This is a genomic window from Pseudomonas sp. 43(2021) (assembly GCF_017490805.1).
Classification (GTDB): domain Bacteria; phylum Pseudomonadota; class Gammaproteobacteria; order Pseudomonadales; family Pseudomonadaceae; genus Aquipseudomonas.
Window position 1 is genome coordinate 132038 of the sequence record NZ_JAFGYJ010000010.1, and the last position, 54232, is coordinate 186269.

A 54232-nucleotide genomic window follows, 5' to 3' on the forward strand; every position below is an offset into this window, starting at 1 on the left:
CTGGAACCGCAATGACGCGCTGGTGGCCGTTTCCCAGGGCCTGCTGGAGCGCTTCTCGCCCGATGAAGTGCGCGCAGTGCTGGCCCACGAGATCGGCCACGTAGCCAACGGCGACATGGTCACCCTGGCGCTGGTGCAAGGCGTGGTGAACACCTTCGTGATGTTCTTCGCGCGCATCATCGGCAACTTCGTCGACAAGGTGATCTTCAAGAACGAAGAAGGCCAGGGCATTGCCTACTACGTGGCGACCATCGTTGCCGAGTTGATCCTTGGCATTCTGGCCAGCATGATCGTGATGTGGTTCTCGCGCCGCCGCGAATACCGCGCCGACGAAGCCGGTGCACAGCTGGCCGGTACCGCGGCGATGATCGGCGCCCTGCAGCGCCTGCGCGTGGAGCAGGGCCTGCCGGTGCACATGCCCGACACCATGAAGGCATTCGGCATCAATGGCGGCCTGAAGCACGGCCTGGCCGGGCTGCTGATGAGCCACCCGCCGCTGGAAGACCGTATCGAGGCCCTGCGCCGTCGCGGTTGATCCGCCCGGTAAAAACAAAGGGCGACTTCGGTCGCCCTTTTTTGTACACCTGTGCCGGCCTCTTCGCGGGTAAACCCGCTCCCACAGGTTCACCATACACCTTGAGGATTGTGCAGTACCTGTGGGAGCAGGTTCACCCGCGAAAGGGCCGGACAGGCTACACACCTGTCAGCGGCTGACCCGGTAAACCCGCTCCAACAAGCTCGATACCCCGGCCTGCGAAAACTTCGGGCTTTCCTCAATCACTTCCACAACCTCCAGCTCATCCACCTGCCACCCGGCAAACCCCTGCCGCAACTCTTCATCCCCTACCGAAAACGGCGGCCCGCCCAGCAAAGCCTGGTCATAATCCAGGGTCACCACCAGCCCCTGGCAACCCGTCGGCAGCAAACCCGACAACAGCTGCATGTACGCCGCACGCATCTGCGTCGGCAAGGCAATCACCGCCGCCCGGTCATAAAGCCCCGCGCAGTCACCAATATCCCCTGCCTGCAACGCAAAGAAATCGCCACACCAAAGCTCCACGTCACCACTGCGCCAAACCTCGAAAGCCCCGCGCTGTTGCACTTCAGCTTCAAGCCCATGCTCGCGGAAGAAGTCCTCCACCGCCCGCCGCGACAGCTCTACACCCAACACGCGGTACCCCTGCCCAGCCAACCAGGCCAGGTCCAGGCTCTTGCCACACAGTGGCACCAGCACGCGGCTGCCCGGCGCCAGGCCAAGCGTTGGCCAATACTTCTGCAGATAGGGGTTCACCTGCGCCTGGTGAAAGCCGATCTGGTTGTCGGCCCACCGCTGCTGCCAGAACGCTGGCTCCATGCTCACTCCCGATTTTTAGATGGTTTGTCGGTAAAAACTGGTTTGGATTTCGATCTGTAGTTGATCGAAGATGACTGCATCTTAACCGTCAGGACCCCGCCATGCTGCCCAGCCTGTTCATTTCCCATGGTTCTCCCATGCTTGCCCTGCAACCCGGCGCCAGCGGACCGGCGCTGGCCGGGCTGGCCAGCACCCTGCCCCGGCCAAAAGCGATCGTGGTGGTGTCGGCGCACTGGGAAAGCCGCGAGTTACTGGTCACCGGCAACGCCCAGCCAGAGACCTGGCATGACTTCCATGGCTTCCCTCCTGCTCTGTACGCGGTGCAGTACCCGGCGCCGGGCGAACCTGCCCTTGCCGGCCAGGTCAGTGAACTGTTGCAGGCAGCCGGGCTACCAGCCCGGCTGGACCCGCAGCGGCCGTTCGACCACGGCGCCTGGGTACCGCTGTCGCTGATGTACCCGGATGCGAGTATTCCGGTGGTGCAGGTTTCACTGCCCAGCCACATGGGGCCGGCGCTACAGGTCAAGGTGGGACAGGCGCTGGCGGGTTTGCGCAACCAGGGCGTGCTGCTGATTGGCTCGGGTAGCATTACCCATAACCTGGGTGAACTGGACTGGCATGCCGGGCCGGATGTGATCGAGCCTTGGGCGCTGGCGTTCAGGGATTGGGTGGTGGAAAAGCTTCGGGCGGATGATCAGCAAGCGTTGCTGAATTATCGGCAGCAGGCGCCGTTTGCGGTGCGCAACCATCCCAGTGACGAGCATTTCCTGCCGCTGTTCTTTGCCCTGGGGGCTGGGGGCAAGTTCGGGGTGGTGCACCAAGGGTTTACCCTGGGGGCGTTGGGGATGGACATTTATCGGTTCGGCTGAAAGGCCTCTTCGCGGGTGAACCCGCTCCCACAGGGTCTCCACAGATTTCAAGGCTTGTGCTGTACCTGTGGGAGCGGGTTTACCCGCGAAAGGGCCGGCACAGGCAAAAAAAATCCCCAGCCGAGGCCGGGGATTTTTTCATTGCGCCAGGATCAATCCTCGCGGTAGCGACGCAGCTTCAGCTGCTTGCCAGCCACGCGGGTGTCCTTGAGCTTGGACAGCAGCTTCTCCAGGCCGTCTTCCGGCAACTCGACCAGGCTGAAGCTGTCGCGCACCTGGATGCGGCCGATGGCGTCACGGGCCAGGCCACCCTCGTTGAGGATCGCGCCCAGCAGGTTCTTGGCAGCGATGCCGTCACGGGCACCCAGGGCAGTACGGCAACGCACGCGGCCTTCGGCCAGCGGCAGCGGGGCACGACGCTCGCGGTCACCACGCTCTGGGCGCTCGCCACGCTCACCACGCTCGGTACGCTCGCCACGCGGGGCGAAGCTCGGCACCAGCGGCTGCTCACGCTCTACCGCGGCCAGGTCCAGCGCCTGGCCATTGGTGGCCTTGCGCAGCAGGGCGGCAGCCAGGGCACGCGCGCTGCAACCCAGGTCGTTGGTCAGGCGGTCGAACAGCTCGCCGTGGCTGGCTTCTGCTTCGGCGACCAGCGGTGCCAGACTCGAGGTCAGCTTCTTGATGCGGGCATCCAGCACGGCCTGGGCATTCGGCAGACGGGCTTCGGCAACTTTTTGCCCGGTTACACGCTCGATCACCTGCAACATGCGGCGCTCACGCGGGGTGACCAGCAGCAGTGCACGGCCATCGCGACCGGCACGGCCGGTACGGCCGATACGGTGTACGTAGGACTCCGGGTCGTACGGCATGTCGACGTTGAACACGTGAGTGATGCGCGGTACGTCCAGGCCACGGGCAGCGACGTCGGTAGCGACAACGATGTCCAGGCGGCCATCCTTGAGCGAGTCGATCACGCGCTCACGCTGGTTCTGGGCGATGTCACCGTTCAGCGCGGCAGCCTTGTAGCCCTTGGCTTCCAGCGCGGCGGCCAGGTCCAGGGTAGCTTGCTTGGTACGCACGAAGGCGATCAGCGCGTCGAACTCTTCCACTTCCAGCAGACGCAGCACAGCCGGGATCTTCTGGTCGGCGTGGACCATCAGGTGGGCCTGCTCGATCGCAGTGACGGTCTGGGTCTTGCTCTGGATCTTGACGTGCTTGGGCTCGCGCAGGTGGCGTTCGGCGATCGAGCGGATCGACGACGGCAGGGTGGCGGAGAACAGCACGGTCTGGCGGCTGGCCGGGATTGCGTCGAAGATCACTTCGAGGTCGTCCATGAAGCCCAGCTTGAGCATCTCGTCGGCTTCGTCCAGGACCAGGTACTGCACGGTCGACAGGACTTTTTCGTCACGACGCAGGTGGTCGCACAGGCGGCCCGGGGTGGCCACGACGATTTGCGCGCCGTTGCGGATCGCACGCAACTGTGGGCCCATCGGGGCACCACCGTAGACGGCGACCACGTTCACGCCCGGCATCTGCTTGGCGTAGGTTTCGAAAGCGGTAGCAACTTGCAGCGCCAACTCACGGGTTGGCGCCAGGATCAGGGCTTGCGGTTCGCGCTTGCTCACATCGATCTTGTTGAGGATCGGCAGGGCGAAGGCAGCGGTCTTGCCGGTGCCAGTCTGCGCCTGGCCGATCATGTCGTGACCGGCGAGGATGATCGGGATCGATTGTTGCTGAATGGCGGACGGCTCTTCGTAGCCGGTCGCCAGAACGGCAGCAACAATGTTCGGATTGAGATCGAGAGCGGCGAAGCCGCCGGTTTCCTGGGTCATGGGTCTGCCTCTAGGTGCATCCGCAAAGACCCATGCTCCAAAGCTGCACAAGCCATGAAAGACCGACAGGTCACCCAGGCAGCTTTGGCGGCGGGGATTTGCGAAAACGATTGAAAAAGAAAACGTGGGAAGGTCCGCCTAGCGGACGTGCAGCCGAAGCTGGACTCGGAGGGTTTGCACCACCTGATTTTGCGGTCCGCTAAAAGACCGGCGCGTACTATACCCGAAATAGTGCGCAGACGTGAGGAATATTTTCAGGGTGCAGGGCCAGTATCGGGCCATCAGCCATGCGCAGCTGAAACGATTCCTGCCTGCAATACCGCGTCGCCTGTTTCGCGGGCATGCCCGCTCCAGCAGGATACCGCCCTTAGGCACTGTGATATCCCTGTGGGAGCGGGCGTGCCCGCGAAGAAGCCAACTCAGGTAGCCGGCCGAATCTCGCGGATCAGCCCCTCAAGGCTATACCCCAGGCGCGGTGCCAGCGCCTCGGCCCGGGCCCGCAACCCATCCAGGTCCAGCGTCTGCTCCAGGTCCGCTGGCACCAGCAGGATCACATTGCCCTCCTTCACCGGCAGCTCCCAGTAATGCCGGTGATACAACCCGCGCAACAACGCCGCGCCCAGGGGCTTGCCGTCGTCGGTGGCCCACTGGTTGATCACCAGCCAACCACCCGGGTTCAACTTCTGCTGGCAGTTCTCCAGGAAGTTCCAGGCCAGGTGGCCCACCCCCGGTCCATGGTCGGTGTACAGGTCGACGAACAGCAGGTCGGCCTTCTCCGCCGTGGGCAACAGCTCCAGCGCGTCGCCGATGCGTACATACAGCCGCGGGTCGTCGTCCAGGCCCAGGTATTCCATGGCCAGGCGCGGTACGTCCGGGCGCAGCTCTATGGCCTCGATGTCGTCCAGCGGCAGGAACTTCATGCAGGCCTGGGTCAGTGTGCCGGCCCCCAGGCCGAGAAACAGCGCGCTCTCCGGCTGTTCGTGGCACAGCGCCCCCACCAGCATGGCGCGGGTATAGTCGTACTCCAGCCAGCTGGGGTCGGCCGTGAACACGCAGCTCTGCTCGATCGCATCGCCGAATTCCAGAAAGCGGTAGTCGTCGACTTCATACACGCTGATGACGCCAAAGGCATCTTCCACCCGTGCCAGTAGCCGCTCTTCCCGTTCCGCCGCCATGCTCACCACCCACCCGCGCAAAAACGCGCATTGTCCGTCAACACCCTCGATGCAACAAGCGCAGCGCCAACTGTTACCATGGCCCATAGCCTACAACCGACAAGACCGAGCCCGAGATGAACCAACCGTGGAGCCCCGACAGCTGGCGCGCCCTGCCGATCCAGCAGCAACCGACCTACCCCGATGCCGCGCACCTGCTGAAGGTCGAACAGACCCTGGCCAGCTACCCGCCACTGGTATTCGCGGGCGAGGCACGCGAGCTGCGCCGGCAGTTCGCCGAGGTTACCGAAGGCCGCGCCTTCCTGCTGCAGGGTGGCGACTGCGCCGAGAGCTTCGCCGAGTTCTCGGCGGCGAAAATCCGCGACACCTTCAAGGTGCTACTGCAGATGGCCATCGTCATGACCTTCGCCGCCGGCTGCCCGGTGGTCAAGGTCGGACGCATGGCCGGGCAGTTCGCCAAGCCGCGCTCATCGGGCGATGAAACCATCGGCGACATCACCCTGCCTGCCTACCGTGGCGACATCGTCAACGGTATCGGCTTCGACGCGAAAAGCCGCATCCCCGACCCGGAACGCCTGCTGCAGGCGTACCACCAGGCCACTGCCAGCCTCAACCTGCTGCGCGCCTTCGCCCAGGGCGGGTTTGCCGACCTGCACCAGGTACACAAGTGGAACCTGGACTTCATCGCCAACTCGGCGCTGGCCGACAAGTACCACCAGCTGGCCAACCGCATCGACGAAACCCTGGCATTCATGCGCGCCTGCGGCCTGGACAGCGCGCCGCAGCTGCGCGAAACCAGCTTCTTCACTGCCCACGAAGCGCTGCTGCTGAATTATGAAGAAGCCTTCGTGCGCCAGGACAGCCTGACCGGCGACTACTACGACTGCTCGGCGCACATGCTGTGGATCGGCGACCGCACCCGCCAGCTGGACGGTGCCCATGTGGAGTTCCTGCGCGGCGTGCACAACCCGATCGGGGTCAAGGTTGGCCCGAGCATGAACCCCGAGGAGCTGATCCGCCTGATCGACACGCTGAACCCGACCAACGACCCCGGGCGCCTGAACCTGATCGTGCGCATGGGCGCCGGCAAGGTCGGCGACCACCTGCCGGGGCTGATCCGCACTGTCGAGCGCGAAGGGCGCAAGGTGCTGTGGAGCTCCGACCCGATGCATGGCAACACCATCAAGGCCAGCAGCGGCTACAAGACCCGCGACTTTGCACAGATCCTGGATGAGGTGAAGCAGTTCTTCCAGGTGCACCAGGCCGAGGGCAGCCATGCCGGCGGCATCCACATCGAGATGACCGGACAGAACGTCACCGAATGCATCGGCGGCGCCCGGCCGATCACCGAAGATGCGCTGTCCGACCGCTATCACACCCACTGTGACCCACGCATGAACGCCGACCAGTCGCTGGAGCTGGCGTTCCTGATTGCCGAAACCCTCAAGCAGGTGCGGCGCTGAGCAACGCCTGGCGCAACTGGCTGCCCTCCGGGCGCGGGCAGTTCAGTTGCACCTTCTCCAGGCCCAGCCAACTGGCCAGGCGCAGCAGGTTGCCGGCCAGGGCCTGGTAACCCTCCTCGTCCAGGCCTGCGGCCTCCACATGCACGGCATGTACTGCCAGTTGCCCCTGTGCGCGCTCGGCGCGCAGGTCCACACGCGCGCCGATGCGTTCGCGGTACAGGAACGGCAGCACGTAGTAGCCGTACACCCGTTTGTGCGCCGGGGTGTAGATTTCCAGGCGGTAGCGGAAGTCGAACAAGCGCTCGGTACGGTTGCGTTCCCAGACCAGTGAATCGAACGGCGACAACAGCGCGCTGGCCTCGATGCGCCGAGGGATACGCGGTGCGCCGGCGCAGTAGGCGAGCTGCTTCCAGCCTTGCACCTCGACCGCTTGCAGGCGGCCATCAGCCACCAGTTTCGCCAGTGCCGACCTGCCCTGCCCCGGGTCCAGGCGGAAGTAGTCGCGCAGGTCGCGCTCGGTGGCTACGCCCAGGGCGGTGGCGGCGTGCAGCATCAAGCCCTGATGCGCCTCCGCCTCGCTGGGCAATGGCTGATCGAGGATGGTCCTCGGCAGGACCCTTTCCGGTACATCGTAGAGTCGCTCGAAGCCACGCCGGCCAGCGACCGTCACCTCACCTGCGGCAAACAGCCACTCCAGCGCGTGCTTTTCCTCGCTCCAGTCCCACCAGGGGCCGGCCCGTTCTTCACGAGTGGACAGGCTGCCCGCGCCAAGGGCGCCCTGTTCGCGGACGGCGGCCAGTACCCGGGCAATCACGTCCTGGCGTTCGCGGCCAAACTGCGCGAGCTGGCGATAGATGCCACGGCCATCGGCGGCATGGGCCATGCGCCAGCGCAGCAGTGGGTACAGGCTCAGCGGCAGCAACGAGGCTTCGTGGCCCCAGTATTCGAACATCAGGCGCTGGCGGCCACGCCCCCAGGCGAGCTGGTCGAGGGTGGCAGGCGAGTAGTTGCCCAGGCGGGAGAACAGCGGCAGGTAGTGGGAGCGGACCAGGGCGTTGACCGAATCGATCTGCAACACGCCCAGGCGTTGCAGCATGCGCTTGAGTGCTGGCAGGGTCGGGGCCATTTCCGGCTGCTTGCCGAAACCTTGGGCAGAAAGGGCCAGGCGGCGGGCCTGGTTGATGGATAGCTTGAGGGGCAAGCCTGAACTCCTTGTAGTGTCTGCACTGGCCCTTTCGCGGGTGAACCCGCTCCCACAGGGATACCACTGGTCTCGGGCAATGTGGCGTTCCTGTGGGAGCGGGTTCACCCGCGAAGAGGCCAGTGATTCCACCGACAAACTTAGCCTATTTGCGCAGCGGGTCATCCCAGAAATGCCGCTCGGCCTCTTGCTGGATATCCGCCCGGCTCAACCCTAGGTCGTGCAAGGTTGCGTCACTGAGGCTGGCCAGTTCCTGACGCTGGCGGTACAGCTGCAGCCAGCGAACAGGACGCTGCAGGACTGCATGCCACAGGTGGTTCAGGGAAAAGGCAGGTTGCTGGATGCTGCTGACATGACCTTTCATCGTGAAGCCCTCCGTGTTGATGGCTCCAGTCTCCTGCCTGGCATAAGATCAATCCAACGAATGTTTCTGATGCCATGCATCTCGGAGATTGATGCAATGTCCCAGTACCAGAGCCTCGACGCGGACGTGCTGCGCACCTTCGTTGCAATCGCCGAACAAGGCGGCTTCACCCGCGCCGGCGAGGTGGTCAACCGCACCCAGTCGGCGGTGAGCATGCAGATGAAACGCCTGGAAGAAGACATCCTGCAGCGCCAGCTGTTCGAGCGCGACGGCCGCCAGGTGCGGCTGACTGCCGAAGGCCAGGTGCTGCTGGGCTATGCCCGGCGCATCCTCAAGCTGCACGGGGAAGTGTTCAACACCCTGCGCATGCCGCACATGGTCGGCGTAGTACGCATCGGCACGCCGGACGACTACGCCATGCGCTTTCTGCCGAATATCCTGTCGAGCTTTGCCCAGGCTTACCCGCTGGTGCAGGTTGAAGTGCATTGCGACTCGTCCAAGCAACTGATGCTGCGCCAGGACCTGGACCTGACCATCGTCACCCGTGAGCCGGGCAACGAGATTGGCCTGCTACTGCGCCAGGAACGCCTGGTGTGGGCCGCCGCCGAAGGCTTCTGCCCGCAGGAACAGCGCCCCATGCCGGTGGCCCTGTTCAACACCGACTGCTTCTGCCGGGCCTGGACCTGCAATGCCCTGGAAGCCCAGGGCATCGACTACCGCATCGCCTATACCAGCCCGAGCCTGGCGGCGATATTTGCCATTGTCACCGCAGGGTTGGCGGTGACTGCGCAGCTGCAGAGCCTGATTGGCGGGAATATCCGCATTCTGGGCGAGAGCGAAGGGTTGCCGCAGTTGCCGGTGGCCAATGTGATGCTGGTGCGCAGTACCCAGCCCCCTTCGCCAATTACCGATTGCATGGCCGACTACATTGTCGAAGGGTTCAAGTAACTTGGAGCTTGCCGGCGACGGGCCGCAAGGCGGCCCCAAAATCTCAAAGCTCAAACCCGAGCATCACCGCACACCCCACCAAAAACACACAGAACATCGCCCGCAACACCTTCTCCGGCAACGCATGGGCCAACTTCACCCCCCAGCTGATGCTGAGCAAGCCCCCCACCGCCAACGGAATTCCCACCCCCCAGTCAACACTGTGGTGCACCCCATAGGTCACCAGGGTCACCAAGGTACTCGGCGCCGCCAGCGCCAGCGACAGCCCCTGCGCCACCACCTGGGTGGTACCGAACACACTGGTCAGGATCGGTGTGGCCACCACAGCCCCACCCACCCCGAACAAGCCGCCCATGGTCCCGGCAAAGCTGCCCAGCACACCCAGCCACGGCCAGGCATAGCGCAACTCGGCGCTGGGCGGCGTCACCTTCATGAACATCCGCGCCACGTTCCACACCGCCAGGGCCACCAGGAAGCCGACAAAGCCCAGGCGCATGGAGTGCGCATCCAGCCCCACCGCCCAGATCGACCCCAGCCAGGCGAACACGAAGCTGCACAGCGACAGCGGCACGGCATGGCGCAGCTCGATGCGGTTACGCTGGTGATAACGCCACAGCGCCAGCAGCACATTGGGCACTACCATCACCAGCGCCGTGCCCTGCGCCAACTGCTGGTCCAGACCAAACAGCACGCCCAACGCCGGGATGGCGATCAGACCGCCGCCAATGCCGAACAAGCCGCCCATGGTCCCCAGGGCTGCGCCCAGCACGATATACAACAACCACTCGATCATCAGAGCCTCATCCGCCTGTACACATAATGCGAGCATGCTAACGATTGCGGGCTGGCGGGGAAACGCATAGCAGCGCACAATGGCTGTGCGTTTCTCGCAAAAGCAAGGCAGCCATGAGCCCCGATACCCTGACCGACCAGCTAAGCCTGTTCCTCGACGTGCTGGAAACCGGCAGCTTTTCTGCCGCCGCCCGCCGCCACCCGCTGACTCCGTCCGCCGTGGCCCGGCGCATCGACAACCTGGAAAACGCCGTGGGCAGCCGCCTGTTCACCCGCAGCACCCATGCCGTGCGCGCCACCCCCGCGGGCAATGCCTTTGCCGAACGGGCCAGGCGCATCATCGAGGAACTGCGCCTGGCCCGCGCCGAAGCGGTGTCGCTGAGCAATGCCCCAGAAGGCCTGATCCGCATCGACGCCCCTGCCGCATTCGGCCGCCGCCACCTGGCTCCGGCCATCGCCGATTTCCTGGTGGCCTACCCGGGCCTGGATGTGCAACTGCGCCTGATCGACAGCTTCGTCGACCTGCAGGGCAGCCACCTGGGCGAGGTCGACCTGGTGTTGCGCGCCGGCCCCCTGGCCGACACCCGGCTGGTCGCCACGCCACTGGCCTACATGGTGCGCATCGCCTGCGCCAGCCCGGCCTACCTGGCCAGCCGCGGCATACCCACCTGCCCCAGCGAACTGCCCGGGCACGATGGCCTGGACTGGGACGGCCTGGCGCCGCCATTCGCCTGGCGCTTCAACGTGGCCGGGCAAACCCGCCTGTACCGCCCCTCACGCATGCGCATGGCCGCCAACAACGCCGAAACCCTGCTGTTCGGCGCCCTCGCCGGCTTAGGCATCGCCCACCTGCCCACCTGGCTGATCAGCGAATACCTGCTGCGCGGCGAACTGATACCGTTGTTTTGCGACGGGGGCTTGCCCGAAGCGGAAACCAGCGGTATCTACGCGCTACGCCTGGAACATGAAACGAACTCTCGCAGCCGTTTGCTGCTCGAATTCCTCAAGAGCCGCTTCAGCCCGATTCCGCCCTGGGACCTGGCCTTGCGCAGTGAACTGCACGAGTAGTGCGCGCACTAATGATCAGCGCGCCAGACTTTTCCATTGATTACCTTCAAGGACCTGCATGAACGCCGACACCCAAGCCTCCTCCTGTGACGAGCTGCTGCTGGACAACCAGGTCTGTTTCGCCCTGCATTCCACCTCGTTGCTGATGACCAAGGTCTACAAACCGCTGCTGCAGGCCCTGGGCCTGACCTACCCGCAGTACCTGGCCATGCTCGTGCTGTGGGAGCGCGACGGCCTGACCGTAGGCGAGATCAGCCAGCACCTGCTGACCGACCCCGGCTCGTTGACGCCGCTGCTCAAGCGCCTGGAAAGCGAGGGCCTGCTGCAGCGCAACCGCAGCCGCGAGGACGAACGGGTGGTGCTGGTGCAACTGACCGACAAGGGCCGCGCCCTTCAGCAGCAGGCCAGGGAAGTGCCACAGTGCATCCTCAAAGCCAGTGGACGCAGCCTTGAACAGCTGCAACAGCTGCAGGCCGACTTGCTGGCGCTGCGCGAGAACCTGCAGAAAAACCTCTGACAGCTATGCTGTGCGATGGCCGTTCGGACGAGCGGTGAAGATTTATCTTGCGCGCTAACTAATTGCGCGCTAATTTAAATCCCACACCAACCCGCGCCCTCCTCCAGACGGGGAGCGCACAGCACATTAGCGAGGCTCAAGATGCAAAAGGTCACTCCGCTGTACATCGCAGAAGCAACCTCCACCGGTGGGCGCGATGGCAAATCCCGCTCCAGTGACGGCAAACTGGTTGTCAACCTGAGCACCCCCAAGGAACTGGGCGGCGCAGGCGGTGACGGCACCAACCCCGAGCAGATGTTCGCCGCCGGTTACTCGGCATGCTTCATCGGCGCCTTGAAGTTCGTGGCCGGGCAAGAGAAAAAAGCCCTGCCAGCGGATGCCTCGATCACCGCGAAGGTGGGCATCGGCCAGATTCCGGGTGGTTTCGGCCTGGACATCGACCTGCACATCAACCTGCCGGGCCTGGCCCAGGCCGATGCCGAAGGGCTGGTGGAAAAGGCGCACAAGGTGTGCCCGTACTCCAACGCCACCCGCGGCAATGTGGATGTGCGCCTGCATGTAACTGTCTGACTAAGGTGAACACGGCGCGGCCTCTGTGGGAGCGGGCGCGCCCGCGAAGAATTCAACACGGTGGCTGGCACCGGCTGCGCCGGTGTTCGCGGGCATGCCCGCTCCCACAGGGCCCCTGCTAATTCAGTGAGTTACGTGCAGCTCAATGAGAGCAGCCTTACCGCGGCTTGAAGATCTGCAGGCATTAAAAAACCCGGCCAAGGCCGGGTTTTTTGCGTTTCACAAGAAGTATTACTTCTTGGAACGGCCTTTGAAGCTGTTGTCGCGAGTGTCGATATCGATCCACTCGTCGATCTGGATGAAGTCGGCAACCGAGATCTCGGTACCGTTCTTCAGCTTGGCAGGCTTCATGACCTTGCCCGAGGTGTCGCCGCGTGCAGCGTTCTCGGTGTAGACAACCTGGCGGCTGATGGTGGTCGGCAGTTCAACCGATACCAGGCGGCCTTCGAAGAACACGGCTTCGCAGACGTCTTCCATGCCTTCTTCGATGTACGGCAGAACGGCTTCGATGTCCTCGGCGTTCAGTTCGTACATGGTGTAGTCGGTGGTGTCCATGAAGGTGTATTCGTCACCGTTGATGAACGACAGGGTCGCTTCTTTGCGATCCAGGATCACGTCGTCCAGCTTGTCGTCCGCACCGTAGACGGTTTCGGTCTTGTAGCCGGTCAACAGGTTCTTCAGCTTGGTCTTCATGATCGCGCTGTTACGGCCCGACTTGGTGAACTCAGCTTTTTGAACCAGCCATGGGTCGTTGTCGATCCGCAGGACGGTACCGGGTTTCAGTTCTTTACCAGTTTTCATTACGAAGTATCCGAATCTGGATGGATTTATAAAAATCGAGGCCGCGTATCATAGCGAATTTCGGTAAAAGTGTACTAGCGCTGTGGCAAGGTCCGGCTGAGCGGCCTGTCGCGCCGCCCAACGCCGGGCATGCTGCCGCAGTTCTGGCCAGTGCTGGCGGGCCGCCTGCCAGGCCTGGCCCATGTCGCTGTCCATGTTCCAGGCACGCCACAGGCCAAGCAGGGCTGCATCGGCATCGCCTGACAACCCGAGTCGATAATGCGCGAGAAACGCTTCGAGCTTTTCCCAATGGGCATTCTCGTCCTGCACGTAGATGTGCCACAGCATCGGCTGCCCGGCCCACTGCGCGCGCACGAACGAGTCTTCGCCGCGCACGGCGTTGAAATCACAGCTCCACAGCAACCGGTCGTAGTCGTCCTGGCTGACGAAAGGTAATACCTGCACGGTCAGCGCCCCTCGCTTGCGCACGCTGCCCACTTGCAGCGGCGCCTCGCCAAGCCACTGGCTGAGCCCCGCGACAACGCGCCCTTGCGGCACCAGCAAGTGACAAGGTTGCTCACCTGAGGCCATGGCATCGAGCCAGTTGCCCAGTTGCGGGTTTTCGTAGGCGAACAGCGACATCAGCAACGCCCCCGCTTCAGGGTTTACGCCAAGCCCCTGCAAGAAGGCCTGCCGTGCGCCCTGCTGAAACGCATCACGCCGTGCCAGCAGCGAGCCCTCGCGCAGCAGGCCACCGGTTTTTTCGGTAAAGCCGGGAAAGAAAAACACCTTGCGCAAGCCATTGGGCTGCGGCGAAGGCAAGCCATGGCAACCCTCCACCCAGTCCTCGGCACTGAGGTACTCAAGGTTCAGCCACAGCGGCGGCGTGGCGCGAGCACGCATTGCCTCTACATAAGGTGCTGGCAACTGGCAGGCGAAGGCACCAATTACCACATCAGCCGGCGCCACCGGCAACCATGTCACCGGCCACTGGCGCACGTCCACACCGTGCTGCCACTGCTGCTGGGCGGTGGCATCGGCCCCTGGGCACATGGGCGTGAACGCATTGAGGTCATCCACCCACAGGCGCACTGCCAGCCCGTGCTCGGCCACCAGCTGCCGGGCCAGGCGCCAGGTCACGCCTATATCGCCGTAGTTGTCGACGACGCTGCAGAAGATGTCCCAGGTGGCTTTCATGTGCCCTGCCCTCGCCCGGCGGAAAAACCGCGCATTCTGCGCATAAATTGTCGCTGACAAAAGCACCTGCGCGGAAAAATGCCCAGACGCATGCGACAATGCACCCCGATCCACCTGCCAGGAAGCTGCCATGCCGCGCCACCGTGAACTGAAGATCGCCCTCAAGCCGTTGCCGTTGATCCTGTGCGTTGCCTTTGGCCTGTGGCTGGGCGCCGTGGCCATCGCCGCCAGCCTGTGGCTGGCCCTGCAACTGTGGCCACAGCAGGTACAGCCACTGGCCCAGGCCGTGGCCCCCAGCGCGTACCGGCCTGCCACGCCGCCAGCGCCAGCCCCTGTGGCGGATGCCCAGGCGGAGATGTTCGAACGCTACAAGGACATCCTGCACAAGCAGGAACTGCAACAGGCCGCCGAGGCCGCCCAGGGCAACCCGCACAACCTCAACAGCCCCAAGTGCCAGTTCTGGCTGCAGCAGAACCGCACTGCGCCTACAGACAAAAGCCAGGCCAACGTGCTGGAGTTCTGTTACTGACCATGAACAAGCCCCACCTGCTGGCGCAGATCGTCGCCACCCTCGAGCATGACCTGGATGTGCTGACCCGCGCGGCGCAAACCGCGTACGAAGCCGCCACTGCTGAAGAGAACATCGCCGAGAACAAGTATGACACCCTTGGCCTGGAAGCCTCGTACCTGGCCACCGGCCAGGCCCGCCGCAGCGCCGAGATTCGCATGGCACTGCAGACTTACCAGCAACTACTGCTGCGCGATTATGACCCGGCGCGTGGGGTGCAGATCAGCAACCTGGTAACCCTGGAAGACGAGGATGGCAGCCAGCGCCGGTTGTTCCTTGGGCCTGAGGCGGCGGGGCTGAAGATTGGCGAGGGGGCCGGGCTGGTGACGGTGATTACCCCACGCTCGCCGCTGGGGCAGCAGTTGCTCGGCAAGAAGGTTGATGATGAGGTGAGCCTGGGGGCACAGGCACTATTCATAGTCGATGTTGCCTGACCGGGCCCAATCGCCGGCAATACACATCTAAAGGGTTTGCAAGGCATCGAACCGCCGCGCCAACCCCTGCTCGGCAAACTGCTCCACCACAAAGTCGATAAACGCCCGGGTCTTGCCCGGCAGCAGCTTGTGCTCGGCGAAATACAGGCTGATATACCCATCGTCCACATACCAGTCCGGCAGCACCCGCCGCAGCCGCCCGCCCTCCAGGTACGGCACGGCAAACGGCAGGCTCACCAGGGCAATCCCCAAGCCCTGCTCGGCCACCGCGCAAGCCGCATCCGAATCGCTCATGGTCATCGCCTGGCGCAACTGCAAAGGCTGCTGCACCTGCCAGCGGTTGGTCAACGGCCATGAGCGCACCCGCCCGGTCTGCGGCGAGCGGATCAGGATACCGTCATGCCGTTGCAATACCTGCGGGTCGTCAATCGGCGCGTGTCGCCCCAGGTACGCCGGCGCCGCCACCAGCACCCGGTGCGCCGGGGTCAGCTTGCGCGCCACCACCCCTGGCGGCAGTTCGAAGCCACCGCCAATCGCCGCATCGAAGCCCTGGCCGATCAGGTCGACCTGACGGTTGTCGAAATGCCAGTCCGGGGTAATGGCCGGGTAGCGACGCAGGAACTCACCCAGCAAGGGCAAAACATACAAGCGCCCGAATACCGTGCCCATGCTCACCCGCAACAACCCGGCCGGCTGGCCTTCGCTGCTGGCCAGGTTAGCCACGGCGTACTGGATGGTGCGGAAGCTGTCACTGACCTCCCCCAGAAATCGCTGCCCCGCTTCGGTCAGGGTCAGCTTGCGGGTACTACGCTGGAACAACCGCACCCCCAGGCGTGCTTCCAGCTGGGCAACATGCTTGCCCACGGCAGCCGGGGTAATGCTGAGGCGCCTGGCGGCCTCGGCAAAACTGCCGACCTCGGCACTGCGGATGAAGCATTCCAACGCGTTGAACGATTCCGTGGCCATGATTAGCAACCAAAGGTTTACTCTGCTAATAGTGATTGCCATCTTATCAGCAGGTAATCAAGCGCCGATACTGCGCCCATCCAAGGCATTCCGGCCTGGCTTCCAGCAGGAGATCAGCATGTCCAAACAACACACCCTCGAAGGCAAAGTCGCCCTGGTACAGGGCGGTTCCCGCGGCATCGGTGCAGCCATCGTGCGACGCCTGGCCCGCGAAGGCGCACAGGTGGCCTTCACCTATGTCAGCTCCGCCGGCCCGGCGCAGGCGCTGGTTCAGGAAATTACCGACAACGGCGGCAAAGCCCTGGCCCTGCGGGCCGACAGTGCCGACGCGGCAGCCGTGCAACTGGCTGTGGATGACACCGTGAAGGCCTTCGGCCGACTGGATATCCTGGTCAACAACGCCGGTGTACTGGCGGTAGCGCCGGTGACCGAATTCGACCTGGCCGACTTCGACCACATGCTGGCGGTGAACGTGCGCAGCGTATTCGTCGCCAGCCAGGCCGCGGCCCGCTACATGGGCCAAGGCGGGCGCATCATCAACATTGGCAGCACCAACGCCGAGCGCATGCCGTTTGCCGGTGGCGCCCCCTATGCCATGAGCAAGTCGGCGCTGGTCGGCCTGACCCGCGGCATGGCCCGTGACCTGGGGCCGAAGGGCATTACCGTGAACAACGTTCAGCCAGGGCCGGTGGACACCGACATGAACCCGGCCAGCGGCGAGTTCGCTGACAGCCTGATCCCGCTGATGGCGATCGGGCGGTATGGCGAGGCGGATGAGATTGCCAGCTTCGTGGCTTACCTGGCGGGGCCTGAGGCGGGGTATGTCACTGGGGCCAGCCTGACGGTCGATGGCGGGTTTGCTGCCTGATTGAAGGGTTGCGTGTTCCGGCCTCTTCGCGGGCGCACCCGCTCCCACAGGTACTGCGCGATCCCTGTGGGAGCGGGCATGCCCGCGAATAGGCCGGCACAGGCTCTGCCACACAATGCATTGATGTAGTGCCCGACACTTTCCGATAATCCCCCCTTTACTCCTGCCCGCCACGAGAACTGCATGAACACCCCCACGCTCAGCCGTGCCCTGATCCTGCTGATGGCCACCGCCACCGGCCTGGCCGTAGCCAGTAACTATTACGCGCAACCGCTGCTGCACAGCATTGCCCAGCAGTTCGGCCTGAGCACCGCCAGCGCCGGCAGCATCGTCATTGCCGCGCAGCTCAGCTATGGCGCCGGCCTGTTGCTGCTGGCGCCGCTGGGCGACCTGTTCGAGCAGCGCCGGCTGATCACCGTAATGACCGCCATTTCCACCCTGGGCCTGGTCATCAGTGCCTGCGCACCGAGCCTGCCCTGGCTGATCCTTGGCACGGCGCTGACCGGGCTGTTCTCGGTAGTGGCGCAAATCCTCGTACCCATGGCCGCGAGCCTCAGCGAGCCACACCAGCGCGGGCGCGCGGTCGGCACGCTGATGAGCGGCCTGCTGCTGGGCATCCTGCTGGCGCGTACCGCCGCCGGCTTCATGGCCGAGCTCGGTGGCTGGCGCAGCATCTACGTGCTGGCCGCAGTGCTGATGGCCATCACCGCCGTGGCGCTGCACCGCAGCCTGCCGCAACACCACAGCCATGCCGGGCTGAAATACCCGGCGCTGATCGGCTCGGTGTTCCGCCTGTTCTTCGAAGAACCGGTGCTGCGCCTGCGCTCGCTACTCGGCCTGCTGGCGTTCAGCCTGTTCGCCCTGTTCTGGACGCCACTGGCGTTCCTGCTGGCGAAAGGCCCGTACCACTATTCGGACGCAGTGATAGGCCTGTTCGGCCTGGCCGGTGCAGCGGGTGCGCTGTCGGCCAACTGGGCCGGGCGCCTGGCCGACCGTGGCAAGGGCTCGCTGGGTACCACCGTGGGGCTGGTGGTGTTGCTGCTGTCATGGGTCCCGCTGGGCTATGCCGAGCAGTCCTTGCCGGCCTTGCTGCTGGGCGTGCTGATGCTCGACCTGGCGGTGCAGCTGGTGCACGTGAGCAACCAGAATGCAGTGATTGCCCTGCGGCCCGAGGCGCGCACGCGGCTGAATGCCGGGTATATCACCTGCTACTTCATTGGCGGGGCATTGGGGTCATTGCTGGGCACGCAGTTGTTCCAGCGCCAGGGCTGGATGGGAATTGTGGTGGCCGGGTTGGTGATTGGCGGGCTGGCGTTACTGGCCTGGGGGTTGGCGGAGCGTAAGCGCAAGAACGCTTTGCAAGCGGCCTGAAATTTTTTATTGGATTCTTCGCGGGCGTGCCCGCGAAGAGGCCCTTAGCCATGGCGACAATGCACCGCACGACCCTCCGTCGCATGGCCGTTGACTTGCCCGCCTGGGCAGCGCTCAGTAGGCGCTGGTCAATGCCCTTTCCCTGACAGGACGACGTTATGACAAGACTCACGGTGCAATCCGGCGATTTCTTGCAAGGTGAAGGCGAGTATCGCAACGGATCGCTCACACTCAAGACCCCGCGCAGCCCCTCCCCGGGCGAGCGGATTTCTCTGGCACGCATCAGCGACCTCCGGCTGGCCAGCCTGGAATCCAGCCGTAGCCTGGGCAGTGCCCTGGGCTGGGGCATGGCCGGGGCCCTGGTAGCCGGGCCGGTGGGGTTGCTGGCCGGGCTGTGGCTGGGTGGCAAGGAAGAACAAGCTACCTTCCTGGCTACCTTCAAGGATGGGCGCAAGCTCATGGCCATTACCGATGGCAAGACCTGGTCGAAGATCGATGACAACTGGCGGCAGCACAAGCGGCCGGCCAACCAAGACTGAATATCACCGGGCCTGGATCGTTTTATGTTGAAGGCGGCTGTAAGATGCCGCCTTTTTCATGGCCTGTGCCGGCCTCTTCGCGGGTAAACCCGCTCCCACAGGAAAATCACTATCCTCAGGTGCAGTGATATCCCTGCGGGAGCGGGTTTACCCGCGAAGAGACCGGCACAGGTGTGCGCATCCAGGAGCCCCACCGCATGCCCCCGCGTCACCCTCGCCTGCCCCTGAGCCTGCTCAGCCTGGGCCTGGCCCTGCATTGCCCTCATGTGCTTGCCGAAGACAGCGTGTTACTGGCCCCGCTGCAGGTGTCCGACACCTACGCCAACGACGGCTACCAGGCACGCCAGGCAGCAGTAGGTGGCTTCCAGCCCGCGCCCCTGCTCGACACCCCTGCTTCGGTCAGCGTGTTCAGCCAGCAACTGCTGGAAGACCGCCAGGTGCGCAAGCTCAGCGAAGTGCTGCAAAGCGACGCCTCGGTGGGCGAAAGCTACGCCCCCATCGGTTACTACGAAAACTTCAACGTGCGCGGCTTCGAGCTGAATGCCGCCAGCAGCTACCGCATCAACGGCCAGACCATCGCCGGCGAGCAGAACGTAGCTCTGGAGAACAAGCAGCAGGTGGAGCTGCTCAAGGGCCTGTCCGGGCTGCAGAGCGGCGTGTCGGAGCCGGGCGGCTTGGTCAACTACGTGACCAAGCGCGCCGAAGACGTGCGCAGTATCACGGTTTCGACCAACGAACAGGGCGCACGCTACCTGGCCACCGACCTGGGCGGCTGGTTCGGCAGCGAGCGGCAGTTCGGCCTGCGCGCCAACCTGGCCCATGAAGACATCCGCTCCTATGTCGACCATGCCGATGGCAAGCGCGACTTCGCCTCGCTGGCCTTCGACTGGCAGATCAACCCGGATGCCACCCTGCAACTGGATGCCGAATACCAGCACCGCGAACAGCGCTCGGTACCCGGTTACCAGTTGCTCGGTGGCAGCGAAGTGCCCCACGGCATCGACCCGGACGACCGCCTGGCCTACCAGCACTGGGCCAAGCCGGTGCAGAACGATTCGCTGAACCTGGGCGGGCGCTTCGAGTACCGTTTCAACGAGGCCTGGACCGGGACCTTGAGTGCCTCGCGCAGCAAGGTGGTTATCGATGACTACAGCTCGTTTGCCTGGGGCTCGAGCGAAGGCGCGTTCTTCGGCAGCAATGGCGACTACGACATTTACGACTTCCGCAGCCCCGACGACACCCGCCGCACCGACGAGGCGCAGGCCATGCTCAATGGGCGTTTCGATGCGCTGGGGGTAGGGCATGAGCTGACCGTGGGCACCAGTGCACAGCGGCGCACGCTGGATCAGCGCCCCAGCTATATGGAATGGATAGGCACAGGCAACATCCACACCGGCGCGCCGGCCTTTGATCCATCCGACAAGCCCATCAGGTCTAGCGAACGTCGCCTGGACAGCCGCCAGTACGGCCTGTTCGTCAGCGACCGTATCAGCTTCAACGAGCAATGGCAGACCTTACTGGGCGCTCGTGAAGTGCGCCTGGATGAAAGCACCTGGGACGAAAACGGGGTGGCCGGCCGCCATACCCGGCAATACGAATTGCTGCCCAATGCCGCGCTCATCTACAAGCCGCAACCGGATACCACCTTGTACGCCAGCTACGCCAAAGGCCTTTCAGCCGGCGGCACGGCCCCCTGGTTTGCCAGCAACGCAGCCGAAATCCTCGCGCCGATGACCTCGCACCAGCTTGAACTGGGCCTCAAGCACGACTGGCAAGGGCTGAGCTTCAGCGCCGCACTGTTCCAGATCCGCCAGGCATACCAGTACGCCCGCCCGGACGGCGCCGACAAATTCACCTACGTGCAGCAAGGCCAGCAGAAGAACACCGGCCTGGAGCTGGGCGCCAGCGGCTGGGTAACCTCGAACCTGCAGGTGCAAGCCAGCGCTGCGGCGATTCGGGCGCGGGTGCAGAACAGCGGTACCGATGCCTATGAAGGCCACCAGGCGATCAACGTGCCCAGGTTCCGGGCGGCGCTGCAGGCGGAATACACCCTGCCGGTGCCGGGGTTGGCACTGCTGGGCGGGGCGCGCTACAGCGCCAGCAAGTATGCGAGCCAGGCGGGGAGCGTGGAGGTTGGCGGGTATACGGTGTTCGATGTGGGTAGCCGCTACCGCACGCGCATCGGGGGGTATGACACGGTGCTGCGGCTGACTGTGGATAACGTGTTCGACAAGCGTTACTGGCGCGATGTGGGGGATTACCTGGGGGATAACTACCTGTTCCAGGGAGCGCCGCGGACGGCTCGGCTGTCGGCTTCGGTCAGCTTCTAGATTTTTTGGGGCGCCTGTGGGAGCGGGCGCGTCGAGGCGTCGAACCGCCGCGAACACCGGCGCAGCCGGTGCCATACATCGCGTCGCTTTCTTCGCGGGCGTGCCCGCTCCCACAGGGATCGCGCCAGCCCAGAAAAATGAGACCAAAAGGCCCTGAAAACAAAAAGCCCCCGGCTTTTCAGCTCGGGGGCTCTTCGTAGAATGTGGCGGTGAAGAAGGGATTTGAACCCTTGATACGATTTCTCGTATACACACTTTCCAGGCGTGCTCCTTCGACCACTCGGACACTTCACCGTTTCTCTTCAAGCCTTGCAGCCTGTCGAGGTGCGCTAATTTAGTGAAAGACATTCCCTTTGGCAAGCATTTTTTTCAATTTTTTCATGCATTTGCATTTGAGCCCCGGCGTACGCTGACCGACCGGTCAGCCTTACTGCTTTACCTCGCCCCCAGCGCTGGGTAACGTCGTCGCCACGCCAACAAAAGGACTCTGCCATGAGCGAGCTGATTACCTACCACGCCGAAGACGGCATCGTTACCCTGACCCTGAACAACGGCAAGGTCAACGCCATCTCGCCAGACGTCATCGCTGCCTTCAACGCCGCGCTCGACCGCGCCACCGAAGAGCGCGCAGTGGTGATCATCACCGGGCAGCCAGGCATCTTGTCAGGCGGCTACGACCTCAAGGTGATGACCAGCGGCCCCAAGGAGGCGATAAGCCTGGTCACCGCCGGCTCCACCCTCGCCCGCCGCCTGCTGTCGCACCCGTTCCCGGTGGTGGTCGCCTGCCCGGGCAACGCCGTGGCCAAGGGTGCCTTCCTGCTGCTGTCTGGCGACTACCGCATTGGCGTCGAAGGGCCATACAAGGTGTGCCTGAACGAAGTGCAGATCGGCATGACCATGCACCATGCCGGCATCGAGCTGGCCCGCGACCGCCTGCGCCGCTCGGCCTTCCACCGCTCGGTGATCAATGCCGAGGTGTTTGACCCGCAGGGTGCGGTGGATGCCGGCTTCCTCGACAAGGTGGTGCCGGCCGAGCAGTTGCAGGATGCGGCACTGGCGGCGGCGCGAGAGCTGAAGAAGCTGAACATGCTGGCGCACAAGAACACCAAGCTGAAGGTGCGCAAAGGGTTGCTGGAAGCGCTGGACAAGGCGATCGAGCTGGACCAGCAGCATATGGGCTAGCCGGACCGGCCTCTTCGCGGGTAAACCCGCTCCCTCAGAAGTCTCGCTTCACCTGTGGGAGCGGGTTTACCCGCGCAGAGGCCGGAACAGGCTTACACCAGGGTTTGCCCCGACCAGTGCACATCCGTACACTGCCCGGCGACTGTCTGGTGTGAGTCGTACCATGCTTTATTCACTGCGCATGTTCCTGCTGGCGCTGCATTTCCTTGTGGTTGGTGCCCTGGGCCTGGTCATTGGCCTGTGCCGCCCCTTCAACCCCGACAACAGCCGCGTGTTCGCCCGCCTCTACAGCTTGCCGGCCACCTGGCTGATGCGAATCAGGGTCAAGGCCGAAGTCGGCCCGCTGTGGGACCAGCCGCCCGGCTGCGTGATCGTCGCCAACCACCAGTCCAACTTCGACCTGTTCGTGCTGGGCCAGGTGGTACCGCAACGCACCGTGGCCATCGGCAAGAAGAGCCTGGGCTGGATCCCGCTGTTCGGCCAGTTGTTCTGGCTGGGCGGCAATGTACTGGTCGACCGCAAGAACGCCTACCAGGCACGCAAGGCCATGCAGAAGACCACCCGGGTACTGCAGGACGACACCTCGATCTGGATTTTCCCCGAAGGCACACGCAATGCCGGCGAGCATCTGATGGCATTCAAGAAAGGCGCCTTTCACATGGCCATCGAGGCTGGCGTGCCAATCGTGCCGGTGTGCGTCAGCCGCTATGCAGGGCGCCTGAGCCTGAACAGCTGGCGCCAGCGCACGGTGATCGTGCGCTCGCTGCCACCGATCGCAACGGCGGGCATGACCCTGCAGGACCTGCCGGCGCTGATCGAACAGTGCCGGGGGCAGATGCAGCAATGCATCGACCGCATGGAAGGGGAACTGGCCAAGTGCTAGGTTGCTCTTGAGCCCACTACGGCCCAAGCTGTAACCCGTGTCCAACCGGAATAAGCGAACAACCATGGGTCGAGTCGTGGCATCGGCGGTTTACAGCGCCGGCAGAAAGGTCACCAACATCAGCATCGATGAAGGCAGCGAGTGGGCGCGCAAGCCGGGGCACTTCGTGTGGATCGGCCTGGAAGAGCCCAACGCCGAGGAACTGGCCAACCTGCAGTGCCAGTTCAACCTGCACGAACTGGCCATCGAAGATGCCCTGGAGAAGCACAGCCGGCCCAAGCTGGAAACCTTCGGCGACGCCCTGTTCATCGTCACCTACTCGCCGGTGCGCCACGAAGGCAAGCTGGAGTTCATCGAAACCCACATCTTCGCCGGCAACGGCTACATCATCACCTGCCGCAACGGCCACTCCAAGTCCTACGCCCTGGTGCGCCAGCGCTGCGAGGCGCGGCCGTTGCTGCTGGAGCACGGCGAAGACTTCGTGTTGTACGCCCTGCTCGACTTCGTCACCGAGAACTACCAGCCGGTCAGCGAGGCCATTCATGGCGAGATCGAAGAGCTGGAGCAAAGCGTGCTTGGCGGCTCGCTGCAGGAAGACGATATCCGCCGCCTGCACAGCTTGCGCCGCGACATCCTGCGCCTGCGGCGCTACGTGGCGCCGATGGTCGAGGTGAGCGAGGAACTGCAGCGCCTGAGCTTCCCGTTCATCGACAAGAACATGCGCCCGTACTTCCGTGATGTGCAGATCCACGTGACGCGGCAGATGGAAGACCTGGCCGGCATCCGTGACATCGCCAGCCAGACCATCGAGATCGGCATGCTGCTGGAGTCGTCACGGCAGAGCATCGTGCAGCGCAAGTTCGCGGCCTGGGCAGCGATCCTGGCGTTCCCCACGGCAATTGCCGGGATTTACGGGATGAACTTCCAGAACATGCCGGAGCTGGGGTGGCACTATGGGTATTTCGGGGTGCTGGGGTTGATTGCGATGGGGTGTTCGGGGTTGTATGCCAGCTTCAAGAAGTCTGGCTGGCTTTGAGATTGCCGGGGCCGCTCTGCGGCCCCGCGCTCTCACGCCGCGTCGTGCTTGCTCACCGGCTGCTGGATAAACCGCAACATCCACTCCCCCACCAGGTCGCCCTGGTGCTCGGTGGCCAGGCTGGCCACGGCCTTGTGGTACACCTCATCACCCAGATGCTCCTGGCGCGCATCGAGCAACGCGCGGGAGTAGTCATGCACGAACTCCGGGTGCCCCTGGAAGCACAGCACCTGGTCACGAATGTGGTACGCCGCGTTCGGGCAGAAATCGCTGGAGGCAATCACCGTGGCGCCTTCCGGCAGCTCGGTCACCTGGTCCTGGTGACTGATCAGCAAGGTCAGCTCCGAAACCTCCGGGTCCATCCACGGCGCATGGGCCGCCAGCGAATAGCGGTGGATACCCACGCCCCAACCCTGCTCGGCACGTTCGGCCTTGCCACCGAGGGTCAACGCCAGCAACTGATGACCGAAACATACCCCCAGCAGCTTCTCGCCACGCTCGTATAGCTTCAGCAGATAGGCCTTGAGGGTCTGGATCCATGGGTCGGTACCGAACGAATCGGCCTTGCTGCCCGTCACCAGGTAGGCATCGAACACTTCGTCGTCGGCGGGGTAATCGCCGTTCATCACGTTGTACACACGAAATTCGGCGGCGATCGGCTGACGCGAGAAGAGCTGCTCGAACATCCTGCCGTAGCCCTGGTACTGCGCCGTCAACTCCGGTCGCAGGACATCGGTTTCAAGGATGCAGATGCGTAACGACATAGGGATAGTCCTGAACGACATGGGTGGGAATCTGCTGTAGAGACTGACGCGAAAGGCACGTACAAGCAAGTAGGCCGCACTGACGAACGGTCACATTTCGTCGGTGCCCTGCTGGCACTTGCGCCACCGTCTAGCGAGAGCATGCCAGCCAGCTGGCACTTGGCCTCATAGCCAAACGAAATCAACGGACCACAGCATTAGAAGAAAGGGTTCTCAAACATGGATGACGCACACCCTACTGTTGGTTGTATATCCACTTTCAAGAGGCAAGCAGTTCAGGCGTCACGCAACGCCACTGCGATCGACCCGAAGCGCGACAGGGAAGCCAACGGGTATTCAGGAATAACAACAAGAAGGCGGTCCGCCATGTTCAGACAATCGAAAATTCGCCAAGCTGGGCTCATTCTCTTCGCCACGACTTTGCTGCTGATCCTGCCGAACCTGACACGTTTGTTCGGCTGACTGCCGCTGTGGCGCCAACAGGCAACGCACAGGTAACCTGCTGGCCTTGATGGTCGGAGATTACCCATGCGCCACTGCCTTGCACTGTTAGTGTTGCTCCTGAGCCTGCCGCTGTCGGCGGCGCAACTGCACCTTGAACTGGGCGCCACGACGCGCCAGTGGAGCAGTGCCGAACTGCTCGACCACCCGCAGGCCCGGGACATCAGCATCGACCAGGACGTTTCCTACAAGCGGCCCATGCACTATCGGGCGATGCCGTTGGCCGTGCTGCTGGAAGGCGTGAGCGCCAGCGACCACCTGCAGGCGGTGGCGCTGGACGGTTTTGCCGCCGAAATGCCCGCCGCGCCACTGTTGCAGCACGGGCCGGCACAGGCCTGGCTGGCGGTGGAGGACCCGGGCAGACCATGGCCGGCACTGGGCCAGGGCAAACCGAGTGCAGGGCCGTTCTACCTGGTGTGGACTGCGCCGCAGGCCAGCGGCATCCGCCCGGAGCAGTGGCCGTTCCAGATTTCCACGATTCGCAAGCTGGCTTCAGTCGAAGCGCGTTTTCCGGCACTGCTACCCGACCCGAAACTGCCGGCCGACAGCGCGGTGCGCCGGGGTTTTGCCCTGTTCCAGCAGAACTGCCTGGCGTGCCACCGGTTGAACGGCGCGGGGGATGCGCAGCTGGGGCCGGACTTGAATGTGCCGCATAGCCCGACCGAGTACTTCCAGCCTGAATATCTACGCCAGCTGATTCGTGACCCGCAGAGCCTGCGGCAGTGGCCGCAGGCGAAGATGCCAGGGTTTGCAGAGAGTGTTTTGAGTGACCCGGAGCTGGATGAATTGCTGGCTTATCTGAGACATATGGCTGGGCGTAGGCCTTGAGGGCTGTGCTTGCTTCTTCGCGGGCTTGCCCGCGAAGAAGGCAACACAAGACTCTCAGGCTATGGGCCGCTCCTGCTTGACCCCCCACCCTTCCACCTCACCACCATAAGGTGTCACCAGCTGCTCGAAGGTCTCTTCGAAGTCACCAATCCCGCCATGGGTGGCATACATGACCTTGCTCAGCTCCAGATGCCAGGCACCGTCGCCCAGTTCCTTCACCTGGGCATTCAGCGATTCACCGCGAAACTGCCCGGCCGCGCGGCGGGCCCCTGCTTCGTCGGGGAATATGGCGTAGAACTCGATGGGGTGGATCTGGGTGAAGTCGAAACCGCCTGCTTTCATCTGGCGCAGGACGTTGCTGCTGATATCGTCGTTCTGGCTGCTCATGAAACGTCCTCCTGAATAATGCGATGGATAGACTTTCCGTGCACTACGCACCTGCCGGCAGCGGCCGGGCAGTTCGAGCTGATGCAAGACGCGAAGGGATGCAGTGCCAACCCGCAGAATAGGCTGGTACCTTCATGCAGCGTAGTGCCTGCCAGGGCGCCACGCAAACGTGTGGTTCAGGGTGTTTCGTGGATGCTGGTGATGGTCACGCCGCTCTGTTCCTTGAGCCAGCGAGCGGTGGGGGAAACGGCGCGGTCCTGAAAGTCGTTGAGGTCCAGCTCGTCCATCACCGGGAACAGGTGCGAACGGATGGCCCGCGCGGCATCCTCCTCGCTGGGGCACTGGTCGCCACGCAGCGTCAAGGTGGTGAGGACGCCTTTCTGGTCGGCAAAGATGACTTCCCACTCTTTCATTGAACGAACCCTCTCAGTCAACGAACACCGGGTGTGTGATGCCTGAAACAAGTGACCTTGGGGTAGGGAGAATGTTCAGTCTGGGGATTTGTGTCGGGCCCATTCGCGGGCACGCCCGCTCCCACAGGGTCACCACAAGGTTCGAAACCTGTGCTGTACCTGTGGGAGCGGGCGTGCCCGCGAATGGGCCGTGAAACGGCCCCGATTTACTTTGGAGTGCCGTGCACAACACCGGCCGTGTTATCCAGCAGGCTCTTGGTCGCCGTCTGGATATACGCTTCCAGCTTCTTCAGCATCTCCGGCTGGTCCGGGCTTTCGATCAGCTCGGCCTTGAACTCGCTGCCCAGCTGGTAGCGGTACATGCGCGGGGTCATGTCCTTGGACTCGATCAGGATGCGGTCGCCCTGTACCAGGCCAACGATCTGCTCGCTGCCCGATGGCTTGATCATGCCCACGCCCTGGTCGCCCTCAGGCAGGTTGAGCAGGTCGCGGCCCCAGCACTGGTGACGGGCCTGGCCACCCAGGCGGCCCATGATGGTCGGCACGATGTCGACCTGGGTACCCACGGTGTGGTTGACCGCACCGAACTTCTCCTGGATGCCAGGGCCAATCAGCAGCAGCGGCACGTTGAAGCGGCCCAGGTCCAGCTCGGTGACCTGCTGGTGGTTGCCAAAGCCATGGTCGCCAACGATGACGAACAGGGTTTCCTTGAAGTACGGCTCCTTGCGCGCCTTCTCGAAGAATTGCCCCAGCGCCCAGTCCGAGTAGCGCATGGCAGTCAGGTGCTCGTCCAGGCGGCCCTGGCCGGTTACCGGTTCTACCGGCAGGTCCTTGGGCAGCGCGTACGGGGTGTGGTTGGACAGGGTCTGCAGCAGCGCGTAGATCGGCTTCTTGCCGTCGTGCTTGGCCAGCTCTTCGGCGCCACGGTCGAACATGTCCTGGTCGGACACGCCCCAGGTCGGGTCGGAGAACACCGGGTTGACGAAGTCGTTACGGCCAATGAAGGTGGTCATGCCCTGGTTGCCGAAGAACCCGGACTGGTTGTCCCAGGCAAAGTCGCCGTTATAGACGTACACGTCGTCGTAGTCGCGGGCGCTGAGCAAGGCCGGCAGGCCGGACAGCTTGTGGCCGCCTTCCGGGGTCTGCATCAGGTATTCGAAGCCTGGCAGGTTGGGGAAGCAGGCCATGGTGGCGAACATGCCCTGGTGGGTATGGGTTCCGTTGGAGAAGAAACGGTCGAACAGCAGGCCCTCTTTGGCCAGCTTGTCGAAGTACGGGGTGATGTTGTTGGGGCTGCCCAGCGCGCCCACCGAGTGGCCGGCGAAGCTTTCCATCAGGATCACCACCACGTTCTTGATCGGCAGGGTGCGCTCGGCCGGCGGCACGAAGTCGCGGCGGATGGCAGCCTCGTCGGCATCGACCAGGGTGTCGTTGGCGGTCAGCAGCTGCTCGCGCACGCTCTGCGTCGCCACGTCCTGCTCCAGCACCGGCTTCCAGATGTTGGCGCGGTCCTCGCCGAAGCGGCTTTTGGCGGCATCGATCAGGGTCAGGGTGCCGTTCAGGCCCAGCTGGTTGACGAAGTTGGAATCGGTGGTGAAGGCATCACCCCAACGCATCGGCGGGCCCTGGCGCAGGGTGCCACGGGCGGCGACCACGGCCACCAGCAGGATCACCATGAACACCGCCAGGCGGTTGTACCACGGCGCCGCGCGGTGCTGCAGGGTGACCTCGCCGGGGCGATTGCCACGGGTCATGCGGTCGATGCCCTTGAACAGCAGGCTCAGCAGCCAGGTACCGAACAGCCAGGCCAGCAGGTAGCGCACCACCGGGAAGCCGTACCAGAGCATGCTCAGTACGGTTTTCGGGTCTTCCTTGATGTACTGGAACACCAGGCCGTTGAGGCGCTGGTGGAACTCGCGATAGAAGTCCATTTCCATCAGGCCGAGGAACATCACCACGCTCGAGGTGATGGTCAGCCAGAAACGGAACAGGCCACGCCGGGCCATGGCCCAGGGACTGAGGATGGCCAGCAGCAGCGGAATGCTGATGTACACCACCACCCGCAGGTCGAAGCGCAAGCCGTTGAGAAAGCCTTCGGCGACTGTCGCGCTAGGGGTATCGCCGACCATGTCGCTGTTGTAGACCAGCAGCGCCAGGCGCACGAGGCTGAGCATCAGCATGATCACCAGGCCGCTGAGCAGCGTGTAGGCCAGGTGGGATTTCAGGGTGGGCGAGAACGACGCTCGCGCGCCCCGTTGCTTCAAGGCGTCCGGGTTAGCCATGAATGGGAAGGTCCTAGGATTGCGGGTTTGCGGAGATGGCGCAGGTGTATACCAACGCAGCATTGTGCGGGTGCGGATTCTGTTTAAACCAATGTGAAAATTTTGTCACGGGGGTATTGCCGGTTTTGTCTGTTACGGCCTCTTCGCGGGCACGCCCGCGAAGAGGCCGTAACAGACATTCAGATCCGCACATTCCCCCGCGGCCCGGCAATCGCCCAAATCACCAGGCCCACCACCGGCAGCAAGGCGATCAGCAAGATCCACAACACCTTGATGCCCACTTCGCTGCCGCTCTTGATCACATTGAGGATGGCCCAGATATCCAGCGCCAGGATGATCAGCCCGACCAGGCTGTTGAACGTCGAACCCATGCCTAAACTCCTGTCCAGAGGCTTTGCCACAGCATAGCCAGCTATCAAGGCAATAGAAGGGAATCCTTGGCGATTGGCGCAGGTCCCTGAGTAGACTGCCGGTATCCACAGATTCGAGGTTCACATGCCCCCCGCCCACACCCAAAGCGCCACCCCACCCTCGCTGCTGAACGCCTGGCGCCAACAGGCCATGAACACCCCCTGGCTCAGCGCCGGTCTGGGGTTGAGCCTGCTGGCGGTGGTGCTGCTGCTGGCCGCCAGCCTGTGGAACGCGGTGAACGGCGACCATGCCGACAACCTGCACCTGGCCATGCTGGGCGGGTTGTCCGGCTTTGGCGCCACGGCGCTGGGCGCGGTGCTGGCGGTGGTGCTGCGCGATGTGCGAGCGCGCACCCAGGACGTGATGCTGGGTTTTGCCGCCGGCATGATGCTGGCGGCCAGTTCGTTCTCGCTGATTCTGCCGGGCCTGGATGCCGCCCGCGAAATTACCGGCAACGGCCCGGCCGCGGCCTTTACCGTGGTGCTGGGCATGGGCCTGGGTGTGTTGCTGATGCTGGGCCTGGACCGCTTCACCCCGCATGAACACGAAAGCACCGGCCCGTGCGGCCCAGAGGCCGAGCGCATCAGCCGGGTGTGGTTGTTCGTGCTGGCGATTACCCTGCACAACCTGCCTGAGGGCATGGCCATTGGCGTGAGCTTTGCCAATGGCGACATGAACATCGGCCTGCCGCTGACCAGCGCCATCGCCATCCAGGACATCCCTGAGGGGCTGGCTGTGGCGCTGGCCTTGCGCGCAACCGGGTTGTCGAGCCTGAAGGCCGCGCTGGTGGCGATCGGGTCGGGGCTGATGGAGCCGCTGGGCGCGGTGATCGGCCTGGGGATTTCGACCGGTTTTGCCTTGGCCTACCCGGTGAGCATGGGGCTGGCGGCGGGGGCGATGATCTTTGTGGTGAGCCACGAAGTGATTCCCGAAACCCACCGCAATGGCCACCAGACGGCCGCGACCCTGGGGTTGATGGGTGGGTTTGCGGTGATGATGTTCCTCGATACCGCGCTGGGCTGATGCTTGAAGCTGCCTGTGCAGGCCTCTTCGCGGGTAAACCCGCTCCCACAGGGATATCACTGGGCCTGAAGGGAGTGATATCCCTGTGGGAGCGGGTTTACCCGCGAAGAAGCAAACGCTGAAATCAGATGTGTACGGCGACCTTCAGGGCCTCCAGGGCCGGCTCGACCCTGATCCCCAACTCTGCCCCCAGCTCCAGCACACGCGCCAGGTCGTTCTGCCCCACCATCACCATCTGCAGCTCGTCATCCAGCAACTGGCTGAAGTTGAGCAGCACATAACCACCAGCCTCTTTATTCAGTGCGCCCATCTGCACCTGGATGCGATTGAGCGCGGTCAGCGGCTCGGTGCGGGCCAGCTGCTTGGGCTTGAGGGTGAACGGCACACTCTGGTCGAACGAATCGCTGATCTGCTGGAACAGGTCCTGGTAGCTGTCGGCCTGGAACACCACGGTGTCCGGCAGGCTGCCCAGCACCACCCATTCGCCCAGCGGGATGGGGAAGCTGTCGTCGTAGTTGATGTCGGGGTTGGCAGCCAGGAAAGCGGCGGGGTCGGCGTAGGCCTGGGCGGCCTCGTCGGCGATGCGCTCGATGTCTTCCTCGCGCATGCAGCCGGCGCCAATGAGGCTGATGAATTCGAGCAACTGAGTTTTCATGAAAGGGGGCCTGCGACGGGTGAAAAGTCGCCAAGGATAGCCGCAAATGCCCCCTTGCGGTTAGCCGGCCAGCGCTTGCAGGCGTGCCGCGGTGTCCACGGCCCCCATGGTTTGCGCCGCCATCAGTGCGGTGGCACCGCGGGCATCCTGGCGAGCCGGGTCGGCGCCCTGGGCCAGCAGGTAGTCGAGGATTTCGCTACGGTTGAACATGGCCGCCAGCATCAGTGCGGTGCGGCCATCCTGCGCGGCGGCATCCACTGGCACGCCTTGCTCCAGCAACAGGCGGATCATGGCCAGGTCCCCCTTGAACGCGGCACCGGCGATAGGCAACTGACCGTTGTCGTTGGCAATCAGCGGGTCGGCGCCGTGCGCCAGCAGCACGCGCACCGCGTCGTGGTGGCCGTGGTAGCTGGCCAGCATCAGCAGGGTGTCACCCTTGTGGTTGCGCAGGTTGGCCGCCAGGCCGCTGGCAAGCAGGCGCCCAAGCATCTGGGCATCGCCTTGGCGGGCACGTTCGAACACTTGCTCGGCGAAGGCAGCGGTTTCATCGTCGGTCATGGCGACGGGCGTGGGTTGGCTGGACATTTGGAACCTCCTGGCAGAAATCGTTGCCCAAGTCTTTGTCAGGCAAGGCTGCCGGGTCAAAGGTTCAGATTCTATCGGACCGATAGCTGGCCGCGGGTCATGCAATATGCACTGTGCAAAATGCACGACCGTGCAGGTTGCACGACAGCGTTCCGGGAAGATTGACGTAACCGACTGAATTTAAAGATTTTTTCCAGAAAAAACATACTGGCACGGTCACTGCAACCATCAACTCATGTCTGCCACGCAACAGCCAGGAGTTGATATGGACCTCATCCAGGAAAAGTTCGTTTCGGTATTTTCGGCCTACCAGGTAAATACCCAGGCCCGCCCCGACGGCGGTGTGCTACTGACCCTGCGCGCTGCTGATGGCAAGGTTACCCGCCGGGTGCTGACCTATGCGCAACTGCACAGTGCCGAGCAGCTGTCCTGGGCGATCAGTGCGATTCGCCGGGATTTGGCCGAGCAGGCCAGTGAATTGCCGGTGATCTCGATGCTGCAGAGCCAGCAGCGGTTTGCCTTGCCGACTTATCGCTGAGTTTTTTGTTGGCTGATCTGGCCTCTTCGCGGGCTTGCCCGCGAAGAGGCCGGTAAAGCCATTACAGTTCGTCGATGCCCAGGAACGCCCGCGCCGTCACATCCCCGGTAAAACGCGGTTGCATACCCTGCTCGCTGCCATACAGCCGCAACGCCAGGCAAAACGGCGCATCGCCCAGCTCAACCCAGCGCCGGGTCCCCGCCGGCACCACGAGCTGGTCACCCTTCTCGCACAGCACCGAATACACCCACTCCCCCACCCGCAGGCCAACCTGCGCCCGCCCGCTGACCACGGCAAACACCTCGTCGGCGTCATGCACGTGCTCATCGCGCACGTCCACCTGCGCCGGGGCCTCTCCGTCACGGTTGAGCAACACGAAAGCCTTGCTGCCATGCGCCGTCATCAACTGGTCCAGGTGCCCGCGGCAGGCCTCCAGCACCTCGTCCTGGGCCGTGCCCGGGCGCACCCGCAGGCCATGCTCGGCATGGGTAAAGTGCACGCCCTGCTCGGCCAGGGTGACGGCGATGTCGTCGTGATGGGTCAGCACCTTGTTCGGCAGTTCCGGGCTGGAGGGGTGGAAAACGCTGAGAATGCTCATCAGGGGCGGGTCCTGGTCGGTTGCGAACAAAGGGCAATGATAACGGCTGCAGCCAAGGCTGCGGCACTGGCCATACCAAAGGTGAAGGTGGGCCCCAGCAGTTTCCAGCTGTAGCCTGAATACAACGCCCCCAACGCACCGCCGGTGCCCGACAGCGCCGCATACAGCGCCTGGCCCTGGCCCTGCTGGCGGGCGCCGAAGCTGCCCTGGACGAAAGCGATGCTGGCGGCATGGAAGCAGCCGAAGGTGGCCGCGTGCAGCACCTGGGCGAACACCAGCACCGCCGGCTCGCCGGCCAGGTTACCCAGCAACAGCCAGCGCAGCGCCGCCAGCACGAAGCTGGCCAGCAGCACCCGCTGCACGGAAAAGCGCGCGAAGATGCGGCTCATGGCCATGAACACCAGTACTTCGGCCACCACCCCCAGTGCCCACAGCAAGCCGATGGCACCACGGGCATAGCCCAGGTGTTCAAGGTGCAGGGTCAGGAAGGTGTAGTACGGCCCGTGGCTGAGCTGCATCAGCGCCACGCAGGCATAGAACGCGATCACCCCCGGCGCCCGCAGCTGCTGCAGGAAGCCGCCGGCGCCGCTGCGCTCGCCCTGCTCCACCGGCTGGGCATTGGGTACCCACAGGCTGGCGGCGACGATGCCGGCCATGATCGTGACCAGCGCCACCGGGTAGATATCCAGGCTCAGCCACTCGAACAGTCGGCCCAGGCCGACCACGGTGAGGATGAAACCGATCGAGCCCCACAGGCGCACCTGGCTGTAGCGCGCGGTTTGCCCGTGCAGGTGGGCCAGGGTGATGACCTCGAACTGCGGCAGCACCGCATGCCAGAAGAATGCATGCAGGGCCATGACCAGCGCCAGCCAGGCGTAGCTTTTGCCAAGGAAGATCAGGGCGAAAGTGGCCAGCGTCGACAACGCGCCCAGGCGCACGATCAGCAGGCGCTGGCCGGTGCGGTCACCCAGCCAGCCCCACAGGTTGGGTGCGATGCAACGCATGAGCATGGGGATGGCCACCAGCTCGCCGATGCGCGCCGGGGAGAAGCCCAGGTGGTCGAAGTACAGCGCCAGGAAGGGGGCGGTGGAACCAAGCAGGGCGAAGTAGAACAGGTAGAAGCTGGACAGGCGCCAATAGGGGATTGGTTGCATGGGATGGCCTTGTGGGAACCTGTGGCGGCCTCTTCGCGGGTAAACCCGCTCCCACAGGTACCTCACTGCCCTCAGGCCCAGTGATATTCCTGTGGGAGCGGGTTTACCCGCGAAGAGGCCGCTACTGGCGAATCAGAGCTGGCCCAGCACCGGGGTATCCACTTTCACATCGGCATTCTGCGCACGATGGCGCAGCAGGTGGTCCATCAGCACGATGGCCATCATCGCCTCGGCGATCGGCGTGGCGCGGATGCCCACGCACGGGTCGTGGCGGCCTTTGGTGACGACGTCCACCGGGTTGCCGTCGATGTCGATGGAGCGGCCCGGGGTGGTGATGCTGGAGGTCGGCTTCAGCGCCAGGTGGGCAACGATCGGCTGGCCCGAAGAAATACCGCCGAGGATGCCGCCAGCGTTGTTGCTGAGGAAGCCTTCCGGGGTCAGCTCGTCACGGTGCTCGGTGCCGCGCTGGGCCACGCTGGCGAAGCCGGCGCCGATTTCCACGCCCTTGACCGCGTTGATGCTCATCAACGCGTGGGCCAGTTCGGCGTCGAGGCGGTCGAAGATCGGCTCGCCCAGGCCCGGCATCACGCCTTCGGCGACCACGGTGATCTTGGCGCCCACCGAGTCCTGGTCACGGCGCAGCTGGTCCATGTAGGCCTCCAGCTCCGGCACCTTGCTCGGGTCAGGGCTGAAGAAAGCGTTCTGCTCCACCGACTCCCAGGTCTGGAACGGGATTTCGATCGGGCCCAGCTGGCTCATGTAGCCGCGCACGGTGATGCCCTGGGTGGCCAGGTACTTCTTGGCGATGGCACCGGCAGCTACGCGCATGGCGGTTTCGCGGGCCGAGCTACGGCCACCGCCGCGGTAGTCGCGGATGCCGTACTTGTGGTGGTAGGTGTAGTCGGCGTGGGCCGGGCGGAACAGGTCCTTGATCGCCGAGTAGTCCTTGGACTTCTGGTCGGTGTTGCGGATCAGCAGGCCGATCGAGCAGCCGGTGGTGCGGCCTTCGAACACACCGGAGAGGATTTCCACCTCATCGGCTTCCTGGCGCTGGGTGGTGTGACGGCTGGTGCCGGGCTTGCGCCGGTCGAGGTCGTGCTGCAGGTCGGCGAGGGAAATTTCCAGGCCTGGTGGGCATCCATCGACAATGGCGACCAACGCCGGGCCATGGCTCTCGCCAGCGGTGGTGACAGTGAACAGCTTGCCGTAGGTATTGCCGGACATGGACGCTCCGCGAGATCTGCCTGAAGTGAACGAAAGCGGCAGTATACAGATGGATTGATCGCCTGTGCTGGCCTCTTCGAACCTTCCCACGAACACTGGGTCAAACCGTTATCTCCCCATGTAGTACCGCATGATGTCGCGCCTCGTCGCCCTCTTCTTCCTGCTGTGCACCGGCCTGGCCCAGGCCGCCACCCCCACCGTGCTGCAACGCCCGATCGACCTCGACACCGGCCAGGGCGTGCTGCACGGCAGCCTGCTGCTGCCTGAACAGGCCACCCCGCCACCGGTGGTGCTGATCATCGCCGGCTCCGGCCCCACCGACCGTGACGGCAACAACCCGGCGTCAGGCCGGGTCGACAACCTCAAGCGCCTGGCCCTGCTGCTGGCCAACGAGCACATCGCCAGCGTGCGCTACGACAAGCGCGGGGTGGCCGCCAGCCAGCCGGCCACGCCCGACGAGCGTGACCTCAGCGTGGAGCGCTACGTGGCCGACGTGGTCGCCTGGAGCCACAAACTCAAGGCCGACCCGCGCTTTGGCCCACTGATCCTGATCGGCCATAGCGAGGGCGCGCTGATCGCCAGCCTGGCCGCCGAGCAGGCCGGCGCCAGCGCGGTGATCACCCTGGCCGGCAGCGGCCGACCGCTGGCCGAAGTGCTGCGCGAACAACTGGCCCAACGCCTGCCACCGGCACAACTGGCCGGTGGCAGCGCCCTGCTCGACCGCCTGCAGGCCGGGCAGACCAGCCTGGAGGTGCCGGCGCCGCTGCGCCAGGTGTTCCGCCCCAGCGTGCAGCCCTACCTGATTTCGCTGTTCCAGCAGAACCCGGCGGCGGCCTTCGCCCGCCTGCCAATGCCCGCACTGATCGTGCAGGGGCGCAACGATGTGCAGGTGGGCGTGGTCGACGCCCAACGACTGAAAGCGGCCAAGCCGGATGCGCAGCTGGTGCTGATCGATGGCATGAACCACATGCTGCGCATCAGCCCCAAGGCGATGAGCCAGCAGCGCGACAGCTACCTCAACCCCGAACTGCCGCTGGCGCGGGAGCTGGGTGAACGGATTGTGACGTTCATCCAGCATTTGCCTTCAGCGTGAGGTAAACGGGCTCAGGTCTCGGACACGCCTGCCGATACAGCAGGCATTGCCGAGGACAAGCCCTGATGACAACCACCCCCGTCGCCGCAGAGCCGGCCGAAGAACCTCAGGAAAGCCCTGCCCTTCCCTGGGCCGAGCTGACCGCCGAACATTTCCAGTTGCTGCGCCTGGCCGCCCTGCCCACTGACCGCAGCACCGGCGCACGGCCGCTGCGCTTTGTGCAGTTCGGCTATGCCGAGCGCCACGACAAGGCTCACAGCCTGCTGCGCATGGAAATCAAACTGCCGGGCCAGAAGGTACACAAGGAACAGAACCGCCTGGACATCCGCGTCGACCATGCCGAACGCCTGGTACGCATCGGCGGTGAACATGGCCTGCAACTGGAGCCGCCGAACCGTGGCATCGGCCGCTTCCTGCTGGCCCAGGCTGCGCAGTGGCTGCAGCGCAAGTGGTCGCACTACCGGGTCGAGGGCATGGCGCTGCCGAGCAAGGATGCGCTGAACGAAGACTCACGTCTGCGCCGTGACCACTGCCTGCGCGGGGTGGGTATCGAGGTGGAGTACGAGGACAGCCAGCACCTGAAAGGCCGTACCGTGGAAATGACGGTGGGCCAGCTCAAGGGCGCGTGGAACAGCGAGCGCTTGCAGCGGGTGGAGATACTGGATGCTGCCAGCCTGCTGCAGCAGGCCGACCAGCAGTTGCAGGAGAAGGAAGGGCAACTGCGTGAGCGCGATGAGCGGGTGGCCAAGTACCAGCGTGAAGACAGCGGATTGCGTTTTACCATTACCTGCCTGGTGGCGTTTGCAGTGTTCCAGGCGGGGTTGCTGATCTGGATTGCCACGCGCTGACACCGCGTTGCCTGCTTCGCGGGTAAACCCGCTTCCACAGGGACCGCGTCGCACCTGAGGGCAACGCCATACCTGTAGGAGCGGGTTTACCCGCGAAGAGGCCCTGGAATCAGACGCGGGCCTTGAACAGTTCCTGATGCTGGCGGCACTGCTCGGCGGTCAGCATGAACACCCCATGCCCGCCGCGCTTGAACTCCAGCCAGGCAAAGTCCACCTCGGGGTACAGCGCCTCGACATGCACCTGGCTGTTACCCACCTCGACAATCAGCAAGCCCTTGTCGGTCAGGTGGTCCGCCGCTTCGGCCAGCATGCGCCGCACCAGGTCCAGGCCATCGTTGCCGCAGGCCAGGCCCAACTCGGGCTCGTGGTGGTACTCGGCCGGCATGTCGTCGAAGTCCTCGGCATCGACATACGGCGGGTTGGACAGGATCAGGTCGAAACGCTGCCCCGGCAATCCGCCAAAACCATCGCCTTGCACGGTGTACACGCGCCCGTCCAGGCCGTGGCGTTCAATGTTCTGGTTGGCCACTTCGAGCGCCTCGAACGACAGGTCGGCCAGCACCACCTCGGCCTCGGGGAACACGTCGGCGGCAACGATGCCGATGCAGCCGGAACCGGTGCACAGGTCGAGAATGCGCGCCGGCTCGCTCGCCAGCCACGGTTCGAAGCGTTTCTCGATCAGTTCGCCAATCGGCGAACGTGGCACCAGCACGCGCTCGTCGACGATGAACGACATGCCGCAGAACCAGGCCTCGCCCAGCAGGTAGGCGGCCGGAACGCGCTCTTCGATACGGCGCTTGAGCAAGTGCTGCAGGCGTACCCGCTCGTCGTCCTCGAGCATGCAGTCCAGGTAGCTGTCGGCCACTTCCCACGGCAGGTGCACCGCACCCAGCACCAGCAGGCGGGCCTCGTCCCAGGCGTTGTCGGCACCGTGGCCGAAGAACAGGTCGTGCTCGTGGAAGCGGCTGACCGCCCAGCGGATGTAGTCGCGCAGCGTGCGCAGGCGGGATGTGATCACGGGGTACTCCTAATTCAGACCGGACAAAAGTCTAACAGCCCCACTCGCACATTTGTTCCTTTGCATTACCCAATGGCTAGCCACAAGCCAGTAACCATGCCGCTTACGTTGTCAACCATTCCCATTGGCGCCAAGGCAGGGGACAATAGGTATACAAAAGCCCTATCCAAGGAGCCCTTGATGTCCGTTCCAACCACGATGTTCCGCCTCACTGGCCGCGACTATCCGCCGGCCAAGCTGAGCCACGCCAGCCTGATCATCATCGATGCGCAAAAGGAGTACCTCAGCGGGCCCCTGGCGCTGTCGGGCATGGACGAGGCCGTGGCCAACATCGCCAGGTTGCTCGACGCCGCGCGCAAGAGCGGCCGTCCGATCATCCATGTTCGCCACCTGGGCACTGTCGGTGGCCGCTTCGACCCGCAAGGTCCGGCCGGCCAGTTCATTCCGGGGCTGGAGCCGCTGGAAGGCGAAATCGTCATCGAAAAACGCATGCCCAACGCATTCAAGAACACCAAGCTGCACGAGACCCTCCAGGAACTGGGCCACCTGGATCTGATCGTGTGCGGCTTCATGAGCCATTCCAGCGTCAGCACCACCGTGCGTCGTGCCAAGGACTATGGTTACCGCTGCACCCTGGTGGAAGACGCTTCGGCGACCCGCGACCTGGCATTCAAGGATGGGGTAATCCCGGCCGCGCAGATTCACCAGTGCGAAATGGCCGTGATGGCCGACAACTTCGCTTGCGTGGCCCCCACCGCCAGCCTGATCTGACCGGCTGGGTACAACCGCCCGGCAGCCGGGCGGAACCCGATGGGCGGCCCCAGGTCGAATTCCGGATATCCACAGAGGAGAGCGGAATGAAGCTCAAAGGCAGTTTCGACGCCAAGCGCCTTCGCCCGCGCGAACCGCGTAACTGGGGCGCCCGCCTGGCGGCCGGCCTGTCGGCCCTGCTGGCAACCCTGGGCGTGCTGCTGGCAATGGCCGGCGTCGCCGGCCTGCTGGGCAACTACCCTGCCCTGGCGGAACTCAATGCCAACAAACCGCTGGCCGGTATCCTCACCGGGGCCGGCTTGCTGCTGCTGTGGCTAGGCGTGCGCTTCTGGCGGCGCAGCCGCATTCGCCTGCGCCGTGGGCGCGAGCTGAACCTGTCGCCGCACCTGATGAAGAAACACGATTGAGGCGCTGCTTACGCGGTCCTTGTGGGAGCGGGTTTACCCGCGAAAGGGCCCGTACAGGCTGCACACCGCCCCACAGTCGCGTAAACTACGCCGCCCACGTGGAGGCATCATGCAAGACGACGATTTTTCCCTGTTCAAGGCCGAAGTGCGCGGTGTCAAACCGATCAGGCACGACCGCGCCGAAGTCGGCAAGCCCAAGGCCGACCGCCAGCAGCTGGCCGGCCTGCGCCAGGCGGCGACCGTGCGCAGTGACAAGGCGCTGGTGATCGACGGCATGTCCGACCAGTTCGTCATCGACGTTGGCGCCGAAGACGAGCTGCTGTGGCGCCGCGATGGCGTGCAGGAAGGCCAGCTGCGCAAGCTGAAGCTGGGGCAGATCCCGTTCGAGGGCAGCCTCGACCTGCACGGCATGACCGTGGAAAAGGCCCGCGAAACCCTGTGGGACTTCATCGCCGAAGCCACCAGGCTGGAAGTGCGCTGCGTGCGGGTTACCCACGGCAAGGCCGCGCGCCTGGACGGCAAGCGTCCGATGATCAAGAGCCACGTCAACACCTGGCTGCGCCAGCACCCGCAGGTGCTCGGTTTTGCCTCGTGCAACGCCCGCCACGGCGGCACCGGCGCGGTCTATGTGATGCTCAAGCGAACCATGCTCGAAGGCCGCGACGAGTAACGCCGCGCTTGCAGCGCCGCCCTCACCGCCGTACCCTTCGTTTTTGCGATTTTTTCCCACAGGTAGATCCATGTCCCTGGAACAGAACTACACCGAGATCCTCAGCCAGATTGGCGAGGACGTCTCCCGTGAGGGCCTGCTCGACACGCCCAAGCGGGCTGCAAAGGCGATGAAGTACCTTTGCCGCGGTTATGAGCAAACACTGGAAGAAGTCACCAACAACGCGCTGTTCAGCTCTGACAACAGCGAAATGGTGCTGGTCCGGGACATCGAGCTGTATTCGATGTGCGAACACCACATGCTGCCGTTCATCGGCAAGGCGCACGTGGCCTACCTGCCCAAGGGCAAGGTACTGGGCCTGTCGAAGGTGGCGCGCATCGTCGACATGTACGCCCGCCGCCTGCAGATCCAGGAAAACCTCAGCCGCCAGGTTGCCGAGGCCGTGCAGCAGGTAACCGGTGCCGCCGGTGTGGCCGTGGTCATCGAAGCCAAGCACATGTGCATGATGATGCGCGGTGTCGAGAAGCAGAACTCGACCATGATCACCTCGGTGATGCTGGGTGAGTTCCGCGAAAACGCCGCCACCCGCAGCGAGTTCCTCAGCCTGATCAAGTGATTGGCTGCTGACCCCAAGCCGACCCTCCCGGGTCGGCTTTTTCATTTCAGGAGTTGCCCATGATCGTCAAAGCCCTGCGGGTTGGCCTCGGCCAGCTCATCGTGTTCGGCGACTGGATCAGCCGCCCGGCCAAGCGCAAGCGCGACGCCGCCGCCCAGGCCCGCGTCGAGCAAGCGGCCAAGGGCCTGGCGCTGTACCAGTTCCACGCCTGCCCGTTCTGCGTCAAGACACGCCGCACCCTGCACCGTTTGAACGTGCCGGTGGCGCTGCGCGATGCCAAGAACGACCCTGCGCACCGCCAGGCCCTGCAGGAAGGTGGCGGCCGGGTGAAAGTGCCGTGTCTGCGCATTGAAGAAGCGGGCAAGGTGACCTGGATGTATGAGTCCAAGGCCATCATTGCCTACCTGGATGAGCGGTTCGCTTCGGCCTGACGGTTTGCGGGCAGCCTGCTCTGGCCCTTTCGCGGGCACGCCCGCTCCCACAGGCTCACCACAGGGCTGAATATTGTGGAATACCTGTGGGAGCGGGCATGCCCGCGAAGAGGCCGGCAAAGGCTAGAAACTACCCCACCATCGGCACATGCCTCGGGTGGCTGCTGACCCGCTCCAGCCAGGCCCTCACTGCCGGGTAATCGGCCAGGTCGAACCCACCCTGGTGCGCCACGTGGGTATAGGCATACAACGCCACGTCGGCAATCGAGTACTGGTCACCAACCAGGTACGGCGTCATCTGCAGCTGCCGCTCCATCACCTTCAGCGCCTTGTACCCACCCTTGTGCAGCTTGCGGTACTCGTCCAGGCGCTCGTCCGGCAACCCCAGGTAGAACTGGATGAAGCGCGCCACGGCAATGTATGGCTCATGGCTGTACTGCTCGAAGAACTGCCACTGCAACACCTGGGTACGCAGGCGCGGCTCGGTAGGCAGGAACTCGCTGCCATCGGCCAGGAAGTTGAGAATGGCATTGGACTCCCACAGGTAGCTGCCGTCCTCCAGCTCCAGCACCGGCACCTTGCCGTTGGGGTTCATCGCCAGGAACTCGGCTGTTTCGGTCTCGCCCTTGAGGATGTCCACCGGGTGCCATTCATACGGCCGGTCCAGCAGGTTCAACATCAGCTTGACCTTGTAGCAGTTGCCCGACTGGTAGTCGCCATAGACCTTGTACATCGCCCTTCCACTCCCAAGCAGTTCTGCATTTTCGCCCAATAGTTGGCGACTGTACGGCTAAAAGCAATGGCCGCTGTATGGCAAGGATCAACCTTGCTCGCTGTAGTCTGAAAAAACTGCTTACACCTTTACAAGGATTTTGTTCATGACCAATGCCACTTCCATACGCCTGCGGCCCCTGGCAGACAGCTCCCCATCGGCGGTGGTCGCCGGCTTTATCGCCATGCTCACCGGCTATACCAGCTCGCTGGTGCTGATGTTCCAGGCCGGCCAGGCAGCCGGGCTGACCAGCGCGCAGATTTCGTCATGGATCTGGGCGTTGTCGATCGGCATGGCGGTATGCAGCATCGGTCTGTCGCTACGTTACCGCACGCCGATCACCGTAGCCTGGTCCACCCCCGGTGCCGCCTTGCTGATCACCAGCCTGGGCGGGGTCAGCTATGGCGAGGCGATCGGCGCCTACATTACCTGCGCCGTGCTGGTGCTGATCTGTGGCCTGACCGGCAGCTTCGAGCGCCTGGTCAAGCGCATCCCGGCCTCGCTGGCCTCGGCGCTGCTGGCTGGCATCCTGTTCAAGATCGGCAGTGAAATCTTCGTCGCCGCCCAGCACCGCACCTTGCTGGTACTGGGCATGTTCTTCAGCTACCTGCTGGTCAAGCGCCTGTCGCCGCGTTACTGCGTGCTGGCCGCGCTGCTGGTGGGCACGGCGCTGTCCGGTGCCTTGGGCCTGCTGGACTTCAGCAGCTTCCGCCTGGAAGTGGCCACGCCAGTGTGGACCACGCCAAGCTTCTCGCTGGCAGCGACCATCAGCATTGGCATTCCGCTGTTCGTGGTGGCGATGACCTCGCAGAACATGCCGGGTGTGGCCGTGCTGCGCGCGGACGGCTACCAGGTGCCGGCCTCACCACTGATCTCGGCCACCGGCTTTGCCTCGCTGCTGCTGGCACCGTTTGGCTCGCACGGGGTCAACCTGGCAGCGATCAGCGCGGCGATCTGCACCGGGCCGCATGCCCATGAAGACCCGGCCAAGCGTTATACCGCGGCAGTGTGGTGCGGGATTTTCTACGGCATTGCCGGGGTGTTCGGCGCGACCTTGGCGGCGCTGTTTGCGGCATTGCCGAAAGAGCTGGTGCTGTCGATTGCGGCGCTGGCGCTGTTCGGCTCGATCATGAACGGGCTGACCGTGGCCATGAGCGAAGCGCGTGAGCGGGAGGCGGCGTTGATCACCTTCATGGTCACGGCGTCGGGGCTGACCTTGTTCTCGATCGGCTCGGCGTTCTGGGGGATTGTGGCGGGGGTGTTGACCTTGATGATCCTAAATCCGCGCAGGGCCTGAAGGTATTTGTTGCCTGTACCGGCCTCTTCGCGGGTAAACCCGCTCCCACAGGGATCACACAATATTCAGCCTTGTGGTATTCCTGTGGGAGCGGGTTTACCCGCGAAGAGGCCGGTACAGGCAACACAACGCCCAGGCCCAGATCACAACCTGAAATGCCCCACCATCCCCTTCAGGTCAGTCCCCAACTGCGCCAACTCGATACTCGACCGGGCATTGTCCTGCATCGCCAACGCCGCCTGATCGGCACTGCCGCGGATGTGCGTCACGCTGCGGCTGATCTCTTCCGCCACCGAGCTCTGCTGCTCGGCCGCCGCGGCAATCTGCTGGTTCATCTGCTGGATCAATGACACCGCCGCCGCAATGCTGCCCAGCGCGCTTTCGGTCTGCAGTGCATCGGCTACCGCCAGGCGCACCAGCTCGGTACTGCCGCGAATCTGCGCCACCGACTGCTGGGCATTACCGCGCAGGCTGGCCACCAAGGTCTCGATCTGCTCGGTAGACTGCCGGGTACGCCGCGCCAACGCGCGCACCTCATCAGCTACCACGGCAAAGCCACGCCCTTGCTCACCGGCCCGGGCCGCTTCGATAGCGGCATTCAGCGCCAGCAGGTTGGTCTGTTCGGCCACACTCTTGATCACTTCCAGCACGTCGCCAATGGTGTGGATCTCGGCACTGAGGCTGTCGATACCGGCGCTGGCCGTCTCCGCCGCAGCCGCCAGTTGCTCGATGCGCTGCATGCTCTGGCGCACCACCTGCTGCCCGGAATCCACCTTCTCATCCGCAGCCTGGGCCGCCAGCGCCGCCTCTTCGGCATTGCGCGCCACATCGTGCACGGTGGCGGTCATCTGTTGCATGGCGGTCGCCACCTGTTCGGTCTCTTCCTTCTGGCTGCCCACCTCGCGGTTGGTCTGCTCGGTCACCGCCGATAGCGCCTGTGCATTACCGGCCAGTTGCTCGATGCCCTGCTGCAAACCGCTGACAATGCCCGACAAGCCCGCCGCCATCTGCTGCATGGCCTGCATCAGCTGCCCTACTTCGTCACGGCGTGGCGCCTGGGCGTCAAAGCTCAGCTCGCCAGCGGCAATGCGCTGGGCGCGGGCAATCACATGCTTGAGCGGCCCGACCACGGCGCGGGTGATCAGCCAGGCGGCCAGCACGCCCACCAGCAGCGCCAATGTCGTGGCCAGGCCGATGGCCACGGCATTGCGTTTCAGTTCACCCTGCAGGGCCTGCTCCTGCCCCAGGTAAGCCTGGTCGACCCGCCCGGTGACTTGCTCGGCACTGGCCTGCAACTGCGCCTTCAGCCCCTGCTCGCGGGCCAGTTGGTCAGTGTATTCGTTAAGTTTTTCCGAGAAACTGCCAATGTGCCCCGCTACCTCGCCCAGCACACTCTGGTAGCCGGCATCGCTGACGGCGCCCTGCAACTGGCTGACCAGGCTGGCGGCCTCGATGGTCTGGGCAATGCGTTCCTGGCTGACGCCCTCTTCGCCCTTGCGGCTTTTTTCCAAGCGTACCCGCGCTTCATCCATGGCCTGCAACATCAGCCGCGACACCTGCGCCACCTGCGCGGCCTGCTCGAGAAACGCGCCGCCCTGCTGGCCCTGGGACTGCTTGAGGGTGTACACGCCATCATCGGCCAGGCCGGCCTGCAACACATCGAGGTTGTTGGCCACGCTGGAAACCGACCAGCTGGCCATGTCCAGCGCCAGCTCCTTGGCCTGCACCGCCTCGACAAAGGCCTCGAACGCCTGGCCATAGGCTGCCAGGTCGGCTTCCGCTGCCGCCAGCGCCGGCAGACCACGGGCGCGCTCGGCCAGACCCTGCAGGCCGCTGCGCAAGGCCTCGGCCTGCTGCATGTCGGAGCGCAGGGCAAAGGCCTGCTCGTGCTGGCGCAAGCGCAGCAGGTCGGTATTGAACTGGGCCAGCTGGCGCAGGCTGTCGAAGCGCTGGCCAACGCTGTGCAGCGCAGCAATGCCAATGGCCGCCACCGCCAGGGTCAGCACCAGCACCAGGGCAAAGCCCAGGCCGAGTTTGCGGGCCATGCCCAGGTTGGCCAGCACACCGTGCTTGCTCGCGCCCATGCCGATTCCCCTTCTGCGTGCGAGGTTATCCCGAAGGCCAAGGGTGGCAACGTTGCCAGCCGATGAACAAGGGCCTGACGTCAGAATAGTGTCAAATAGCTATGAGCGCGTCGTTATCAGCTTGGCAGAGGTCGCCCTGCGTGCTGAAGGAAGGCCTGGGCGCGGGAGTCCTGCCCGTAGGCGACATTGATACGCAGCCAGGCACTGGCCGCGCCCTGGTAATCGAAGGCGCTGCCGGGGGTGAGCAGCACCTCGTGCTGCAGGGCCAAGCACTCCAGGCTGGCGAAATCCCGGCCCGGCACGCGGGCCCAGACGAACATGCCACCGTAAGGCTCGCAGAACACCTGCCAGCCCGCCTGTTCCAGCTGGCCGAGCAGCTTGGCCATATGCTGCCCCAGGCGCACGCGCAGGCGCTGCACGCTCTTGCGGTAGCTGCCGTTGGCCAGCATCTGCCCCACCACCTGCTCGGCAAAGCGCGAGGTGCCAATGCCGCTGACCATCTTCAACTCGGCCAGGCGCGCCAGCAACGCCGGGTCGGCAACCAGGTAGCCGACCCGCAGCGAGCTGCTGAGGGTTTTCGAGAAGCTGCCCATGTAGATCACCCGCTGTTCACTGTCGAGAGTTGCCAGGCGGGTGCCCGGGCCCTCCTGGAAGTCGGCGTAGATATCGTCCTCGATGATGCGCAGGTCGTGCTCGCGGGCCAGCTCCAGCAGGCGGTAGGCCACCTTGGGCGTCAGGCTGGTGCCGGTGGGGTTGTGGTACAGGCTGTTGATGAACAGGTAGCGCGGCCTGTGCGCCGCCAGCAGGGCTTCGAGGGTGGCCAGGTCCGGGCCTTCGGCGGTACGCGGCACCGGCAGCATGTGCACCTGGTGTTGGCGCAGCAGGTTGTACAGGTTGTAGTAGCCGGGGTTTTCCACCAGCACCGTGTCGCCCGGGCGCAGCAGGGTGCGCACCAGCAGGTCGAGGCCGTGGCTGGCGCCGTGGGTGGTGAGGATTCGTTCGGGGCCGGCGGCGATGCCCAGCTGCGCCAGGCGCTTGTGCAGCTGCTGGCGCAGGCTGGCCAGGCCCAGGGGTGGGCAATAGTCGAACAGGTCCTGCGGGTTGCCGCGACTGACCTGGCGCACTGCCTGGGCCAGTTCGGTGGCGGCGCGCCAACTGCTGGGCAACCAGCCGCAGCCCAGCTTGAGCAATTCGTCGTGGCCCTCGCGAAACTGCCGCCAGCTGCCGTCGCCGGCCTCGCCCCAGGGTTGGGCGTCTTCCACGGCCAGGCCGGGTTTGCGCTCGGCGACGAAAAAGCCGGTGCCGTGGCGGGCCTCCAGCCAGCCGCTGGCGACCAGGCGGTCGTAGGCTTCGATCACACATGACGCACTGACCGCCTGGCTGCGGGCCAAAGCCCGGATCGACGGCAGGCGCGCGCCGGGGCGCAGGCGTTGCTGGTCGATCCAGGTTTGCAGGTGGTCGGTGAGTTGCTGCACCAGCGGGGTGGTGCTGGTGCGGTCGAGGGGCAAGTGCATGGGGTAAGTGTTCGCTTGTTTTGAGCGAACAGTTAAGCATAAAAGGGTTGGCGGTGTGTCTGGTGAGGGGAATGGGCTGACATCAGAGTTGGCAGGGCCGGCCCTTTCGCGGGCACGCCCGCTCCTACAGGTTTTGCGCAATCCCTGTGGGAGCGGGCGTGCCCGCGAAGAGGCCGGAACAGCCACCAGTAAACCAGGATCCCTACCCATGCCCTCCGACCCGGCCCGCCTGGCCTTCGCCCTCTGCCTGATCACCCTGGCCGTCAACCTGCAGGCCCCGCTGTACATCACCTACGCCGACCTCTCCGGCCAGGGCGCCGCTGCCACCGCAGTGGCCTTCTCCGGCTACGTGCTCGGCGTACTACCCGTGCTGCTGGCTCTGGGCGGGCTGGCCGACCGGGTTGGGCGCCGGCCATTGGTGCTGGCCGCACTGGCCTTGTCGATGGTTGCCACCGTACTGATGCTGCTGGCCCCCAGCCTGCAAACCCTCGGCCTGGCGCGCCTGTTCCTCGGCCTGGGTACCGGCCTGGCCTCGGCCACAGCCACCGCCTACATGGGTGAACTGATGGGCGGCGCGGACAACACCCGCGCCGCCAACTGGGTTACCGCCAGTACCTCCCTGGGCTTTGGCCTGGGCGCGGCACTGACCAGCCTGTTCCTGCTGCGCGGCGCCAGCCTGACCCCAGGCAGCTTCCACCTGCAACTGCTGCTGGCAGCGCTGGCCATGCTGGTGGTATGGCGCCTGCCCGACCCACGCCCGGCACAACGCCCCCCCATGCTGCGCCTGCCCTGCTACCCGCGTGGCAGTGTGGCCTATGGCATGGCCATTTTGCTGGCGTGGGCCTGCGTGGGGCTGGTGATCGCCCTGCTGCCCGGCATCCTGCGCCAGCATGGGCTTAGCACCTGGTCAGGGTTCTCGACCTTTTGCGTGATCAGCTGCGGCTTGTTGTTCCAGCCGATGGCGCGGCGCCTCAGCAGCCGTACGGCCACGCTGCTGGGGCTGGTAATACTGCCGTGCAGCTATGCCGTGCTGGCCTGGGGGGCGGACAGCGGCCAGCTGGGCGCGGTATTGCTGGGTGCCGTGGCGGCCAGCAGTGCGTGCTACGGGTTTATCTACCTGGGCGGGCTGGCGGCGGTGAGCCAGTTGGCTGGCAACGAGAAGACACGGGCCAGTGCCGGGTTCTTTTTGCTGGCGTACCTGGGGTTCAGCTTGCCGGTGATCTTTACCGGGTTGCTGAGTGACCGGCTGGGGTCGCGGTTGGCCTTGCTGGTGTTTGGTGGGGTGCTGGTGCTGGGGTGTGTGGTGGTTGGGCTGGCATTGTGGTGGTCTGCCAGGGCCCCTTCGCGGGTAAACCCGCTCCCACAGGGGTATCACCAGCCCTGAGGCCAGCGGGCTACCTGTGGGAGCGGGTTTACCCGCGAAGAAGGCCACACCGATATCGGCTCAGATCGCCGTAGCCCCACCATCCACCGTCAGGCAATGTCCGGTGGTAAACGCCGCACCGTCGCTGCACAGGTACAGCACGGCGCTGGCAATCTCCTCGACCTTGCCAATGCGCCCCACCGGGTGCATGGCGGCGGCAAACTCGGCCTTGCGCGGGTCAGCCTGGTAGGCGCGGCGGAACATGTCGGTGTCGATCACCGCCGGGCACACCGCATTCACACGAATGCCCTTCTTGGCGTACTCGATGGCCGCCGACTTGGTCAGGCCGATCACCGCGTGCTTGGAGGCGCTGTAGATGCTCATCTTCGGCGCCGCCCCCAAGCCCGCCACCGAAGCGGTATTGACGATGGCCCCTCCGCCCTGGGCCAGCAGCAACGGCAGCTGGTACTTCATGCACAGCCACACCCCCTTCACGTTAACGCCCATGATGGCATCGAACTCCGCCTCGCTACCCTCGGCCAGGCGGCCTTGCTCTATCTCGATACCCGCGTTGTTGTAGGCATAGTCCAACCGGCCATAGGCGGCAATCAGGCGCTCGTGCAGCTGGCGCACATCGGCGTCGCGGGTGACGTCACAGGCAATGAACAGCGCCTCGCCGCCTGCCGCATGGATCAAGGCCACAGTGGCCTCGCCACCGGTCGGGTCGAGGTCGGCCACCACCACCCTCAGGCCCTCCTGGGCGAAAGCCAGGGCGGTTGCCCGGCCGATGCCGGCGGCACCGCCGGTGACCAGGGCTACCTGGCCGGAAAAGGTCATGCTCATCGCGTGCTCCAAAGCGTGATTGGTGGGGTTCAGAGCATAGTCAGCCACCAAGCGGCCAGGCAGCATCATCACCCCACCGGTTGGGCTACCATGCTTGTCAGTGATGTTAAGGACCTGCCTACATCAACAGGGTAGATTTAACGCATCCCCCTCCACTGCCCACAAGGACCCGCCATGACCCACACCAACCGCCGCTTCCTGCTCGCCAAACGCCCGGTCGGCGCCGTACGCCGTGACGACTTCAGCTTCGAGACCGTGCCCGCCGAACAACCCGGCGAAGGCCAGGTGCTGGTGCGCAACCTGTACCTGTCGCTGGACCCGGCCATGCGCGGCTGGATGAACGAAGGCAAGTCCTACATCCCGCCCGTGGCCCTGGGCCAGGTGATGCGCGCGCTGGGCGTCGGCGAAGTGATTGCCTCCAACCACCCCTCCTACAAGCCGGGCGACCATGTTAGCGGCGCCCTTGGCGTGCAGGACTACTTCACGGGCGAAGCCCAGGGCCTGCACAAGATCGACCCCAGCCTGGCGCCCCTGCCCCGCTACCTGTCGGCGCTGGGCATGACTGGCATGACCGCCTACTTCGCCCTGCTGGACGTCGGCCAGCCCAAGGCCGGTGATACCGTGGTCATTTCCGGCGCGGCCGGCGCGGTGGGCAGCATTGTCGGGCAAATTGCCAAGATCAAAGGCTGCCGCGTGGTCGGTATCGCCGGCGGTGCCGAGAAGTGCCAGTACCTGAAGGACGAACTGGGCTTTGACGGGGTGATCGACTACAAGGCCGAAGACGTGCTGGCCGGCCTGAAGCGCGAATGCCCCAAAGGCGTGGACGTGTACTTCGACAACGTCGGCGGCGACATCCTCGATGCCGTGCTGACCCGCATCAACTTCAAGGCACGCATCGTGATTTGCGGCGCAATCAGCCAGTACAACAACAAGGAAGCGGTGAAAGGCCCGGCCAACTACCTCTCGCTGCTGGTGAACCGTGCACGCATGGAAGGCTTTGTGGTGATGGATTACGCCAAGGACTATGGCAAGGCCGCGCTGGAAATTGCCGGGTGGCTGGCCAGCGGGCAGGTGAAGAGCAAGGAGGATGTGGTGGAAGGGCTGGAGACCTTCCCTGAGTCCTTGCTGAAGCTGTTCAGGGGGGAGAATTTTGGCAAGTTGGTGTTGAAGGTCTAGAACGCAGCCCCTCTACAGGCCATGAAATCGCGTCGCAAACCCTTGTTGTGGCACTTTCGCCGCTTGCAGTTTTGCCCGCCGGACTTAAATTCAGGCATCCACAAGCACCCATTGCGCAAGGCAGCGAAAAGGTGGGCAACCGATGCAGCAACGTTTGAATGCCGGGCTGGACTTTTGCAGGATCGCCGCCTGCTTCATGGTGGTAGTTCTTCACATCGCGTCGGCAGGGGCGATACAACTGGATGACAACTGGATGTCGTCCAATATCTACAACTCGCTGGTCCGGTCTTGCGTGCCGCTATTCCTGATGTTGTCCGGCGCCCTGCTGTTGAATCGCTCGGAGGGTGCCATCAGGTTCTATCAGAAGCGATTCGTGCGCATACTGCCGCCGCTGCTGTTCTGGTCTGTGTTCTACGCGCTGTGGCGGGCCACAATGGGCGTCGGGCATGGCAGTGTGTGGCAAGCCGCACTGGCCATGCTCCAAGGCCCCGTCTACTACCACCTCTGGTACTTGTACGCGATCATCGGCGTCTACTTGATCATGCCGTTCATGGCCAAGGTCTACCAGCATTCCGGGCCACAGGAAAAGCGTGTTTTCCTGGGCATGTGGCTAGCAGTCAGTTGCCTGCTCCCCACCGTCGCGCAGTTCGCTCCAGCGTTGGCCAACCTGACCAATACCTATGAATTGTTTTCGTTCATGGGGTATGCGGGTTACGCATTTCTGGGGGCTTATGTATTCGAACACATTCGGCTGCATGGCCCTGGCAACGCCTGGGTAAACCTTGGCGGGTTCTTTATCAGCGGCGCCCTGACCGCCGCCGCCACCCACGCCATGTCGGTGCAGCAGGACGTGCCCAACCAGGTCTTCTATTCCTACGTGTCGCCGCTGGTGGTGCTGGCCGCCATCTGCGCGTTCCGCTTGCTGCTTGCGCTGGGCGGCCAGCTGGTACGGCACAGCAAGCTGCTAGCCGAGTTATCTGGCTGCACGCTGGGGCTGTACTGTTTGCACGTGTTCATCATGAACAGGGCCAGCATCGTCTATGGCCCGCTGATCGAAGGGCATTCACTGGCGTGGCTGATACCGCTGCTGGCGGTGGGGGTGTTCATGTTGACGCTGATACCGATTTACCTGATCAGGCTGATCAAGCCCGTGCGCGCCGTGATCTGACCAGCGAAGCCACGCTGTAGGTATTTTCCGAAGCTGAGCGATGGCTTCAGTTGCAGCTGAACACTTACAGGCCAACACAGTCCCTGTGGGAGCGGGCGTGCCCGCGAACACGGGCGAAGCCCGTGCCATCCACCGCAGCGTCTGCTTCGCGGGCGCGCCCGCTCCCACAGGTCCTGCGCTGGCCCATGAGGTTGGGCTCTTTTGTGGGAGCCGGCTTGCCGGCGATCACCGCCGAAGGCGGTGCCATTCGCGGAGCAGCCAAACAAAAAAGGCCAGCACTCTCATGCTGGCCTTTTCGATAACGCAGGCTACTTACCCACGAATTTCCGCCACCACCGCAGCCAGCGCCTGCGCCGGGTCGGCGGCCTGGCTGATCGGGCGGCCGATCACCAGGTAATCCGAACCCGCATCCAGTGCCTGGCGCGGGGTGAGGATACGGCGCTGGTCATCCTGCGCACTGCCCGCCGGGCGAATGCCCGGGGTCACCAGCTGCAGCGACGGGTGCGCCGCCTTCAGTGCCGGGGCCTCCAGCGCCGAGCACACCAAACCGTCCATGCCAGCCTTCTGAGCCAGCGCCGCCAGGCGCAACACCTGCTCTTGCGGGTCGACATCCAGGCCGATACCGGCCAGGTCTTCACGCTCCATGCTGGTCAGCACGGTCACACCAATCAGCAACGGCTGCGGGCCGCTGCGCTTGGCCAGCTCCTCGCGGCAAGCCGCCATCATGCGCAGGCCACCGGAGCAGTGCACGTTCACCATCCACACACCCATTTCGGCCGCAGCCCTCACCGCCATGGCAGTGGTGTTGGGGATGTCGTGGAACTTGAGGTCCAGGAACACTTCGAAGCCCTTGTCGCACAGGGTTTCGACAATGCCCGAAGCGCTGCTGGTGAACAGCTCCTTGCCAACCTTCACCCGGCACAGCGCAGGGTCAAGCTGGTCAGCCAGCTTCAGGGCGGCCTCACGGGTAGGGAAATCCAGGGCGACGATCAGGGGCGTCTGGCAGGCGGACATGGGCAGGGTCTCTTGGCAAGTCGAAAACGGCGCGCATTGTAAACGAAGTGGCGCAGGCTTTGGGGCCCGCGGGTCACGGAATTGGCCCAACAGTGACTGGCTCCTATAATTGAACCTACGGAACGGGCAATTGCTCAACACTTGTACAAGCGCTGCCCATCACCAGCAAAGGAGAACGAAAATGCCCTGGTATGCCTGGCTGATACTCATCATAGCCCTCGGCTCAATCGTTGGCGGGCTGATGCTGCTGCGCGACACGGCCAAAAAACTGCCACTGACCGAAGAACAGCTGCGCAAGGTGCATGAACGCAATGCCGAGGCAGATGCCAAGGATGCGCAAGACCGCTAAAAGGTCAAAGTAAAGGGTTTAAGAGCCACCTTTTAAGGCAATATTTTGACGCACCGCAAAGTAAAAAATAACTTATTGTTTTATCGGGTATTTATTGGGGTGCTTTGCGCCCCTTGTCGAAGGGCTGCAAAGCAGCCCCAGGTTCCAGAAGGCAACCCAAACCGACAGGCTCACCCTCCTCGCCCATTTACTCCACCATCACCTTGTCCCGGTTACGCTCCAGCAACGCATTGCCAATGCCCTTGATCTCCAGCAGTTCATCCACCGAAGCAAACGGCCCATTGGCCTCCCGGTAAGCCACGATGGCCTCGGCCTTGGCCTTCCCTATGCCGTTCAATTCCTTCTGCAACGTCAGAGCATCGGCGGTGTTCAGGTCCAGCCGCTGCGGCTGCTGGGCCTGCTGCTGGCTTACCACCGGCACCGGCTCGGGCACCGCCGTGGCGCTGGCCGGGGCGGCGCTTAGGGAAAAGGACAGGCTGGCGAACAGCGGCAGCAGCAGGTACGACAGAACGTTGTTACGCATGGTGAACACTCCTTGGGTTGGTCATTTTCCAGCAGCCGTTTTCCTTCGACTGCGCAATCAACCCTAGCGGTTCTGCCATTTTGCAAACAGGCACTTGGCCCAGTTAATCGTTACCGAATCCGACATTAAAAAAAGCAACTTCGCCCACCCAAAAATGATGGCGTTACGCCATATTTCAGGTTAACTTCATGAAACAAAGGAGATGGCAATTCGCCGCTAGGTAAATTCCCGTTTAATCTAGGTTTCATTCAGACCAATCGCTGTTGTTTTTCCCACAAGCCTTGCCGGACAAGGCCCCCACCCGTTCGTCGTATGCCTCGGTCGAATTGACTTTATTGGCATGATGCCTGAATAACATCAAACAATCGTTTTTTTTGATGCAACTTTCGAAAATCGGATCCAATCAGCCGATAGATATAGCCAAATTCGTACAACCAAGGGAAAAAAACGTGCCAGACGGGATGTCATATTGATGACGAAGTGATAAATTTGCGGCCATTGGACAACCGCTATGCTTGAAGGATCCGAGCCAAAATGAATTTTTCTTCACCCCCCTCCGCCCCCCCCGCTCGCTTTTGCGTGCGTAGCGCTACCCAAGCCAGCCC

Annotated in this window: 57 protein-coding genes, 1 tRNA gene and 1 pseudogene (1 of these 59 only partly in view); 32 read left to right on the forward strand and 27 right to left on the reverse strand. The window is 63.9% G+C overall.

Annotated elements, in window-relative coordinates:
- Positions 1-535: the 3' portion of a protease HtpX gene (gene htpX, locus J5M71_RS11320; protein ID WP_003259721.1), read on the forward strand. It extends 353 nt beyond the left edge of the window; only the last 535 of its 888 coding nucleotides appear in the window; its start codon lies beyond the left edge, outside the window; the stop codon is at positions 533-535.
- A 168-nt stretch (positions 536-703) separates the two neighbouring features.
- On the opposite strand, the gene J5M71_RS11325 is transcribed toward htpX, so the two are convergent.
- On the reverse strand, positions 704-1354 hold the full coding sequence (locus tag J5M71_RS11325; RefSeq protein ID WP_207832266.1) for a thiopurine S-methyltransferase: 651 nt from the start codon (positions 1352-1354) through the stop codon (positions 704-706).
- 101 nt (positions 1355-1455) lie between these two features.
- Here J5M71_RS11325 and J5M71_RS11330 point away from each other — a divergent pair, with 101 nt between their 5' ends.
- Positions 1456-2223 carry a class III extradiol ring-cleavage dioxygenase gene (locus J5M71_RS11330; RefSeq protein ID WP_207832268.1) on the forward strand — a complete coding sequence of 256 codons (768 nt, stop codon included), beginning with the start codon at positions 1456-1458 and terminating at the stop codon, positions 2221-2223.
- Between the two features lie 152 nt (positions 2224-2375).
- On the opposite strand, the pseudogene J5M71_RS11335 reads toward J5M71_RS11330, so the two are convergent.
- Together J5M71_RS11335 and J5M71_RS11340 are read right to left on the reverse strand one after the other, a co-directional pair.
- Positions 2376-4089 (reverse strand): annotated as a pseudogene (locus J5M71_RS11335) (DEAD/DEAH box helicase).
- 385 nt (positions 4090-4474) lie between these two features.
- Positions 4475-5230, reverse strand: a complete 756-nt coding sequence (locus J5M71_RS11340) for a spermidine synthase (protein WP_207832272.1) — start codon at positions 5228-5230, stop codon at positions 4475-4477.
- 116 nt (positions 5231-5346) lie between these two features.
- On the opposite strand from J5M71_RS11340, the gene J5M71_RS11345 reads away from it, so the two are divergent.
- Positions 5347-6693, forward strand: a complete 1347-nt coding sequence (locus J5M71_RS11345) for a 3-deoxy-7-phosphoheptulonate synthase class II (RefSeq protein ID WP_207832273.1) — start codon at positions 5347-5349, stop codon at positions 6691-6693.
- Here J5M71_RS11345 and J5M71_RS11350 read toward each other — a convergent pair.
- Positions 6674-7894, reverse strand: coding sequence for a crosslink repair DNA glycosylase YcaQ family protein (locus J5M71_RS11350; protein WP_063911692.1), 1221 nt, complete (start codon positions 7892-7894; stop codon positions 6674-6676). The two genes, J5M71_RS11345 and J5M71_RS11350, sit on opposite strands and share 20 nt — an antisense overlap.
- Positions 7895-8039: 145 nt before the next feature.
- Positions 8040-8258 carry a DUF1127 domain-containing protein gene (locus J5M71_RS11355; RefSeq protein WP_063911691.1) on the reverse strand — a complete coding sequence of 73 codons (219 nt, stop codon included), beginning with the start codon at positions 8256-8258 and terminating at the stop codon, positions 8040-8042.
- A gap of 96 nt (positions 8259-8354) precedes the next feature.
- Here J5M71_RS11355 and J5M71_RS11360 point away from each other — a divergent pair, with 96 nt between their 5' ends.
- Positions 8355-9206, forward strand: a complete 852-nt coding sequence (locus tag J5M71_RS11360) for a LysR substrate-binding domain-containing protein (protein WP_207832275.1) — start codon at positions 8355-8357, stop codon at positions 9204-9206.
- Between the two features lie 43 nt (positions 9207-9249).
- On the opposite strand, the gene J5M71_RS11365 is transcribed toward J5M71_RS11360, so the two are convergent.
- A complete protein-coding gene (locus tag J5M71_RS11365; RefSeq protein ID WP_015269373.1) occupies positions 9250-9999 on the reverse strand; it encodes a sulfite exporter TauE/SafE family protein in 750 nt (249 codons plus the stop codon).
- A gap of 113 nt (positions 10000-10112) precedes the next feature.
- Here J5M71_RS11365 and J5M71_RS11370 point away from each other — a divergent pair, with 113 nt between their 5' ends.
- The 3 genes from J5M71_RS11370 (at position 10113) to J5M71_RS11380 (ending at position 12153) form a co-directional block, all read left to right on the forward strand.
- Positions 10113-11066, forward strand: coding sequence for a LysR family transcriptional regulator (locus J5M71_RS11370; RefSeq protein WP_207832277.1), 954 nt, complete (start codon positions 10113-10115; stop codon positions 11064-11066).
- 58 nt (positions 11067-11124) lie between these two features.
- Positions 11125-11583: a MarR family transcriptional regulator gene (locus J5M71_RS11375; protein WP_063911689.1), complete on the forward strand. Its 459-nt coding sequence runs from the start codon at positions 11125-11127 to the stop codon at positions 11581-11583.
- A gap of 141 nt (positions 11584-11724) precedes the next feature.
- Complete coding sequence (locus tag J5M71_RS11380) at positions 11725-12153, forward strand: organic hydroperoxide resistance protein (RefSeq protein ID WP_063911688.1); 429 nt, start codon at positions 11725-11727, stop codon at positions 12151-12153.
- A gap of 231 nt (positions 12154-12384) precedes the next feature.
- Here J5M71_RS11380 and efp read toward each other — a convergent pair whose 3' ends face one another.
- Together efp and earP are read right to left on the reverse strand one after the other, a co-directional pair.
- Positions 12385-12954 carry an elongation factor P gene (efp, locus tag J5M71_RS11385; protein WP_013971530.1) on the reverse strand — a complete coding sequence of 190 codons (570 nt, stop codon included), beginning with the start codon at positions 12952-12954 and terminating at the stop codon, positions 12385-12387.
- Between the two features lie 48 nt (positions 12955-13002).
- Positions 13003-14130, reverse strand: coding sequence for an elongation factor P maturation arginine rhamnosyltransferase EarP (gene earP / locus J5M71_RS11390; RefSeq protein WP_207832279.1), 1128 nt, complete (start codon positions 14128-14130; stop codon positions 13003-13005).
- Positions 14131-14260: 130 nt separating this feature from the next.
- On the opposite strand from earP, the gene J5M71_RS11395 reads away from it, so the two are divergent.
- Positions 14261-14659, forward strand: coding sequence for a hypothetical protein (locus tag J5M71_RS11395; RefSeq protein WP_207832281.1), 399 nt, complete (start codon positions 14261-14263; stop codon positions 14657-14659).
- Positions 14660-14661: 2 nt separating this feature from the next.
- On the forward strand, positions 14662-15132 hold the full coding sequence (locus J5M71_RS11400) for a GreA/GreB family elongation factor (protein WP_207832284.1): 471 nt from the start codon (positions 14662-14664) through the stop codon (positions 15130-15132).
- Between the two features lie 27 nt (positions 15133-15159).
- On the opposite strand, the gene J5M71_RS11405 is transcribed toward J5M71_RS11400, so the two are convergent.
- Positions 15160-16098 carry a LysR family transcriptional regulator gene (locus J5M71_RS11405; RefSeq protein ID WP_207832285.1) on the reverse strand — a complete coding sequence of 313 codons (939 nt, stop codon included), beginning with the start codon at positions 16096-16098 and terminating at the stop codon, positions 15160-15162.
- Between the two features lie 118 nt (positions 16099-16216).
- Between J5M71_RS11405 and J5M71_RS11410 the strand changes: the two genes are divergently transcribed.
- The 4 genes from J5M71_RS11410 (at position 16217) to J5M71_RS11425 (ending at position 21206) form a co-directional block, all read left to right on the forward strand.
- The gene (locus J5M71_RS11410) at positions 16217-16966 is read left to right on the forward strand and encodes a 3-oxoacyl-ACP reductase family protein (protein ID WP_063911683.1); all 750 of its coding nucleotides are present in this window, start codon (positions 16217-16219) and stop codon (positions 16964-16966) included.
- A gap of 183 nt (positions 16967-17149) precedes the next feature.
- Positions 17150-18337 carry an MFS transporter gene (locus J5M71_RS11415; RefSeq protein ID WP_207832287.1) on the forward strand — a complete coding sequence of 396 codons (1188 nt, stop codon included), beginning with the start codon at positions 17150-17152 and terminating at the stop codon, positions 18335-18337.
- A 158-nt stretch (positions 18338-18495) separates the two neighbouring features.
- Entirely contained in the window at positions 18496-18876 is a 381-nt protein-coding gene (locus J5M71_RS11420) for a hypothetical protein (RefSeq protein WP_207832289.1), read from the forward strand.
- A gap of 197 nt (positions 18877-19073) precedes the next feature.
- Positions 19074-21206 (forward strand): TonB-dependent siderophore receptor, encoded by a 2133-nt coding sequence (locus tag J5M71_RS11425; protein ID WP_207832291.1) that lies wholly within the window; start codon positions 19074-19076, stop codon positions 21204-21206.
- A 204-nt stretch (positions 21207-21410) separates the two neighbouring features.
- Here J5M71_RS11425 and J5M71_RS11430 read toward each other — a convergent pair.
- Positions 21411-21500, reverse strand: a tRNA-Ser gene (locus J5M71_RS11430).
- A gap of 198 nt (positions 21501-21698) precedes the next feature.
- On the opposite strand from J5M71_RS11430, the gene J5M71_RS11435 reads away from it, so the two are divergent.
- The 3 genes from J5M71_RS11435 to J5M71_RS11445 all read left to right on the forward strand — a co-directional run bounded on the left by J5M71_RS11435 (position 21699) and on the right by J5M71_RS11445 (position 24307).
- Complete coding sequence (locus J5M71_RS11435) at positions 21699-22388, forward strand: crotonase/enoyl-CoA hydratase family protein (protein ID WP_015269365.1); 690 nt, start codon at positions 21699-21701, stop codon at positions 22386-22388.
- A 163-nt stretch (positions 22389-22551) separates the two neighbouring features.
- Positions 22552-23271, forward strand: coding sequence for a lysophospholipid acyltransferase family protein (locus J5M71_RS11440; protein WP_207832293.1), 720 nt, complete (start codon positions 22552-22554; stop codon positions 23269-23271).
- Between the two features lie 64 nt (positions 23272-23335).
- Positions 23336-24307: a magnesium and cobalt transport protein CorA gene (locus J5M71_RS11445; protein ID WP_207832295.1), complete on the forward strand. Its 972-nt coding sequence runs from the start codon at positions 23336-23338 to the stop codon at positions 24305-24307.
- A 32-nt stretch (positions 24308-24339) separates the two neighbouring features.
- Here J5M71_RS11445 and J5M71_RS11450 read toward each other — a convergent pair whose 3' ends face one another.
- Positions 24340-25071: an amidotransferase gene (locus tag J5M71_RS11450; protein WP_063911677.1), complete on the reverse strand. Its 732-nt coding sequence runs from the start codon at positions 25069-25071 to the stop codon at positions 24340-24342.
- Between the two features lie 219 nt (positions 25072-25290).
- On the opposite strand from J5M71_RS11450, the gene J5M71_RS11455 reads away from it, so the two are divergent.
- Positions 25291-25533, forward strand: a complete 243-nt coding sequence (locus tag J5M71_RS11455; RefSeq protein WP_128637193.1) for a hypothetical protein — start codon at positions 25291-25293, stop codon at positions 25531-25533.
- Positions 25534-25599: 66 nt separating this feature from the next.
- Positions 25600-26400 carry a cytochrome c gene (locus J5M71_RS11460; protein ID WP_207832297.1) on the forward strand — a complete coding sequence of 267 codons (801 nt, stop codon included), beginning with the start codon at positions 25600-25602 and terminating at the stop codon, positions 26398-26400.
- A gap of 54 nt (positions 26401-26454) precedes the next feature.
- Here J5M71_RS11460 and J5M71_RS11465 read toward each other — a convergent pair whose 3' ends face one another.
- The 4 genes from J5M71_RS11465 to J5M71_RS11480 form a co-directional block, all read right to left on the reverse strand.
- Positions 26455-26787: a ribonuclease E inhibitor RraB gene (locus J5M71_RS11465; RefSeq protein ID WP_063911675.1), complete on the reverse strand. Its 333-nt coding sequence runs from the start codon at positions 26785-26787 to the stop codon at positions 26455-26457.
- Positions 26788-26963: 176 nt separating this feature from the next.
- Positions 26964-27200: a hypothetical protein gene (locus J5M71_RS11470; RefSeq protein WP_207832299.1), complete on the reverse strand. Its 237-nt coding sequence runs from the start codon at positions 27198-27200 to the stop codon at positions 26964-26966.
- Positions 27201-27406: 206 nt separating this feature from the next.
- Positions 27407-29482 (reverse strand): LTA synthase family protein, encoded by a 2076-nt coding sequence (locus tag J5M71_RS11475; RefSeq protein WP_207832301.1) that lies wholly within the window; start codon positions 29480-29482, stop codon positions 27407-27409.
- A 179-nt stretch (positions 29483-29661) separates the two neighbouring features.
- Positions 29662-29853 (reverse strand): PLDc N-terminal domain-containing protein, encoded by a 192-nt coding sequence (locus tag J5M71_RS11480; protein WP_012271091.1) that lies wholly within the window; start codon positions 29851-29853, stop codon positions 29662-29664.
- A gap of 124 nt (positions 29854-29977) precedes the next feature.
- Here J5M71_RS11480 and J5M71_RS11485 point away from each other — a divergent pair, with 124 nt between their 5' ends.
- Positions 29978-30916: a ZIP family metal transporter gene (locus J5M71_RS11485; protein ID WP_063911672.1), complete on the forward strand. Its 939-nt coding sequence runs from the start codon at positions 29978-29980 to the stop codon at positions 30914-30916.
- Positions 30917-31040: 124 nt separating this feature from the next.
- Here J5M71_RS11485 and J5M71_RS11490 read toward each other — a convergent pair whose 3' ends face one another.
- Positions 31041-31571 carry a hypothetical protein gene (locus J5M71_RS11490; RefSeq protein ID WP_207832303.1) on the reverse strand — a complete coding sequence of 177 codons (531 nt, stop codon included), beginning with the start codon at positions 31569-31571 and terminating at the stop codon, positions 31041-31043.
- A gap of 60 nt (positions 31572-31631) precedes the next feature.
- Entirely contained in the window at positions 31632-32156 is a 525-nt protein-coding gene (locus J5M71_RS11495) for an ankyrin repeat domain-containing protein (protein WP_207832305.1), read from the reverse strand.
- 265 nt (positions 32157-32421) lie between these two features.
- Between J5M71_RS11495 and J5M71_RS11500 the strand changes: the two genes are divergently transcribed.
- On the forward strand, positions 32422-32694 hold the full coding sequence (locus J5M71_RS11500) for a DUF3509 domain-containing protein (protein WP_013971511.1): 273 nt from the start codon (positions 32422-32424) through the stop codon (positions 32692-32694).
- Between the two features lie 61 nt (positions 32695-32755).
- Here the strand turns inward: J5M71_RS11500 and J5M71_RS11505 are convergent, their stop codons facing one another.
- The 3 genes from J5M71_RS11505 to aroC all read right to left on the reverse strand — a co-directional run bounded on the left by J5M71_RS11505 (position 32756) and on the right by aroC (position 35670).
- Complete coding sequence (locus J5M71_RS11505) at positions 32756-33292, reverse strand: oxidase (RefSeq protein WP_207832307.1); 537 nt, start codon at positions 33290-33292, stop codon at positions 32756-32758.
- A complete protein-coding gene (locus J5M71_RS11510) occupies positions 33292-34446 on the reverse strand; it encodes an MFS transporter (RefSeq protein WP_063911668.1) in 1155 nt (384 codons plus the stop codon). The genes J5M71_RS11505 and J5M71_RS11510 overlap by 1 nt, the downstream gene beginning before the upstream one ends.
- A gap of 132 nt (positions 34447-34578) precedes the next feature.
- Entirely contained in the window at positions 34579-35670 is a 1092-nt protein-coding gene (gene aroC, locus J5M71_RS11515) for a chorismate synthase (RefSeq protein WP_207832309.1), read from the reverse strand.
- 130 nt (positions 35671-35800) lie between these two features.
- Here aroC and J5M71_RS11520 point away from each other — a divergent pair, with 130 nt between their 5' ends.
- Together J5M71_RS11520 and J5M71_RS11525 are read left to right on the forward strand one after the other, a co-directional pair.
- Positions 35801-36763, forward strand: a complete 963-nt coding sequence (locus J5M71_RS11520; protein WP_207832311.1) for an alpha/beta fold hydrolase — start codon at positions 35801-35803, stop codon at positions 36761-36763.
- 65 nt (positions 36764-36828) lie between these two features.
- On the forward strand, positions 36829-37611 hold the full coding sequence (locus tag J5M71_RS11525; RefSeq protein WP_207832313.1) for a hypothetical protein: 783 nt from the start codon (positions 36829-36831) through the stop codon (positions 37609-37611).
- A 109-nt stretch (positions 37612-37720) separates the two neighbouring features.
- Here the strand turns inward: J5M71_RS11525 and prmB are convergent, their stop codons facing one another.
- On the reverse strand, positions 37721-38629 hold the full coding sequence (gene prmB / locus J5M71_RS11530) for a 50S ribosomal protein L3 N(5)-glutamine methyltransferase (protein WP_207832315.1): 909 nt from the start codon (positions 38627-38629) through the stop codon (positions 37721-37723).
- 180 nt (positions 38630-38809) lie between these two features.
- Between prmB and J5M71_RS11535 the strand changes: the two genes are divergently transcribed.
- From J5M71_RS11535 to J5M71_RS11555, 5 genes are all read left to right on the forward strand, one after another.
- Positions 38810-39400: a cysteine hydrolase family protein gene (locus J5M71_RS11535; RefSeq protein WP_063911663.1), complete on the forward strand. Its 591-nt coding sequence runs from the start codon at positions 38810-38812 to the stop codon at positions 39398-39400.
- 86 nt (positions 39401-39486) lie between these two features.
- Entirely contained in the window at positions 39487-39807 is a 321-nt protein-coding gene (locus J5M71_RS11540; RefSeq protein WP_207832317.1) for a hypothetical protein, read from the forward strand.
- A gap of 109 nt (positions 39808-39916) precedes the next feature.
- Positions 39917-40477 (forward strand): Smr/MutS family protein, encoded by a 561-nt coding sequence (locus J5M71_RS11545; RefSeq protein ID WP_063911661.1) that lies wholly within the window; start codon positions 39917-39919, stop codon positions 40475-40477.
- Between the two features lie 70 nt (positions 40478-40547).
- Positions 40548-41093 (forward strand): GTP cyclohydrolase I FolE, encoded by a 546-nt coding sequence (gene folE / locus J5M71_RS11550; RefSeq protein ID WP_013971502.1) that lies wholly within the window; start codon positions 40548-40550, stop codon positions 41091-41093.
- A gap of 59 nt (positions 41094-41152) precedes the next feature.
- Positions 41153-41524: a glutaredoxin gene (locus J5M71_RS11555; RefSeq protein ID WP_063911660.1), complete on the forward strand. Its 372-nt coding sequence runs from the start codon at positions 41153-41155 to the stop codon at positions 41522-41524.
- Between the two features lie 130 nt (positions 41525-41654).
- On the opposite strand, the gene J5M71_RS11560 is transcribed toward J5M71_RS11555, so the two are convergent.
- Complete coding sequence (locus tag J5M71_RS11560; RefSeq protein ID WP_207832319.1) at positions 41655-42257, reverse strand: glutathione S-transferase family protein; 603 nt, start codon at positions 42255-42257, stop codon at positions 41655-41657.
- A gap of 145 nt (positions 42258-42402) precedes the next feature.
- Between J5M71_RS11560 and J5M71_RS11565 the strand changes: the two genes are divergently transcribed.
- The gene (locus J5M71_RS11565; protein ID WP_207832321.1) at positions 42403-43593 is read left to right on the forward strand and encodes a benzoate/H(+) symporter BenE family transporter; all 1191 of its coding nucleotides are present in this window, start codon (positions 42403-42405) and stop codon (positions 43591-43593) included.
- A 143-nt stretch (positions 43594-43736) separates the two neighbouring features.
- On the opposite strand, the gene J5M71_RS11570 is transcribed toward J5M71_RS11565, so the two are convergent.
- Together J5M71_RS11570 and J5M71_RS11575 are read right to left on the reverse strand one after the other, a co-directional pair.
- The gene (locus J5M71_RS11570) at positions 43737-45677 is read right to left on the reverse strand and encodes a methyl-accepting chemotaxis protein (protein ID WP_207832323.1); all 1941 of its coding nucleotides are present in this window, start codon (positions 45675-45677) and stop codon (positions 43737-43739) included.
- A gap of 116 nt (positions 45678-45793) precedes the next feature.
- Positions 45794-47191 (reverse strand): PLP-dependent aminotransferase family protein, encoded by a 1398-nt coding sequence (locus tag J5M71_RS11575; protein ID WP_207832325.1) that lies wholly within the window; start codon positions 47189-47191, stop codon positions 45794-45796.
- A 208-nt stretch (positions 47192-47399) separates the two neighbouring features.
- Here J5M71_RS11575 and J5M71_RS11580 point away from each other — a divergent pair, with 208 nt between their 5' ends.
- Complete coding sequence (locus J5M71_RS11580) at positions 47400-48575, forward strand: MFS transporter (RefSeq protein WP_207832327.1); 1176 nt, start codon at positions 47400-47402, stop codon at positions 48573-48575.
- Positions 48576-48635: 60 nt separating this feature from the next.
- Here the strand turns inward: J5M71_RS11580 and J5M71_RS11585 are convergent, their stop codons facing one another.
- On the reverse strand, positions 48636-49397 hold the full coding sequence (locus tag J5M71_RS11585) for an SDR family oxidoreductase (RefSeq protein ID WP_207832329.1): 762 nt from the start codon (positions 49395-49397) through the stop codon (positions 48636-48638).
- A 174-nt stretch (positions 49398-49571) separates the two neighbouring features.
- Here J5M71_RS11585 and J5M71_RS11590 point away from each other — a divergent pair, with 174 nt between their 5' ends.
- Together J5M71_RS11590 and J5M71_RS11595 are read left to right on the forward strand one after the other, a co-directional pair.
- A complete protein-coding gene (locus J5M71_RS11590; protein WP_207832331.1) occupies positions 49572-50573 on the forward strand; it encodes an NADP-dependent oxidoreductase in 1002 nt (333 codons plus the stop codon).
- A gap of 154 nt (positions 50574-50727) precedes the next feature.
- The gene (locus J5M71_RS11595; protein ID WP_207832334.1) at positions 50728-51741 is read left to right on the forward strand and encodes an acyltransferase family protein; all 1014 of its coding nucleotides are present in this window, start codon (positions 50728-50730) and stop codon (positions 51739-51741) included.
- 312 nt (positions 51742-52053) lie between these two features.
- On the opposite strand, the gene pyrF is transcribed toward J5M71_RS11595, so the two are convergent.
- Positions 52054-52755 (reverse strand): orotidine-5'-phosphate decarboxylase, encoded by a 702-nt coding sequence (gene pyrF / locus J5M71_RS11600; RefSeq protein WP_063911652.1) that lies wholly within the window; start codon positions 52753-52755, stop codon positions 52054-52056.
- Positions 52756-52936: 181 nt separating this feature from the next.
- Between pyrF and J5M71_RS11605 the strand changes: the two genes are divergently transcribed.
- The gene (locus J5M71_RS11605) at positions 52937-53104 is read left to right on the forward strand and encodes a DUF2897 family protein (RefSeq protein WP_010952850.1); all 168 of its coding nucleotides are present in this window, start codon (positions 52937-52939) and stop codon (positions 53102-53104) included.
- 187 nt (positions 53105-53291) lie between these two features.
- On the opposite strand, the gene J5M71_RS11610 is transcribed toward J5M71_RS11605, so the two are convergent.
- Positions 53292-53627, reverse strand: a complete 336-nt coding sequence (locus J5M71_RS11610) for a ComEA family DNA-binding protein (RefSeq protein WP_085590160.1) — start codon at positions 53625-53627, stop codon at positions 53292-53294.
- Positions 53628-54232: the final 605 nt, after the last annotated feature.

What these genes read in the sequence shown, in the direction of transcription:
- J5M71_RS11325 (WP_207832266.1), bottom strand. Translation starts at nt 1,354, where the DNA reads ATGGAGCCAGCGTTCTGGCAGCAGCGGTGGGCCGACAACCAGATCGGC.
- J5M71_RS11330 (WP_207832268.1), top strand. Translation starts at nt 1,456, where the DNA reads ATGCTGCCCAGCCTGTTCATTTCCCATGGTTCTCCCATGCTTGCCCTG.
- J5M71_RS11340 (WP_207832272.1), bottom strand. Translation starts at nt 5,230, where the DNA reads ATGGCGGCGGAACGGGAAGAGCGGCTACTGGCACGGGTGGAAGATGCC.
- J5M71_RS11345 (WP_207832273.1), top strand. Translation starts at nt 5,347, where the DNA reads ATGAACCAACCGTGGAGCCCCGACAGCTGGCGCGCCCTGCCGATCCAG.
- J5M71_RS11355 (WP_063911691.1), bottom strand. Translation starts at nt 8,258, where the DNA reads ATGAAAGGTCATGTCAGCAGCATCCAGCAACCTGCCTTTTCCCTGAAC.
- J5M71_RS11360 (WP_207832275.1), top strand. Translation starts at nt 8,355, where the DNA reads ATGTCCCAGTACCAGAGCCTCGACGCGGACGTGCTGCGCACCTTCGTT.
- J5M71_RS11365 (WP_015269373.1), bottom strand. Translation starts at nt 9,999, where the DNA reads ATGATCGAGTGGTTGTTGTATATCGTGCTGGGCGCAGCCCTGGGGACC.
- J5M71_RS11370 (WP_207832277.1), top strand. Translation starts at nt 10,113, where the DNA reads ATGAGCCCCGATACCCTGACCGACCAGCTAAGCCTGTTCCTCGACGTG.
- J5M71_RS11375 (WP_063911689.1), top strand. Translation starts at nt 11,125, where the DNA reads ATGAACGCCGACACCCAAGCCTCCTCCTGTGACGAGCTGCTGCTGGAC.
- J5M71_RS11380 (WP_063911688.1), top strand. Translation starts at nt 11,725, where the DNA reads ATGCAAAAGGTCACTCCGCTGTACATCGCAGAAGCAACCTCCACCGGT.
- efp (WP_013971530.1), bottom strand. Translation starts at nt 12,954, where the DNA reads ATGAAAACTGGTAAAGAACTGAAACCCGGTACCGTCCTGCGGATCGAC.
- earP (WP_207832279.1), bottom strand. Translation starts at nt 14,130, where the DNA reads ATGAAAGCCACCTGGGACATCTTCTGCAGCGTCGTCGACAACTACGGC.
- J5M71_RS11395 (WP_207832281.1), top strand. Translation starts at nt 14,261, where the DNA reads ATGCCGCGCCACCGTGAACTGAAGATCGCCCTCAAGCCGTTGCCGTTG.
- J5M71_RS11400 (WP_207832284.1), top strand. Translation starts at nt 14,662, where the DNA reads ATGAACAAGCCCCACCTGCTGGCGCAGATCGTCGCCACCCTCGAGCAT.
- J5M71_RS11405 (WP_207832285.1), bottom strand. Translation starts at nt 16,098, where the DNA reads ATGGCCACGGAATCGTTCAACGCGTTGGAATGCTTCATCCGCAGTGCC.
- J5M71_RS11410 (WP_063911683.1), top strand. Translation starts at nt 16,217, where the DNA reads ATGTCCAAACAACACACCCTCGAAGGCAAAGTCGCCCTGGTACAGGGC.
- J5M71_RS11415 (WP_207832287.1), top strand. Translation starts at nt 17,150, where the DNA reads ATGAACACCCCCACGCTCAGCCGTGCCCTGATCCTGCTGATGGCCACC.
- J5M71_RS11420 (WP_207832289.1), top strand. Translation starts at nt 18,496, where the DNA reads ATGACAAGACTCACGGTGCAATCCGGCGATTTCTTGCAAGGTGAAGGC.
- J5M71_RS11425 (WP_207832291.1), top strand. Translation starts at nt 19,074, where the DNA reads ATGCCCCCGCGTCACCCTCGCCTGCCCCTGAGCCTGCTCAGCCTGGGC.
- J5M71_RS11435 (WP_015269365.1), top strand. Translation starts at nt 21,699, where the DNA reads ATGAGCGAGCTGATTACCTACCACGCCGAAGACGGCATCGTTACCCTG.
- J5M71_RS11440 (WP_207832293.1), top strand. Translation starts at nt 22,552, where the DNA reads ATGCTTTATTCACTGCGCATGTTCCTGCTGGCGCTGCATTTCCTTGTG.
- J5M71_RS11445 (WP_207832295.1), top strand. Translation starts at nt 23,336, where the DNA reads ATGGGTCGAGTCGTGGCATCGGCGGTTTACAGCGCCGGCAGAAAGGTC.
- J5M71_RS11450 (WP_063911677.1), bottom strand. Translation starts at nt 25,071, where the DNA reads ATGTCGTTACGCATCTGCATCCTTGAAACCGATGTCCTGCGACCGGAG.
- J5M71_RS11455 (WP_128637193.1), top strand. Translation starts at nt 25,291, where the DNA reads ATGGATGACGCACACCCTACTGTTGGTTGTATATCCACTTTCAAGAGG.
- J5M71_RS11460 (WP_207832297.1), top strand. Translation starts at nt 25,600, where the DNA reads ATGCGCCACTGCCTTGCACTGTTAGTGTTGCTCCTGAGCCTGCCGCTG.
- J5M71_RS11465 (WP_063911675.1), bottom strand. Translation starts at nt 26,787, where the DNA reads ATGAGCAGCCAGAACGACGATATCAGCAGCAACGTCCTGCGCCAGATG.
- J5M71_RS11470 (WP_207832299.1), bottom strand. Translation starts at nt 27,200, where the DNA reads ATGAAAGAGTGGGAAGTCATCTTTGCCGACCAGAAAGGCGTCCTCACC.
- J5M71_RS11475 (WP_207832301.1), bottom strand. Translation starts at nt 29,482, where the DNA reads ATGGCTAACCCGGACGCCTTGAAGCAACGGGGCGCGCGAGCGTCGTTC.
- J5M71_RS11480 (WP_012271091.1), bottom strand. Translation starts at nt 29,853, where the DNA reads ATGGGTTCGACGTTCAACAGCCTGGTCGGGCTGATCATCCTGGCGCTG.
- J5M71_RS11485 (WP_063911672.1), top strand. Translation starts at nt 29,978, where the DNA reads ATGCCCCCCGCCCACACCCAAAGCGCCACCCCACCCTCGCTGCTGAAC.
- J5M71_RS11490 (WP_207832303.1), bottom strand. Translation starts at nt 31,571, where the DNA reads ATGAAAACTCAGTTGCTCGAATTCATCAGCCTCATTGGCGCCGGCTGC.
- J5M71_RS11495 (WP_207832305.1), bottom strand. Translation starts at nt 32,156, where the DNA reads ATGTCCAGCCAACCCACGCCCGTCGCCATGACCGACGATGAAACCGCT.
- J5M71_RS11500 (WP_013971511.1), top strand. Translation starts at nt 32,422, where the DNA reads ATGGACCTCATCCAGGAAAAGTTCGTTTCGGTATTTTCGGCCTACCAG.
- J5M71_RS11505 (WP_207832307.1), bottom strand. Translation starts at nt 33,292, where the DNA reads ATGAGCATTCTCAGCGTTTTCCACCCCTCCAGCCCGGAACTGCCGAAC.
- J5M71_RS11510 (WP_063911668.1), bottom strand. Translation starts at nt 34,446, where the DNA reads ATGCAACCAATCCCCTATTGGCGCCTGTCCAGCTTCTACCTGTTCTAC.
- aroC (WP_207832309.1), bottom strand. Translation starts at nt 35,670, where the DNA reads ATGTCCGGCAATACCTACGGCAAGCTGTTCACTGTCACCACCGCTGGC.
- J5M71_RS11520 (WP_207832311.1), top strand. Translation starts at nt 35,801, where the DNA reads ATGATGTCGCGCCTCGTCGCCCTCTTCTTCCTGCTGTGCACCGGCCTG.
- J5M71_RS11525 (WP_207832313.1), top strand. Translation starts at nt 36,829, where the DNA reads ATGACAACCACCCCCGTCGCCGCAGAGCCGGCCGAAGAACCTCAGGAA.
- J5M71_RS11535 (WP_063911663.1), top strand. Translation starts at nt 38,810, where the DNA reads ATGTCCGTTCCAACCACGATGTTCCGCCTCACTGGCCGCGACTATCCG.
- J5M71_RS11540 (WP_207832317.1), top strand. Translation starts at nt 39,487, where the DNA reads ATGAAGCTCAAAGGCAGTTTCGACGCCAAGCGCCTTCGCCCGCGCGAA.
- J5M71_RS11545 (WP_063911661.1), top strand. Translation starts at nt 39,917, where the DNA reads ATGCAAGACGACGATTTTTCCCTGTTCAAGGCCGAAGTGCGCGGTGTC.
- folE (WP_013971502.1), top strand. Translation starts at nt 40,548, where the DNA reads ATGTCCCTGGAACAGAACTACACCGAGATCCTCAGCCAGATTGGCGAG.
- J5M71_RS11555 (WP_063911660.1), top strand. Translation starts at nt 41,153, where the DNA reads ATGATCGTCAAAGCCCTGCGGGTTGGCCTCGGCCAGCTCATCGTGTTC.
- J5M71_RS11560 (WP_207832319.1), bottom strand. Translation starts at nt 42,257, where the DNA reads ATGTACAAGGTCTATGGCGACTACCAGTCGGGCAACTGCTACAAGGTC.
- J5M71_RS11565 (WP_207832321.1), top strand. Translation starts at nt 42,403, where the DNA reads ATGACCAATGCCACTTCCATACGCCTGCGGCCCCTGGCAGACAGCTCC.
- J5M71_RS11570 (WP_207832323.1), bottom strand. Translation starts at nt 45,677, where the DNA reads ATGGGCGCGAGCAAGCACGGTGTGCTGGCCAACCTGGGCATGGCCCGC.
- J5M71_RS11575 (WP_207832325.1), bottom strand. Translation starts at nt 47,191, where the DNA reads ATGCACTTGCCCCTCGACCGCACCAGCACCACCCCGCTGGTGCAGCAA.
- J5M71_RS11580 (WP_207832327.1), top strand. Translation starts at nt 47,400, where the DNA reads ATGCCCTCCGACCCGGCCCGCCTGGCCTTCGCCCTCTGCCTGATCACC.
- J5M71_RS11585 (WP_207832329.1), bottom strand. Translation starts at nt 49,397, where the DNA reads ATGAGCATGACCTTTTCCGGCCAGGTAGCCCTGGTCACCGGCGGTGCC.
- J5M71_RS11590 (WP_207832331.1), top strand. Translation starts at nt 49,572, where the DNA reads ATGACCCACACCAACCGCCGCTTCCTGCTCGCCAAACGCCCGGTCGGC.
- pyrF (WP_063911652.1), bottom strand. Translation starts at nt 52,755, where the DNA reads ATGTCCGCCTGCCAGACGCCCCTGATCGTCGCCCTGGATTTCCCTACC.
- J5M71_RS11605 (WP_010952850.1), top strand. Translation starts at nt 52,937, where the DNA reads ATGCCCTGGTATGCCTGGCTGATACTCATCATAGCCCTCGGCTCAATC.
- J5M71_RS11610 (WP_085590160.1), bottom strand. Translation starts at nt 53,627, where the DNA reads ATGCGTAACAACGTTCTGTCGTACCTGCTGCTGCCGCTGTTCGCCAGC.